The sequence below is a fragment of the Pseudoalteromonas sp. SG41-2 genome (assembly GCF_014164535.1).
GTDB classification, from domain to species: Bacteria; Pseudomonadota; Gammaproteobacteria; order Enterobacterales; family Alteromonadaceae; genus Pseudoalteromonas; species Pseudoalteromonas rhizosphaerae.
This window is the reverse complement of record NZ_JACJFK010000011.1, coordinates 1-57,671: the sequence shown is the minus strand read 5'-3', so window position 1 is coordinate 57,671 and position 57,671 is coordinate 1. Positions and strand designations below refer to the sequence as shown.

The 57,671-nt window shown below is 40.3% G+C and carries 53 protein-coding genes (1 of these 53 running past the window's edge); 25 read left to right on the top strand and 28 right to left on the bottom strand.

Going from position 1 to position 57,671, the window contains the following annotated elements; genetic code table 11:
- Positions 1–2,973: the 5' portion of an Ig-like domain-containing protein gene (locus H5186_RS10595; RefSeq protein ID WP_182794442.1), read on the bottom strand. The gene continues 702 nt to the left of window position 1, outside the view; the window shows 2,973 of its 3,675 coding nt (coding positions 1–2,973); it begins with the start codon at positions 2,971–2,973; the stop codon falls past the left edge of the window.
- 204 nt (positions 2,974–3,177) lie between these two features.
- Here H5186_RS10595 and H5186_RS10590 point away from each other — a divergent pair, with 204 nt between their 5' ends.
- Positions 3,178–4,509, top strand: a complete 1,332-nt coding sequence (locus H5186_RS10590; RefSeq protein ID WP_149981035.1) for a dicarboxylate/amino acid:cation symporter — start codon at positions 3,178–3,180, stop codon at positions 4,507–4,509.
- Between the two features lie 70 nt (positions 4,510–4,579).
- Here the strand turns inward: H5186_RS10590 and sohB are convergent, their stop codons facing one another.
- Entirely contained in the window at positions 4,580–5,596 is a 1,017-nt protein-coding gene (gene sohB / locus H5186_RS10585; RefSeq protein ID WP_145233753.1) for a protease SohB, read from the bottom strand.
- A 96-nt stretch (positions 5,597–5,692) separates the two neighbouring features.
- Entirely contained in the window at positions 5,693–8,164 is a 2,472-nt protein-coding gene (locus H5186_RS10580) for a VolA/Pla-1 family phospholipase (protein WP_182794441.1), read from the bottom strand.
- A gap of 250 nt (positions 8,165–8,414) precedes the next feature.
- Here H5186_RS10580 and H5186_RS10575 point away from each other — a divergent pair, with 250 nt between their 5' ends.
- Positions 8,415–9,161: a YciK family oxidoreductase gene (locus H5186_RS10575; RefSeq protein ID WP_182734863.1), complete on the top strand. Its 747-nt coding sequence runs from the start codon at positions 8,415–8,417 to the stop codon at positions 9,159–9,161.
- Between the two features lie 221 nt (positions 9,162–9,382).
- Here the strand turns inward: H5186_RS10575 and rluB are convergent, their stop codons facing one another.
- The 3 genes from rluB to H5186_RS10560 all read right to left on the bottom strand — a co-directional run bounded on the left by rluB (position 9,383) and on the right by H5186_RS10560 (position 11,440).
- Positions 9,383–10,252, bottom strand: coding sequence for a 23S rRNA pseudouridine(2605) synthase RluB (rluB, locus tag H5186_RS10570; protein WP_145233749.1), 870 nt, complete (start codon positions 10,250–10,252; stop codon positions 9,383–9,385).
- Positions 10,249–10,839 (bottom strand): SMC-Scp complex subunit ScpB, encoded by a 591-nt coding sequence (gene scpB / locus H5186_RS10565; RefSeq protein ID WP_149981032.1) that lies wholly within the window; start codon positions 10,837–10,839, stop codon positions 10,249–10,251. Before scpB ends, rluB begins: the two co-directional genes overlap by 4 nt.
- A 169-nt stretch (positions 10,840–11,008) precedes the next feature.
- Positions 11,009–11,440, bottom strand: coding sequence for an exonuclease III (locus H5186_RS10560; RefSeq protein ID WP_145233745.1), 432 nt, complete (start codon positions 11,438–11,440; stop codon positions 11,009–11,011).
- Positions 11,441–11,688: 248 nt separating this feature from the next.
- Here H5186_RS10560 and xthA point away from each other — a divergent pair, with 248 nt between their 5' ends.
- Genes xthA through rlmA form a run of 3 tightly spaced genes read left to right on the top strand, consistent with a single transcriptional unit; the run spans position 11,689 to position 13,981 of the window.
- Positions 11,689–12,495 carry an exodeoxyribonuclease III gene (xthA, locus tag H5186_RS10555; RefSeq protein WP_182734793.1) on the top strand — a complete coding sequence of 269 codons (807 nt, stop codon included), beginning with the start codon at positions 11,689–11,691 and terminating at the stop codon, positions 12,493–12,495.
- 29 nt (positions 12,496–12,524) lie between these two features.
- The gene (locus H5186_RS10550) at positions 12,525–13,172 is read left to right on the top strand and encodes an energy-coupling factor ABC transporter permease (RefSeq protein WP_182730992.1); all 648 of its coding nucleotides are present in this window, start codon (positions 12,525–12,527) and stop codon (positions 13,170–13,172) included.
- Positions 13,169–13,981 carry a 23S rRNA (guanine(745)-N(1))-methyltransferase gene (rlmA, locus tag H5186_RS10545; RefSeq protein ID WP_182794440.1) on the top strand — a complete coding sequence of 271 codons (813 nt, stop codon included), beginning with the start codon at positions 13,169–13,171 and terminating at the stop codon, positions 13,979–13,981. The genes H5186_RS10550 and rlmA overlap by 4 nt, the downstream gene beginning before the upstream one ends.
- On the opposite strand, the gene yfbV is transcribed toward rlmA, so the two are convergent.
- Positions 13,962–14,408: a terminus macrodomain insulation protein YfbV gene (yfbV, locus tag H5186_RS10540; RefSeq protein WP_145234096.1), complete on the bottom strand. Its 447-nt coding sequence runs from the start codon at positions 14,406–14,408 to the stop codon at positions 13,962–13,964. The two genes, rlmA and yfbV, sit on opposite strands and share 20 nt — an antisense overlap.
- Positions 14,409–14,726: 318 nt before the next feature.
- On the opposite strand from yfbV, the gene H5186_RS10535 reads away from it, so the two are divergent.
- The 7 genes from H5186_RS10535 to H5186_RS10505 all read left to right on the top strand — a co-directional run bounded on the left by H5186_RS10535 (position 14,727) and on the right by H5186_RS10505 (position 21,386).
- Complete coding sequence (locus tag H5186_RS10535) at positions 14,727–15,938, top strand: acetate kinase (RefSeq protein ID WP_182794439.1); 1,212 nt, start codon at positions 14,727–14,729, stop codon at positions 15,936–15,938.
- Between the two features lie 2 nt (positions 15,939–15,940).
- Positions 15,941–18,091, top strand: coding sequence for a phosphate acetyltransferase (gene pta / locus H5186_RS10530; protein ID WP_182759802.1), 2,151 nt, complete (start codon positions 15,941–15,943; stop codon positions 18,089–18,091).
- A 224-nt stretch (positions 18,092–18,315) separates the two neighbouring features.
- Positions 18,316–18,714 (top strand): ACT domain-containing protein, encoded by a 399-nt coding sequence (locus H5186_RS10525; protein WP_145233734.1) that lies wholly within the window; start codon positions 18,316–18,318, stop codon positions 18,712–18,714.
- Positions 18,714–19,208: a PTS glucose transporter subunit IIA gene (locus tag H5186_RS10520; protein WP_145233732.1), complete on the top strand. Its 495-nt coding sequence runs from the start codon at positions 18,714–18,716 to the stop codon at positions 19,206–19,208. The genes H5186_RS10525 and H5186_RS10520 overlap by 1 nt, the downstream gene beginning before the upstream one ends.
- A 5-nt stretch (positions 19,209–19,213) precedes the next feature.
- Positions 19,214–19,561 (top strand): ArsC family reductase, encoded by a 348-nt coding sequence (locus H5186_RS10515; protein WP_182717896.1) that lies wholly within the window; start codon positions 19,214–19,216, stop codon positions 19,559–19,561.
- On the top strand, positions 19,558–20,688 hold the full coding sequence (dapE, locus tag H5186_RS10510) for a succinyl-diaminopimelate desuccinylase (protein WP_182717897.1): 1,131 nt from the start codon (positions 19,558–19,560) through the stop codon (positions 20,686–20,688). Before H5186_RS10515 ends, dapE begins: the two co-directional genes overlap by 4 nt.
- Positions 20,685–21,386, top strand: a complete 702-nt coding sequence (locus H5186_RS10505; protein ID WP_182717898.1) for a M15 family metallopeptidase — start codon at positions 20,685–20,687, stop codon at positions 21,384–21,386. The genes dapE and H5186_RS10505 overlap by 4 nt, the downstream gene beginning before the upstream one ends.
- Here the strand turns inward: H5186_RS10505 and H5186_RS10500 are convergent.
- A complete protein-coding gene (locus H5186_RS10500) occupies positions 21,367–22,248 on the bottom strand; it encodes a DMT family transporter (protein ID WP_182739235.1) in 882 nt (293 codons plus the stop codon). The two genes, H5186_RS10505 and H5186_RS10500, sit on opposite strands and share 20 nt — an antisense overlap.
- A gap of 341 nt (positions 22,249–22,589) precedes the next feature.
- Between H5186_RS10500 and H5186_RS10495 the strand changes: the two genes are divergently transcribed.
- From H5186_RS10495 to H5186_RS10480, 4 genes are read left to right on the top strand one after another with little or no spacing between them, the layout of a single operon-like run.
- On the top strand, positions 22,590–23,954 hold the full coding sequence (locus H5186_RS10495; protein WP_182739234.1) for a tetratricopeptide repeat protein: 1,365 nt from the start codon (positions 22,590–22,592) through the stop codon (positions 23,952–23,954).
- An 8-nt stretch (positions 23,955–23,962) separates the two neighbouring features.
- A complete protein-coding gene (locus H5186_RS10490) occupies positions 23,963–24,388 on the top strand; it encodes a YcfL family protein (RefSeq protein ID WP_145233718.1) in 426 nt (141 codons plus the stop codon).
- Positions 24,389–24,399: 11 nt separating this feature from the next.
- Complete coding sequence (gene lpoB / locus H5186_RS10485; RefSeq protein ID WP_145233716.1) at positions 24,400–25,035, top strand: penicillin-binding protein activator LpoB; 636 nt, start codon at positions 24,400–24,402, stop codon at positions 25,033–25,035.
- 20 nt (positions 25,036–25,055) lie between these two features.
- Positions 25,056–25,523, top strand: a complete 468-nt coding sequence (locus H5186_RS10480; RefSeq protein ID WP_149981188.1) for a glycine zipper 2TM domain-containing protein — start codon at positions 25,056–25,058, stop codon at positions 25,521–25,523.
- A 71-nt stretch (positions 25,524–25,594) separates the two neighbouring features.
- On the opposite strand, the gene H5186_RS10475 is transcribed toward H5186_RS10480, so the two are convergent.
- Together H5186_RS10475 and H5186_RS10470 are read right to left on the bottom strand one after the other, a co-directional pair.
- Positions 25,595–26,812 carry a pyridoxal phosphate-dependent aminotransferase gene (locus tag H5186_RS10475; RefSeq protein WP_145233714.1) on the bottom strand — a complete coding sequence of 406 codons (1,218 nt, stop codon included), beginning with the start codon at positions 26,810–26,812 and terminating at the stop codon, positions 25,595–25,597.
- Positions 26,813–26,918: 106 nt separating this feature from the next.
- Positions 26,919–27,263, bottom strand: a complete 345-nt coding sequence (locus H5186_RS10470; protein ID WP_145233710.1) for an Hpt domain-containing protein — start codon at positions 27,261–27,263, stop codon at positions 26,919–26,921.
- 150 nt (positions 27,264–27,413) lie between these two features.
- Between H5186_RS10470 and H5186_RS10465 the strand changes: the two genes are divergently transcribed.
- Together H5186_RS10465 and H5186_RS10460 are read left to right on the top strand one after the other, a co-directional pair.
- On the top strand, positions 27,414–28,019 hold the full coding sequence (locus tag H5186_RS10465; RefSeq protein ID WP_182783626.1) for a tRNA-uridine aminocarboxypropyltransferase: 606 nt from the start codon (positions 27,414–27,416) through the stop codon (positions 28,017–28,019).
- On the top strand, positions 28,016–28,795 hold the full coding sequence (locus H5186_RS10460; protein WP_182717904.1) for a CLCA_X family protein: 780 nt from the start codon (positions 28,016–28,018) through the stop codon (positions 28,793–28,795). The genes H5186_RS10465 and H5186_RS10460 overlap by 4 nt, the downstream gene beginning before the upstream one ends.
- Here H5186_RS10460 and H5186_RS23315 read toward each other — a convergent pair.
- The 3 genes from H5186_RS23315 to apbC all read right to left on the bottom strand — a co-directional run bounded on the left by H5186_RS23315 (position 28,746) and on the right by apbC (position 33,153).
- Positions 28,746–31,265, bottom strand: coding sequence for a bifunctional diguanylate cyclase/phosphodiesterase (locus tag H5186_RS23315; protein WP_182794438.1), 2,520 nt, complete (start codon positions 31,263–31,265; stop codon positions 28,746–28,748). The two genes, H5186_RS10460 and H5186_RS23315, sit on opposite strands and share 50 nt — an antisense overlap.
- A gap of 217 nt (positions 31,266–31,482) precedes the next feature.
- Positions 31,483–32,070 (bottom strand): dCTP deaminase, encoded by a 588-nt coding sequence (gene dcd, locus H5186_RS10450; protein ID WP_145233702.1) that lies wholly within the window; start codon positions 32,068–32,070, stop codon positions 31,483–31,485.
- Positions 32,071–32,073: 3 nt separating this feature from the next.
- Positions 32,074–33,153, bottom strand: a complete 1,080-nt coding sequence (apbC, locus tag H5186_RS10445; protein WP_182717906.1) for an iron-sulfur cluster carrier protein ApbC — start codon at positions 33,151–33,153, stop codon at positions 32,074–32,076.
- A gap of 176 nt (positions 33,154–33,329) precedes the next feature.
- On the opposite strand from apbC, the gene metG reads away from it, so the two are divergent.
- On the top strand, positions 33,330–35,354 hold the full coding sequence (metG, locus tag H5186_RS10440) for a methionine--tRNA ligase (protein WP_149981018.1): 2,025 nt from the start codon (positions 33,330–33,332) through the stop codon (positions 35,352–35,354).
- 133 nt (positions 35,355–35,487) lie between these two features.
- Here metG and H5186_RS10435 read toward each other — a convergent pair whose 3' ends face one another.
- The 3 genes from H5186_RS10435 to lepB all read right to left on the bottom strand — a co-directional run bounded on the left by H5186_RS10435 (position 35,488) and on the right by lepB (position 37,419).
- The gene (locus tag H5186_RS10435; RefSeq protein ID WP_182739230.1) at positions 35,488–35,877 is read right to left on the bottom strand and encodes a hypothetical protein; all 390 of its coding nucleotides are present in this window, start codon (positions 35,875–35,877) and stop codon (positions 35,488–35,490) included.
- 115 nt (positions 35,878–35,992) lie between these two features.
- Positions 35,993–36,421, bottom strand: a complete 429-nt coding sequence (locus H5186_RS10430) for a hypothetical protein (protein WP_182717908.1) — start codon at positions 36,419–36,421, stop codon at positions 35,993–35,995.
- 347 nt (positions 36,422–36,768) lie between these two features.
- Positions 36,769–37,419 (bottom strand): signal peptidase I, encoded by a 651-nt coding sequence (lepB, locus tag H5186_RS10425; RefSeq protein WP_182717909.1) that lies wholly within the window; start codon positions 37,417–37,419, stop codon positions 36,769–36,771.
- Positions 37,420–37,582: 163 nt separating this feature from the next.
- Here lepB and H5186_RS10420 point away from each other — a divergent pair, with 163 nt between their 5' ends.
- The gene (locus H5186_RS10420) at positions 37,583–38,308 is read left to right on the top strand and encodes a flagellar brake protein (protein WP_257325865.1); all 726 of its coding nucleotides are present in this window, start codon (positions 37,583–37,585) and stop codon (positions 38,306–38,308) included.
- Between the two features lie 54 nt (positions 38,309–38,362).
- Here the strand turns inward: H5186_RS10420 and H5186_RS10415 are convergent, their stop codons facing one another.
- From H5186_RS10415 to aceK, 4 genes are all read right to left on the bottom strand, one after another.
- The gene (locus tag H5186_RS10415) at positions 38,363–38,617 is read right to left on the bottom strand and encodes a DUF2999 family protein (RefSeq protein ID WP_149981015.1); all 255 of its coding nucleotides are present in this window, start codon (positions 38,615–38,617) and stop codon (positions 38,363–38,365) included.
- Between the two features lie 62 nt (positions 38,618–38,679).
- Positions 38,680–39,642, bottom strand: a complete 963-nt coding sequence (locus H5186_RS10410; protein WP_182717911.1) for a zinc-binding dehydrogenase — start codon at positions 39,640–39,642, stop codon at positions 38,680–38,682.
- A gap of 21 nt (positions 39,643–39,663) precedes the next feature.
- Positions 39,664–40,056, bottom strand: a complete 393-nt coding sequence (locus tag H5186_RS10405; protein WP_179959156.1) for a hypothetical protein — start codon at positions 40,054–40,056, stop codon at positions 39,664–39,666.
- Positions 40,057–40,138: 82 nt separating this feature from the next.
- Complete coding sequence (gene aceK, locus H5186_RS10400) at positions 40,139–41,926, bottom strand: bifunctional isocitrate dehydrogenase kinase/phosphatase (protein WP_149981013.1); 1,788 nt, start codon at positions 41,924–41,926, stop codon at positions 40,139–40,141.
- Positions 41,927–42,030: 104 nt separating this feature from the next.
- Between aceK and H5186_RS10395 the strand changes: the two genes are divergently transcribed.
- Both H5186_RS10395 and H5186_RS10390 read left to right on the top strand, forming a co-directional pair.
- Entirely contained in the window at positions 42,031–42,978 is a 948-nt protein-coding gene (locus H5186_RS10395) for a LysR family transcriptional regulator (protein WP_145233680.1), read from the top strand.
- A 149-nt stretch (positions 42,979–43,127) separates the two neighbouring features.
- Positions 43,128–43,577: a hypothetical protein gene (locus tag H5186_RS10390; protein ID WP_149981184.1), complete on the top strand. Its 450-nt coding sequence runs from the start codon at positions 43,128–43,130 to the stop codon at positions 43,575–43,577.
- Position 43,578: 1 nt separating this feature from the next.
- On the opposite strand, the gene icd is transcribed toward H5186_RS10390, so the two are convergent.
- Positions 43,579–44,838, bottom strand: a complete 1,260-nt coding sequence (gene icd / locus H5186_RS10385) for an NADP-dependent isocitrate dehydrogenase (RefSeq protein WP_182739228.1) — start codon at positions 44,836–44,838, stop codon at positions 43,579–43,581.
- A 167-nt stretch (positions 44,839–45,005) separates the two neighbouring features.
- Between icd and H5186_RS10380 the strand changes: the two genes are divergently transcribed.
- On the top strand, positions 45,006–45,818 hold the full coding sequence (locus H5186_RS10380) for a hypothetical protein (protein WP_149981011.1): 813 nt from the start codon (positions 45,006–45,008) through the stop codon (positions 45,816–45,818).
- Here H5186_RS10380 and H5186_RS10375 read toward each other — a convergent pair.
- From H5186_RS10375 to H5186_RS10355, 5 genes are all read right to left on the bottom strand, one after another.
- On the bottom strand, positions 45,807–48,509 hold the full coding sequence (locus tag H5186_RS10375) for a 7TM diverse intracellular signaling domain-containing protein (protein ID WP_182739227.1): 2,703 nt from the start codon (positions 48,507–48,509) through the stop codon (positions 45,807–45,809). The genes H5186_RS10380 and H5186_RS10375 overlap by 12 nt on opposite strands.
- Positions 48,510–48,539: 30 nt before the next feature.
- Positions 48,540–50,810, bottom strand: a complete 2,271-nt coding sequence (locus tag H5186_RS10370; RefSeq protein WP_182794437.1) for a TonB-dependent receptor — start codon at positions 50,808–50,810, stop codon at positions 48,540–48,542.
- A gap of 106 nt (positions 50,811–50,916) precedes the next feature.
- On the bottom strand, positions 50,917–53,163 hold the full coding sequence (locus tag H5186_RS10365) for an NAD(P)-binding protein (RefSeq protein WP_182739226.1): 2,247 nt from the start codon (positions 53,161–53,163) through the stop codon (positions 50,917–50,919).
- A gap of 9 nt (positions 53,164–53,172) precedes the next feature.
- Positions 53,173–54,129 (bottom strand): acetoacetate decarboxylase family protein, encoded by a 957-nt coding sequence (locus H5186_RS10360; protein WP_182717918.1) that lies wholly within the window; start codon positions 54,127–54,129, stop codon positions 53,173–53,175.
- Between the two features lie 68 nt (positions 54,130–54,197).
- Positions 54,198–54,749 (bottom strand): dienelactone hydrolase family protein, encoded by a 552-nt coding sequence (locus H5186_RS10355; RefSeq protein WP_149981006.1) that lies wholly within the window; start codon positions 54,747–54,749, stop codon positions 54,198–54,200.
- Between the two features lie 449 nt (positions 54,750–55,198).
- Between H5186_RS10355 and H5186_RS10350 the strand changes: the two genes are divergently transcribed.
- Together H5186_RS10350 and H5186_RS10345 are read left to right on the top strand one after the other, a co-directional pair.
- On the top strand, positions 55,199–55,342 hold the full coding sequence (locus H5186_RS10350; RefSeq protein ID WP_182717921.1) for a hypothetical protein: 144 nt from the start codon (positions 55,199–55,201) through the stop codon (positions 55,340–55,342).
- 126 nt (positions 55,343–55,468) lie between these two features.
- Complete coding sequence (locus H5186_RS10345) at positions 55,469–56,356, top strand: TIGR02285 family protein (protein WP_182717919.1); 888 nt, start codon at positions 55,469–55,471, stop codon at positions 56,354–56,356.
- A 19-nt stretch (positions 56,357–56,375) separates the two neighbouring features.
- Here H5186_RS10345 and H5186_RS10340 read toward each other — a convergent pair whose 3' ends face one another.
- Positions 56,376–56,954, bottom strand: a complete 579-nt coding sequence (locus tag H5186_RS10340; protein WP_145233661.1) for a YceI family protein — start codon at positions 56,952–56,954, stop codon at positions 56,376–56,378.
- Positions 56,955–56,957: 3 nt separating this feature from the next.
- Positions 56,958–57,512, bottom strand: coding sequence for a cytochrome b (locus H5186_RS10335; RefSeq protein ID WP_149981004.1), 555 nt, complete (start codon positions 57,510–57,512; stop codon positions 56,958–56,960).
- Positions 57,513–57,671 lie beyond the last annotated feature (159 nt).

Sequence of the window (57,671 nt, the reverse complement as noted above, 5' to 3'; positions counted from 1 at the left end):
TGTTCCATCTTCATTATTATCAATAAAGGCTTCTGGCTTATCAAAAAGATCATCAAAGAAGTCTTCTTCATCAAAATAACCATTGCCATTTAAATCAGAAAATGTTTCTTCACCTATAGCATAAGCGAGTACCGTTGCTCTCCCGCCTAAAGGTAAGTCAAACGCTGTATTATCATTATTTTTAATACCAAGCGGACATGGTAGTCCACTATCGCATTTATCTGCGATAGTATTTCCGTAAAAGCTGCGAGTAATTCCGCCCTCAACTATAAACTCAGCAAACGGCCGTGGGTTGCTACTACGCCACTTAACTGAACATCCCCCGTTAGATGTAGTACAACTGGGCTCAATAACCCCACCTTCGGTAATAAAACTAACCGCAGTTCCATCGGGCACTGGATTGTTAAAATGGTCAGCTAAGCGAACATTAACATCGACTTCAGTGCCATCAACATTTAAACCATGCACATTAAATTGCGAACGAGATAGTGAAAAACTATTTTGGTCAGCAATACCAGTGCTGACCACCAAAACATCAGATGGTGCTGTTACAATTACATTCTCACCATCAACGTTTTGCTCACTGGAAGCTATCACTTTGACTGGCGTTGGCACTACTCCTGACTGCACAACAGTTTGTACTACACCATCAGCATCAGTGAAACCTGATAACTGACCTAACTTCAATCCACCGACTTCCGTTGCTAACTTAAAGTTTACAGTTCGAGCTGGGAGTACATTGCCATTTTCGTCAATTAACCTAAAGCGAACAACAGAGGTTTCTTTTCTGTTTGCGCCGCCGGTACCTTTAAGCGCAATAACTGGTTCAGATACATCTAAAAACTCTAAAGAGCCAACATTTGCAGCAGAGACGTTCACTACCGTAGAAGCAGAAACAGTATTACCACCAGTAATAACTGTTGCTGTTATTAAGTCAGCGCCAACACAACCTTGTGCTCTATATGTTGAACGCGCAACACCACCGATACTAGTCACACTGGCATCTATAACAGCTAGGCCTGCATCAACACAACCTGATGTAAACTCAACAGATAATGGAGAAACGAAGGTTTCTCCATTTTTGCTCAGGTTTACTGAGATTAAAGCGGTTGAACCTGCTGATAAAACTTCTGATTCTGCCAAAGAACTATTGATACTAACATCAACATCTACTGCTGATATTTGAAATGCTTTTTTTATAGAGCTTTGAAGAACAGTAACTGTTATCTCGCCTGCACCTACATCCCTTCCAGGCACAAGGTCCAATAGTGCGATACCATTCTCATTTGATATAGCAGTACCAGTGCTTGGTGAAATAGCGCCAATAGTCGTCGTTGCAGTTACAAGAGTTTGTGCTAATGGCGTTGTTGATCCTTGCTTTGTTAATTCAATAAACACGATTGCTGCATCTTCGCCCGATATGCTCGTTGTTTCCTCGCATAAGTTAGGGTCTCGCGTCGTTCTAAAATCAGATTGGCAATTAATCAAAATTTTAAAAGCGATATCAGCATTATTTTGATTTGGGTCTATCGCATCCCCCCGAGTATAAAAGCCAATGGAAGACTCTACAGCTTCATATTGGGCTGTTATAAGCCCCGCCCCTTCAATAGTTCCTGTCGTGATATTGAGCGTAGCGACACCATCTTGATTTGTAAGTGCAGTGCCCGAGCTTGGCAGTAAACTACCAAGCGTCGAGGTAAAACTCACCACTCTATTGACTACGGGGTCACCATTTGAGTCTGTAACTCTTGCTTTGATAATACCGCTCTGCTGTGCATTAATTTCATTCGTGTCAGATAAGTTTACAGATGAAGTAAGGCTTAAATTGACATTAAAGTCTTCTGACACGCCTTGAACTGGAGCATCACCCGCAGCAGTATAAGTATAAGCATTCGAATTAATAACTTGCTGCGACTCAGAAAGATAACTAGCAGAAATGTTACCTGCTCCCGCTTCAGAACCTGTAAGTAAATCAAGTTTAGCAATACCTTCGCTGTTGGTCATAGCGGTACCATTTGAAGGGTTTAGAATACCAAAACCTGACACATTAAACTGTATTAGCTTAAAGGCCGCCGGCTGTTGATTTAATAGCAATTTAGCTTGAGCTACTGATGGTTCTGAAAAAGTAACGTTTCGTGTTGCGGTGTTATCTGATGAAAGTAAAGTAACAACCAAATCTGCTGAGGCACTTGCGTCTATGAGGGTCTCAAAGCTAAATGGTTGTGAAGTTATTGTTTCCCCATTATGAGTATACGTTGCTGTTGCTTCTCCAGCTCCGATGACATCACCAGCGGATAATTCAACCGTTGCTATACCAAGGTTGTTAGTTAAAGCCGTTCCAGAAGAAGGCGTTATTTCACCTATATTGTCAGCTAGATTAAAAGTGATTCTAACATTCGATAAAGGCTCTCCTTGTTGCTTTAATGTTGCTTGTAAATCCAGACTATTCAAAGTAGTAACTGTATTAGTAGGCTCTGCAGTTAATTGAGATAGTCCTTTCAAACTAAGTGTAAATGCACCTTGGTTACTTTCTCCTTGCCCACCCGTAGATGTAAAAGCAAAACTGCTATTAACATTGATGTCATTGCCGGTGTAAGTCGCCGTTATCTCACCAGCGCCTGCTTGTAGTCCAGCTGAAAGCTCAACAGTGGCTATCCCTTCGCTATTGGTAAGTGCAGAATTTAAATTTACAGCACCTATATTATCAGCCAAGGTAAAAGTGATTCTTTGCCCACTTGCCGGCTCATTATTTTTTAATAGAGTTATCTTTATATCTATCGGATCAGCTTCGGTTACTGCATTAATAGTTTCATCGCTTGCTTTTACGTAACCCTGAACAGATAAGGTATAAATGGGATCAGCAGTAGTACCATCATCAATTGTTCCACCGTCCTTTTCAAGTGTTCCACCGCCACCACACGCGGTGATAAAAAAACTCAACAGTATGACACTGAGCCATCGCATTAAAGGCATTGCCCTCTCCCTAGCGTTTGTAATTAATTATTTAAATATAAAATTTACCCAATATTAACCTATATCAAGCTTTAAAATCACAACTTTTATTACTTTTTTATGGTTTTTTTCAACAATATTTTTTTTCATATTTAGCGATTTTTTCTGTATAAAAATCTGCATGCTGGTAGGCTATGGCAAATTTATAAAAAATAGATTGTTACTATGTCAAAAATCCGTTCAATGAGTTTAACCACCCGTATCATGATAGGTATGTTTCTGGGGGTTGCTGTAGGCTTCATATTCCAAGCTATATTAGCTGGCGAAGACGATTTTCTAATCCCACTTGGATTATTCTCTTTGCCAATTAAGGGCTTTTTTGTAGATGGTTTATTTCATATTGGTGGACAAATATTTATCGCCAGTTTGAAAATGTTAGTTGTACCACTGGTATTTGTATCACTTGTTTGTGGTACATGTAGCTTAAGTGATCCGAAAAAATTAGGCCGTTTAGGCGGTAAATCAATCGTTCTCTATCTTATTACTACCGCAATTGCAATTACGGTTGCGATTACCTTGGCATTATTAGTTAATCCAGGGGAAGGGATTAACTTACCTTCTGAAGCGACTTATAGCGCAAAAGAAGCACCAACTCTTGCACAAGTAATCATTGGCATGTTCCCAACCAATCCAATTGATGCCATGGCAAGCGGCAATATGTTACAAGTAATTGTATTCGCATTGCTATTTGGTATTGCAATGGCTCTTGGCGGCAGTGCTGGTAAACGAGTAGCGGTTGTTTTTGAAGATTTAAACACCGTGATCTTAAAGCTAGTTACCTTATTAATGAATGTGGCTCCTTATGGGGTGTTCTGCTTAATGGCGAAGCTATTCACTACTATCGAGTTGAACTTGATAGTCAGCTTAGCTAAATATTTTGGTGTTGTGGTGGCTGCGCTATTTTTCCATGCCTTCATTAATTACACCTTACTGTTAAAGTTTTTAACCGGATTAAACCCGATTATCTTTTTGAAAAAAATGAAACATGCCTGTTTATTCGCATTTAGCACTTCAAGCTCAAGTGCAACAATGCCTATTACACTTGAAACAGCCACTAAAAAATTAGGGGCAAAAAATTCAGTTGCGTCATTTACAATTCCACTCGGTGCCACTATTAACATGGACGGTACAGCAATCATGCAAGGTGTGGCTACGGTATTTATTGCACAAGTATTCAGTGTTGATTTAACGATTTCAGATTACTTAATGGTAATTTTAACCGCCACTTTAGCGTCTGTAGGCACCGCTGGTGTCCCTGGTGTAGGCTTGATCATGCTTGCCATGGTCCTGAATCAAGTTGGTTTACCTGTTGAGGGCATTGCCATCATTATTGGCGTTGATAGGTTACTTGATATGACTCGTACGGCGGTCAATGTCACAGGCGATTGTATGGTGACATGTGTGGTTGCTAAATCTGAAGGTGAACTAGATGAGGCAGTATTTAACGACCCAAATGCAGCCAAAGACTTAGAGGATTATCACAAATCAACTGACTAAAGTTGTCCGTGTATAAATGAAAAAAACCCGCAAATTTGCGGGTTTTTTTATCATTTAATAACGGAAACCTTTATGGGTTTAGCCCTTTTAAACGAGACAATAATGATATACCGGTTTTGTTAACAGTGTTACTCAACCCGATAGCAAGCTTGTCGCTTAAGCTCTTTTTAACTTTATATTTAATTTTATATATTTGTCGCTCATCTTGATACTTAAGTAATGTGTCATCACTAGTTTCTATAGTATCGACTAGACCTTTTTCAAGCGCTTGAGTCGCAAACCAGTGCTCACCTGTTGCCACTAAGTTAATATCTAAACTTGGCCGTTGACTGCTAACAAACTGTTTGAATAAGTCATGAGTTTGCTCTATTTCTTCTTTAAACTTCTCCCGTGCTTTATCTGTATTTTCACCAAATAAAGTTAAGGTACGTTTAAACTCACCCGCAGTGATTTGTTCAAAATCAACATCGTTTTTCTTCAGAATTTTATTAAAATTTGGAATTTGTGCTATCACACCAATAGAGCCAACGATAGCAAACGGTGCGGCAACAATTTCATCAGCGACACAGGCCATCATGTAACCACCACTGGCAGCAACTTTATCAATCGCAACCGTAAGGTGAATACCTCTATTTTTAATGCGTTGTAGCTGGGAAGCAGCAAGTCCATAGCCATGAACTACACCGCCACCACTTTCTAGCCTAACCAACACTTTGTCTTGCTTAGGATCGGCAATTGCAACAATTGCGGTAATTTCTTCACGTAAACTATCGACTTCATGGGCATCCATACTACCATTAAAATCAAGTACATATAATCGTGGTTTCGACTGTTCATCAGTGCTTTTTTTAGCATCATTCTTTTGGGCTTTATGGTGCGCTTTTAATGCTTTTTTAGATAAGGTGCTTGCAATAAAATCATTTTTCAAATCATCTAACTGCTCAGAAATATCATCAATCTCAATCTCACCTTTTTTACTTTTAGGCTTTATCGCTGCAGCGACACTAATTAATATTACTGCAGCGGCGGCAATCACAAACGTTGCCGTTTTAGCTAGAAACAGCCCGTACTCATATAGAAATTCCAATCGTATTCTCCAAACAAAAATTTCGTCTAATTTACCATTGAAACAAAAAAAAGCCACTTTTCAGTGGCTTTTCATTTATTTTAATACTCTAGAAAGTTAGTCAGTGACAATCTCAGTATTTTGAATAGATAACGCTCTCCCTCGGGTGACCAAATAAGTCGCAATCTGTAATTGCATTTCAGTTGTCGTGGCTGCGCTTTCTTCAGCCGTTGCACCTGCATCAGGATCTGGGCTAAGCACTGAGCTGTGATGCCCTTTGGTAAATTTAACTAAATAGCTCATACCATCCTCAGTAGGCGTTTGCGTCTGGGTTACTGTCGTTAAGCCCATTAAGTTAGCAAGAGGCAGTGAGCCTGCAATTGGGTTATTTGCAGTCATTGGTGGGATCACTTGATCTGGTTTATTGCCATTAGCTTCACCATCACCTACAACCACATTCATATAAACAGGTGTGCCAAGCGCTTTTATAGCTGATGCATAGTTTGTTGGATCGCCGCTATCAAGAGCCGTCTGTGCTGCAAATGAGAACTGACTCAAAATACCTTGAATCTTAGCAAGCTTAGTCATTTCACCAGCTGCATTTAACGAAGTGTAATATTCGCCATAACCACATGAAATACTCTCGTTCGTTGGCGCTGCTTCACCACAGTTTGATACAGCAGGACCCTCTCTATAAGTTTGAAACTCAGCTGATTCAGACGTCCCAGCTGATAGCAATACAGAGCCTTGCACAAATGGGCCAAAACTCGCCGATTCTAATAAAAAGCTAGCTATCCCACCACCACCGCTAGCGAGTGCGACACTATTGATTTTAAACAAGCCATCAACTTGGCTATCAAAAGGTGCATTTGCTTGAGCAACAAAAGCAGGAGCAACTACTGAGCCAAGTGAATGGCCGATAAACACTACGTCAGAGGTGTTGAGTGATGTATCATCAACAAAATTGAGGCCTAGACGCAATGCTAGTAAATCAGCCGCAGACTGCCTTAAATTGTCACGCGCAACGAGTAATGATTGCAAGTTCATGTACGCAAGTACAGATCCCTCCCCTTTAGTCGCATTAAAGTCGTCTTTACCATCGTCATCCACGTCAATGCCACGCTCACCATGCACAGGGTGATCTATGGCAACCGTTGCAAAACCTTGAATCGCTAAACTAGCCGTTAACGCCAGCATGTGCTCTTTTTTTGAAGTAATGCCATGTTGCATAATAACAACAGGCCAACCACCCGCTGGCATTTCAAGTGCCGGCATACCAGTTTGTGTCCTGATAGCGTTTATCACAGGCAGAATAGGTTTTGTTATCTGTACAGGCACTTCTTGCAGGCTTTGCATTTTAGGGAGCGGGTTATATTTCGTTAAGTGACGAGTAATGTCAATTTTTGGGTAATCGTGTAGCTTTCCTTCACTTAAACCTTGGCAGAGCTGCTCATATGGACCAATACCAAACATTGTTGGATCAATTTCATCTTCTTTTCCTGCGTCGCGCAGTGCTTGATCCGCTGCTTGCTGATTAAGTACGGCAACAGGGCTTGAACACATGCCTTGCCAGTATGTATCAGCCAACTTTGAAATTTCTTTCCCTTCTGGTTGAGATAAATACATAGCCAGTGTCACACTGCCTCTTTGGTACTGCACCCCATTAAATGCTGGTGACACATTAGTTATGTCAGGATCACTAAGAAGCACTTCAGCTACTGTCAGCATATCCTGCTCTGGTATTTGTACCTGTGGTTTTGGCAAAGCTGGATTTTGTAAGCTCGCTGCTAGCAATTTTTTAATAGTACCAAGCACTGGACCTACAGATTGAATGGTCATCGCTGCTGAATATATAATCTCATCTTTAGTGATCGTGCCGCCTGAAATAAGTACATTTTCATAGCTATTTACCACGCCCTGCAGCGCGAGTTGCGATTCAGTTACTAATGGGGCTTCCTGTTTTACTAATCCGTAGGTTGAAGATGGCTGGATTGAACGCCCTAATGAGTCTTTAAGCTCAGTCGTCAGCACATTAATATACGAGCTGCCAGCTTTAAACGGTTTTAATGGAATAATAGCAACCGCATTGCCACTTGCTTTAGTGATGAAATCAACGCCAAAGGTTAATTCACCTAATAATTTACATCCTGCTCCAGCGGGTACCGCTGCGCAATCTGCATCTGTTAAACTAGCGCCCATAACAACTTCAAAAATACGCACAGCTCCCGGCGCACCAGCCGAACTTTCATCAAGGCTCACATTCGCAGGAAAGGTAAGATCTACTTTATAGGGAACTTGGCTAGACCAGCCATCAAGTGCACCTAGTGCCAGTGACGGGTTAGCATAGGCGCTTCTTGGCACTGATGCACCATTAGCACTCAACTCACCGGGAATATTTATAGTGCCATCTTTTGTACCACTCATTAATAAATCATTTGGTACTGAAATAACCCCATTTGCGGGATCAAACTTCACTGTAGCTGATGGAATAACTGGTGGTGTATCATTTTTAACATCTTCTAACGTTTCACCGCCGCCGCAACCAGCTAGAGCAGCTGTAATTGCAAGTGAGAGTAGCATTTTTTTCATATTGTTTGCTCCGCACGTAATCTTTTTTTTATGTGTGTTGATAAATAAGTGTAGCTAATTTTGTTACTAATTCTTTTAAGTTTTCGCGTAATATTTAGTTAAAATAATGTAATTAGGTTATTAATAAGACATTAGACCAGTTAAAGTTAACGTAAAGTTTCAAATTTCGCCACCTTATTTTGCAATAAATTCGATAACTTGGTGTTTTGCTATGTTAAAATCAATCAAATTGATTTTTTGGACCTTTATTATGCAAACCTATAAAGCGGCTGATAATGCCCTACAAGACAAAGTGATCTTAGTAACTGGTGCAGGTGACGGCATTGGCCGAGTGGCTGCAATAACTTATGCCAAACATGGCGCAACGGTTATATTATTGGGTAAAACCACCAGCAAACTGGAAGCGGTATACGATGAAATCATTGCCGTTGGCGGGCCAAAACCTGCGATTGTACCGATGGATTTAAAAGGTGCAAGCAAACAAAACTTTCGTGATTTAGGCGCTACCATTGAACAGCAATTTGGTAAACTAGATGGCTTGCTCAATAATGCAGGAATAATTGGCTCACTGGGTCCACTTGAGCATTTTTGTTCATCAACGTTTGATAACATCATGAAAGTGAATGTTACCGCTCAAGCGATGATCACAAAATATATGTTTCCAGTTTTACGTAAATCTCCAAGTGCTTCAATTATTTTCACCTCTTCTGGGGTTGGTCGCCAAGGCCGTGAGTTTTGGGGCGCGTATGCCATTTCAAAATTTGCAGTTGAAGGAATGATGCAAACATGGGCATGTGAAGTAGGTAAAACGAATATCCGGATAAATTGTATTAATCCCGGCGCCACCCACACAGCTATGCGTGCCAGTGTCTATCCAGGCGAAGATCGCGATAAACTAGCCTGCCCTGAAGACTTAATGCCAACTTATTTATACTTAATGAGTGATGATTCAAAAGACGTCAATGGTCAATCATTAGACGCGCAAACAAAAAAATAATACCAGTCGTGTTAAGTTACTGACCATTTATAGCGACAGATAAATACAGTGATAACAAGGCAGGAATTTTGACATGTATTGCTCTACATAAAAAATCCCTAACGCAATTAGCACTTTATTTAGCCTGCTAGAATGGTTAAATATTTAAGTCGATTGGTATAAACCAAGTACTAAACATAAAAAAGCCGCTAATTAGCGGCTTTTTTAATGCAAGGCAGATATTAACGGCGTTTAGTTTGTTTAACGCGATTATTATGTTTTTTGACTGCTTTACGAATTTGATTAATTTTAGCGCGTTTATCTTTGCGTTTTTCAGGCATAACAGATAATTTTGTTTGCGTTTCACGGCCAAGCTTAACTGTTTTACGTAAGTAATTTACAGTCTCTAAATCTAGCTCAGCCCAACCACCTTGTGGTAGACGTTTATCGAGCTCTAACTTACCATAACGAATACGAATAAGACGAGAAACCTCAACGTCTTGAGACTGCCATAAACGACGAACTTCACGGTTACGCCCTTCTGTCAGCGTTACATTATACCAGCGGTTAATACCTTCGCCGCCCAGTGGTTTAATAGTAAGAAATTTTGCCATACCATCTTCAAGCTCAACCCCTTTGGTTAAATTTTTGATAGTTTCTGCTGTTACTTCACCAAATACACGTGCTGAATATTCACGCTCTACTTCGTAACTTGGGTGCATTAAGCGGTTAGCAAGCTCACCATCATTGGTGAACAACATTAAACCTGCGGTATTTATATCTAAACGACCAACAGCAATCCAACGTTCACCATCAACGCGCGGCAGGCGGTCAAATACTGTTCTACGTCCTTCAGGATCTTTACGTGTACATAACTCACCTTCAGGTTTGTTATACATAACAACGCGACAGATACGTTCAGCTTTTTCTTCAATTTTTACCGTATGGCCATCAACACGGATCTGGTCGGTTTCTTCAACACGATCACCCAGCTTTGCTACTTTACCATTAACACTGACACGATTTGCATCAATGTATTTTTCCATCTCACGTCGCGAACCTACGCCCGCTCTTGCTAAGACTTTTTGTAACTTTTCACCTTGTATACTCATTCGGATAGTTCTCTCACAGAAGGATCACTCAATAACTGGTCAATTTTACTTTGCTGCTGTTTTGGCAGTGGCGGTAAGTTATCTAAACCTGTTAACGAAAAATAATCTAAAAATTGTTTGGTTGTGGCATATAAAGCGGGCCTACCTGGCACCTCTTTATGACCAACAACATGTATCCACTCACGCTCGAGCAGACTTTTAATAATAGTTGAGCCTACGGTCACTCCACGTACTTGCTCTATCTCGCCCCGAGTTATCGGCTGACGATAAGCAATAAGCGAAAGAGTTTCTAATAGTGCACGGGAATATTTAGGCGCCCGTTCTTGCCAAAGATTATTTAACCAAGGGGCTAAGCTGGCACACGCCTGAAATCTAAATCCACTACCGACTTCAACTAAGCGAATACCACGGGTTTGATAATGAATTTGGATCTGTTCAATCGCGAGGTTAATACGTGTCATAGACACACTTAACTCAGTTAATACGGTGTCTTTTAAATGCCGTTTACTGACTGGTTTTCCCGCAACAAAAATCGCCGCTTCAATGATCTCAACAAGCTGCTCATCACTGATTCGTTTCGTAGCCATTTTCGTAGCAGATTTTGTCACCATAGGCACCAAGACGTTGCGGTATATTCAGCGCGCTATTATGCCAGATCAATGCAAAGGTTGGAAAAGTTATTCTATAAAAATGTAAAATAGCAGCGATTAAAGCGCTGCTATTTTAGATAAACGAGCTAGTGCGTTACATTTTTAATCAAATTGTCGCACCTTGATATCGTTTCACAAACTCAGTAACCACTTCACCATTACAGATCAATGAGTTTAAGTTTGCTATTTTTTCTTTCACTGGAGCCAAACCTTGCTTCAAGGCAGTAATACATAGCTGTGTTTCTGCCTGTGAGTTTTTAGCAAACACTTCAATTACTTTTTCTTGGCGAACTTTATCATCCACTTTTTTTGCAATATCACGAATATCATCACCATTACACAAAATACTTTTTGAATAACGTGATAAATACACCCCGTGCTGGGCTGCAACTTTGCGTGCTGCAGTAAATCCTTCGTTAGCACTAATTGAGCATAATTTAGATTCAATTTTATGATCAGCATTATAATAATGTGCTGCACTGGCAGTCTCAGAGAAAGCAGTCGCTGCGACGAATAATGCTAATAATTGTAGTTTCATGATTTACCTTTAAGTGGAGTTATATTGTGAGCAATTTTTGCGCATTATATAGACCGAAGTTTACAAATCAACCGAATTATCTATTTAATTTTTTATTTAAAAAAGCGTTAACAATGTTTAATCAAAATTCATACTTTGTTCAACAATTGAGCGGCTTATTATTATAAATAAGCGCATGTACCATACGCCAATTGATGGTAGAATTTGCCATAATCTGCAAAAAGATAACTCTAATTAAAGGTCAAGCCATGAAAGTAATTTCATTTAACATTAACGGGCTGAGAGCTCGTCTGCACCAATTACAAGCAATCATAGATAAACATCAGCCTGATATTATCGGCTTACAAGAAATAAAAGTACATGATGAAGCTTTCCCACTTGAAGATGTTCAAAATATGGGTTACCACGTTTATTTTCATGGTCAAAAAGCACATTATGGCGTAGCTATGTTATGCAAAACTGAACCTAAGTCTGTGGTTAAAGGATTCGCAACAGATACTGATGAATCACAAAAGCGCATGATCAGCGTCACTGTTAGCCAAGAAAATGGCCGTGATCTAACCGTAATGAATGGCTATTTTCCACAAGGCGATAACATTACTCATGAAACAAAATTTCCGTATAAGCGACAGTTCTACCGTGATCTAATGACTCACTTACAAAGCCACCACAGTAACGACGAGGATGTCATTGTCATGGGCGACATCAATATTTCTCCTACTGATCTTGATATTGGCATTGGTGAGGTTAATCGCAAGCGTTGGTTAAAAACTGGCAAATGTTCATTCCAGCCTGAAGAACGTCAATGGCTTGCAACCTTGCTAGATTGGGGCTTTACAGACACCTTCCGTGAACTTCACCCAGACACAAGCGAACAGTACTCTTGGTTTGATTATCGCTCTCGAGGCTTTGATGATAATCGTGGTCTACGCATTGACGTTATCCTAGCGACTCCAACTTTGGCTGCTCGTTGTATTGAAGCGGGAATTGACTATGAATTACGTGGTATTGAAAAGCCATCAGATCATGCGCCAATATGGTCAACCTTTAGTTAACGCTAATGGATAAGCTAACGACAATCCCGATAATAAGCATTGAACTTCAGGCAATTGCTTGGCTTGTTATCGGCTGTATTTTTTGGTCGAGTGTCAATAAGTCACACTACCAACATTTAATAACCACGCCAGCCCGTCAAACAGGCCTATTTGTCTGTGCGTTAGCATTTGCCTTATTGTGGCGAATTAAAGCCGGCATATTACCCGGTCTTGAACTGCATATTTTAGGTGTAACTGCCATAACGCTTATTTTAGGCTGGCGCTTTGCATTATTGAGCGCCACCCTAGCAAGTCTGCTATTAACGGCTTTCAATCAAATAAGCATTGCGCAATTACCTATCCACTTATTGTTAACCGCTTACTTACCCATTTTAGTCAGTTATGGGGTATTTATACTGTGTTATAACCTATTACCACGGCATTTTTTCATTTACATTTTTGTATGTACTTTTATTTGCGCCGCTTTCATCGCCTGCTTTAAGATTATCACCATTAGCTTATTTTATTATTTAACCGGCAATTACAATTGGTTTGAATTAAGTGAAAATTATCTCTATTTATGTGTCATTATTTGCTTTCCTGAAGCGATGTTAAACGGCATGGCCATTACCCTATTGATCACCTATCGCCCACATTGGGTAAAAACATTTTATGATAAGGATTACCTAGATCCATGAGTCTCGATTACCAATGCCCGCTCTGCCAACAATCGCTTGAGTTGCATACCAAAGTGCTAAAATGTATTAACAACCATAGCTTTGACACTGCAAAAGAAGGCTATGTGAATTTATTACCTGTGCAACAAAAGAACTCTAAGCAACCTGGCGATAATCTTGACATGGTACAAGCAAGGCGTGCTTTTTTAACCACTGGGCACTACCAGTTTTTACAACATGCCGTTGCACAGCGAGTTGCTCTGCAAGCACCACAACAGGTAATTGATTTAGGGTGCGGGGAAGGTTTTTATACTCATGCGATTGCCAATGCATGTACTGCACACGTTTATGGCGTCGATATATCAAAATCAGCAGTTAAATATGCTGCAAAGCGATACAGTAATTGTAATTTTAGCGTTGCATCAATCAGCCAAGCTCCATTTAATGATGGCTCAGCAGATGTATTAGTGAGTATTTTTGCCCCATTATTTGATGCTGAATTGGCTCGATTAGCAAAACCAGACGCTACATTGGTAGTTGCAAGCCCTGGCCCTTGGCATTTAAAAGAACTCAAGCACTATATTTACCGAGACGTCAATGCGCACACACCGATTGCTGCGCCTGTAGGGTTTGAGCTTATAGAGCAAGCATTATTAGAACAACAGATAAGCTTGCCATTTAAAGATGTGAAGAACTTGATCACTATGACTCCCTTTGCTTGGAAGTTTCGTCCTGAACATTGGCAACAACTAGAACAACAAGGTGAGCAAGTCGTCACCCTGTCATTTTATGTTAGTCAATTTAAACGTGTTACAGATTCTCTCGGGTAAACGCGCGGTCCATTTTATCAAACATATCATTGAGTAAATGGGCCAACTCTGCATAACGTGGTTTATCTTTAGGGACATGCCCTTGGTAGCCATTGGCTACCATTTTTGTATGAAGCTCTTTATACCAATGCTCCATCGCAGGCTCAAGTACAGTATCTGCACGCTTGCCTAACCACAGCAATCCCTGTAGCGGTAGAGATAAAAAAAACAACGCGATAGCGACTGCTTGAGGTAAAAAACTGCTGCCTAAATAATTAATTTGCATAAATAAAGTGAGCATTGCCAAAATCGGCATTACTGTAATTGCCAGCTCGGTGGCTTTGATCACTCTAAACTCCGTGAACAGAGGCGCTAATTCTTTACGCATAGGCCATTTTTTTGCATATTCACGACCAGTTTGGACTTGTGACATCACACTTTTTTGCATCATGACTCCTAGGTGTCGCTGGTATATTTATTAATGTTACCGCAATGAGTGTATCATATTCACGGTAACATTCCTGTGTAAAATCCCTTCCACCTTTTTCGTCCAAAACGTGTTTTTGATCATGGTTTAAACTTACCTTAAAACAATTAATGAGTTAAAATAAGCGCACGTTAAGTCAACTAGACTTTAGTATAGTCATTACAGATATCCATAGCAATTTATCGACCAATGACTCTTTTACTTTAATCACTATGCTCGAGTACTTGGTTATATAACAACTAAGCTTAATGCGCAATTGTCAAAAAATGGGATCCTGTTATGTCTTCGCAATCATCACCTCAACATGTTCTTGTACTGAACTGTGGAAGTTCGAGTTTAAAATTCGCTATTTTAGATGCCACCACATCTGAAGAAATCATTTCAGGTCTTGCTGAACGCCTAGGCTCATCGTCGCCATCTGTGAAATACAAGTACCTTGGCAAAAAACAACTGATTGAACTTGCGCCTAATCAAGCTCACAGTGCAGCAATCGATACCTTAGTTAGCCTTATCAACGAACACCATTTAGCTGAAAACCTTATTGCAGTAGGTCATCGCGTGGTTCACGGCGGCGAGCACTTTACTAAATCGGTACTGATTGACGACGATGTAATTAAAGGAATCACTCAAGCCGCTACGCTTGCGCCATTACATGGGCACGCTAATTTATTAGGCATTGCTGCTGCGCAAGCATCATTCAAGGGACTACCGCAAGTAGCAGTGTTTGATACCGCGTTTCATCAAACCATGGGCAATGTTGCCTATTTATATGCCCTCCCTTATAAACTTTATACTGATTATGGTGTTAGACGTTACGGCTTTCATGGTACCAGCCATTATTATGTTGCAGGTCAAACAGCAGTCCTTTTAAACCAGCCTATTGAGCAAAGTAATTTTATCAGCGCTCACTTAGGTAATGGCTGCTCTGTGTGTGCTATTAAAAATGGCAAAAGTGTTGATACCAGCATGGGCTTAACTCCACTAGAAGGCTTAATGATGGGCACCCGCAGCGGAGATATTGATCCTGGTTTATTTAACTTTTTAACCACCCAACTTAACTACGATGCACAACAAATTGATGACTTATTAAACCAACAAAGTGGCTTACTGGGTATCAGTGAACTTTCTAATGACTGTCGTACAATAGAAGAAGCTGCTGTTGCAGGAAATGAAAAAGCCATTTTAGCACTGGAGATGTTTTGTTATCGTTTAGCAAAACAAATAGCCGCATTTATGGTGCCATTGCAACGCCTTGATGCGTTAATTTTTACCGGTGGTATTGGTGAAAACTCCGATATTATTCGTGGCAAAGTAATAACACAACTGAGCTATCTTGGCCTTGATTGCGACAGTACAGCTAACCTTGCAGCCCGATTTGGCACACCAGGGGTTATCAGCAGTAATAATGCAAAAACAAAAGCAGTAGTAATGCCAACAAATGAAGAGTGGATCATTGCTCTTGATGCCGCCTCAATTGCACAGGAGTTATAATTATGGCACGTCGAATTATGCTAGTACCTATCTCTACTGGGGTTGGTTTAACATCGGTCTCAGTCGGGTTAGTGCGTGCATTAGAACAAAAAGCGGTCAAAGTTAATTTTTTCAAGCCCATAGCCCAGCCTCGCTCAGGTGAAACGGGCCCTGAAAAATCAACACAAATTGTCACCCAAGGTTCGCCTATTACACCACCTACTCCCTTTGCACTAAATTATGCAGAGCAAATGATCGGGGATGGTAAAGGTGATGATTTACTTGAAGAAATTGTTGAGCGCTTTGAAAATGCCATAGGCAACGATGTGGTCGCAATTATCGAAGGTATGGTCCCTACTCGCCGCCAACCTTATGCAGGTAGAGTAAACCGCGAAATAGCACAAACTCTCGGCGCTGACATTGTGTTTGTGCTCACTCCTGGTAATGACAGTAACGATCAAATTGAAGACCGCCTAGAAATTGCAGCCGGGTATTATGGCAGTGTTGACCATGCCCGCGTATTAGGCTGTATTTTTAATAAAGTAAATGCACCACTGGATGATGAAGGCAGAGCACGCGCCGATCTCGTGGAAGCACATAAACCCGACGAGCTTGACAATGAGCTCAATCGCTTAGCATCTTTACCTATTTTTAGAAAACATCCGTTTATGTTACTTGGCTCGATCCCATGGGATTTTGAGCTGGTTGCGCCGCGCGTTAAAGATTTATGTGCGTATTTAAAAGCTGACGTGATCAACGAAGGTGATATGGCTCATCGTCGTCTTCGCCGCGTAACATTTTGTGCCAGAACAGTGTCAAATATCTTAAATCATTTCACCCCAGGCGCACTGCTGGTGACCCCAGGCGATCGTTCAGATGTGTTAGTTGCGGCCTGTTTATCAGCCATGAATGGCACTAAATTAGGAGCTATCTTATTAACTGGTGGTTTTAAACCTGAGCCACGGATCATGACCTTGTGCGAACAAGCGATGGCCACCGGCCTGCCAATCCTCAGTACAGATGCTGACACCTGGCGTACTTCATTGCTACTGCATAACTTTAATATGGAAGTACCGTGCGATGACGTACAACGAATTGATAAAGTAAAGCATCATAATGCCAGCCATATTGATTCTGACTGGTTAGATACGCTTGCTAAAAGTGTCGGCAAAACTCGTAAAATGTCACCTCCAGCATTTCGTTATTTACTCACGGATAAAGCCCGCCAAGCGGCAAAAACTATAGTGTTACCTGAAGGCAATGAGCCTCGCACAATAAAAGCCGCCGCTATTTGCGGTCAACGTGGTATTGCGAAGACCATTCTATTGGGCGATCGAGAAGAAATTGAACGTATCGCTATACAACAAGGTGTTGAGCTAAACGAAAATGTAACCATTATCGAACCTCATGATGTGATCAACGACTATGTTGCGCCTATGGTTGAAATTCGTAAAAGCAAAGGCCTGACTGAAGTGGTTGCCCTTGAACAGCTCCAAGACAACGTTGTGCTTGGCACTATGATGTTAGAGCGTGGTCAAGTTGATGGTCTGGTTTCGGGTGCAGTAAATACAACTGCCAACACCATTCGTCCGCCGCTGCAATTAATAAAAACCGCACCAGGGTCATCATTAGTCTCGTCGGTGTTTTTTATGTTGCTGCCTGATCAAGTACTGGTATACGGAGATTGTGCTATTAATCCTGATCCAACCGCTGAGCAATTAGCCGATATTGCCATTCAATCCGCAGACTCAGCCGCCGCATTTGGTATTGAGCCACGAGTAGCGATGATAAGCTACAGCACCGGCACGTCAGGCACTGGGGCTGATGTAGAAAAAGTCCGTCTAGCAACAAAGTTAGCGCAACAAAAGCGCCCTGATCTGATCATCGATGGTCCATTACAATATGATGCAGCGATTATGGAAAATGTCGCACTTAAAAAAGCACCAAATAGTCCAGTGGCTGGTAAAGCGACGGTGTTTATATTTCCAGACTTAAATACCGGGAATACCACTTATAAAGCGGTGCAACGAAGTGCTGATTTGATAAGTATCGGCCCAATGTTGCAAGGTATGCGCAAACCCGTCAATGACTTAAGCCGCGGTGCTTTGGTTGATGATATTGTCTATACCATTGCGCTTACTGCCATTCAAGCGGCACAAGCCGAAAATATTTAATACCATGGGTAAAGTGATTGCGTGGTGATCACTTTACCCTGAGCATTTCTTTAGCTAATAATAATTATAAATAAAATAAATAACTTAGCGTTGTTATACCTCCCTATTCCCAACCTTATCCACAGAAATTGTGGACAACATTGCTCTTTTATTTAAGTAAGATAATCTATACTATTGATCAGTATACACAGATGGGAAGTCTCACAATTAAAAAAGGGGTAGCAATGTCTAAGCAAACGTTACAACTGCATAGTACGGCCTTTACCATTCATAGCCTTGATGTTGATAGCGAGATCCCCGCTGCTTTATTCAAACAATCAATGTTTATTATCGCCAAAACCAACGATGAGTTATCTATTGTTTGCCCTAGCCAGTTCGCCATTGAAAGCCTTGATGCTGAGCACGATTGGCGCGCGTTAGAAGTGATCGGTCCACTTGGTTTTTCATTAACCGGAATAATGGCAAATATTTCTGGAGTTTTAGCCAGAGCAAATATCTCTATTTTTGCTATTTCAACCTACGACACCGATTACGTTTTAGTAAAACAACAGCGTATTAAAGATGCCATCAGCGCGTTAAAAAAAGATGGCTATCAGTTTCTCAATGAGCCCAAATTAACATAATGAAATACACGGATATTAGTTATTTACCACAACGTCAGTTAGCGGCTAACAGTATTGCAATTTGTAGCCCTTTTAGTGGTAAAGTTGCCCCATTAAGTGAGCACCCAGAACCCTTCTTTAGCTACGGCACACTTGGCCCAGGGATTATGGTTGCCCTGAGCAATCATAAAATATTAGCGCCCTTTGATGGTACATTAATGCAAGTAAAAAATGCCGGTACTGAATTTATTTTACAAGCCAACAATGGCTTAAAAGTGCTTCTAAATTTATATTTAGACCAACAGCAACACATTAAACACACTCATATAGCCCAACTCAACGGCAGTAAAATAACCAAAGGGCAACGGCTCGCTTATTTTGATCTTAGAGATCTCAATAGCCCCTTACTTGCCAGCCTTATTTTACTTAACGGGCATCAACTTAAACCAATACATTATTCTTTATCTCAGGTTACAGCTGGGGTAGATACTCTTTTAACACTAACTAAGAAGTAATTAATATGACGACTCTTTACGGCATTAGTAACTGCGACACTATAAAAAAAGCCAAAAAATATTTAACCGATAACAACATTGACTTTAATTTTCATGATTACCGTAAAGACGGCATAAGCCTTGATATGATCACTGAGTTTGCAACGCACATCGACTGGCAAGATCTGGTCAATAAACGTGGCACAACCTATCGCCAATTATCAGATGAGCAAAAACAGAACCTTGATAAAGACACTGCCTTGGCAATTTTGGTAGCACAACCGGCAATGATCAAGCGCCCAGTGCTTATTCGCAACAACAGCTATCATTTAGGTTTTAAACCAGCGCAATACGATGAGATTTTTGCATCATGAATCATCCCGTCATCGAACTTGCGCAAGCCTTAATACAGCGTCGCTCAGTCACCCCTGAAGATGCAGATTGCCAAACTATAATGAATGAGCGATTGGCACAGCTTGGTTTTAATATTGAATCACTGTTTTTTACTGACACCCAAAATACATGGGCGCGAAAAGGCGACAGCTCACCGCACTTTTGCTTTGCAGGTCACACTGATGTAGTACCAACTGGACCAGAAAAGAACTGGCAGCACCCGCCTTTCTCTGGCTTTCTAGCCGATGGCATGTTGCATGGCCGTGGTGCGGCTGATATGAAAGGCTCTTTAGCTGCCATGGTGGTAGCAACCGAGCGATTTGTAACTAAACACCCCGATCATAAAGGCTCAATTTCTTTTTTAATTACCTCTGATGAAGAAGGCCCTTTTATCAACGGCACCACGCGAGTAATCGATACGCTGGAGGCCCGAGGTGAAAAAATAGATATGTGTTTGGTTGGCGAGCCTTCATCGCGTGATGTACTGGGTGATGTCGTTAAAAATGGCCGCCGAGGCTCACTGACTGGCTTTTTAAATGTTAAAGGCATACAAGGTCATGTGGCTTATCCGCAACTTGCTCTAAACCCGATTCATATTGCAGCGCCAATGCTTGCCCAGTTGAGTCAAACGGTATGGGACAACGGCAATGAATTTTTCCCTGCTACTAGTTTTCAGATTTCAAATATTAATGGCGGTACGGGAGCTGGCAATGTGATCCCAGGCGAGCTTGAAGTGCAATTTAATTTTCGCTTTAGTACCGAAGTAACTCATCAGCAACTCCAGCAACGAGTTAACGACATTCTGGCTGAATATGATTTTGCATACGAGCTGAGTTGGATTGTTAACGGTCAGCCATTTATCACCGAAGGCGGCCCGCTTATTGATGCGACGGTTGCAGCCATCAAATCAATAACTGGCTTAAATACCGCACTTGAAACCACTGGCGGTACTTCAGATGGACGTTTTATAGCACAAACCGGCGCTAAGGTTATTGAACTTGGACCACGTAACGACACCATTCATAAAGTGAATGAGTGCGTTAATTGTGATGATCTCATTGCACTTGCTGATATTTACGAGCAAATTCTAGAGCAACTTTTAACATGATCCCTGCTAAGCTCACATCGCAACAGTTGGCTGAGTGTGCCTGTGGTAAAGACGAGCTACTGCTTGTTGATTATCAAGCTCATAAACTGCATAAAGACATTATTGATGACTTTATGCAGTTGCAAAATGCAGCTCGCGATGCAGGCTTTGCACTGACTATTGCATCAAGCTTTCGTAACTTTGAACGTCAAGCATTGATTTGGAATGCTAAATTTAATGGTCATCGACCTGTGCTCAATAAGCAGCAACAGCCAGTTGATTTAGCCTCCATGACAGACATTGAAAAATGCCATGCCATTATGCTTTATTCAGCCCTACCGGGAAGCAGTCGCCATCACTTTGGTACTGATCTGGATATTTTTGACAAAGCCAGTGTTTCTGATGACTATCAGCTGCAGTTAGAGCCGCACGAATACCAAGACAATGGCCCTTTTGCAGCGCTGACCAAGTGGCTTGATAGTCATATAGAAAAGTATGGCTTTTATCGCCCTTATCAACATGATTTAGGCGGCGTTGCGCCTGAACCTTGGCATATTAGCCACATAGTGCAATCTGACATTTTACTACAACATCAGAGTTTAACCGTATTAGCTGATACTATAAATAACAGTCAGCTTGCCGGCAAAGCTGCTATTTTGGCGAATTTGCCGCAACTGTATCAGCGTTACGTGCTGAATGTCAGCCCTGCGGTTGTTTAGCCAGTAAAAAAACCAGCACAGCGCCAAGAATAACTGCGCTGGCAATAACAAACTGAATGCTTAGTTCTTCCGCTAAAAATAACATCCCTGCCAGTGCAGCTATCACTGGCACACAAAGCTGAACCACTGCGGCTTGACTGCTTTTTAATAAGGGTACGGCAACATACCAAACACTATAGCCAATACCCGACGCAAGAGCACCAGATGCACATGCAAGCACGATCCCCTGCCAACTGATCCCCGATAAATAACCAAAACCCACGATCAACAATATCGGTAATGCAAATAAACTACGCACAAAATTAAACGTTGTGGTTTTCAGTGGGGATAGGCACACTTTTCCGCGAATACTGTATATCCCCCACGCAATACCGCTAATAGTCATTAATAATGCAGGGCTCATTGACGGCATCGTTGCCGATGGCAGCATTAAATACACAAAACCAAGGACAGCGATAATAAATGCACACCACTGTACAGTTGTGAGTCGCTCCTTGTTGAAAATCCCCCAGCCAATCATAGTCAATTGAACAGCAGAAAATAAAATCAACGCGCCAGTTCCAGTGTCCAATTCTACATAGGCAATTGAAAAACATAACGCATAAACCAGTAAGCTAACACTGCTGCGCCAACTACCACGTTCATGCTCTGCATTATTAAGATTGTTATCTTCCCTAGCTAAAGACTCTGTTGGTACTGCTTGTATAAGGAAAATAAATCCTAAACACAATGCGCCACTGAATAGCCGCAAAGCTGTGAAATTCCATGGATCAATGTAATTTTGTGCTAATGCCATACGACATAAAAGAGAATTAGCTGCAAATGCCACTAGGGCGAGTACCGTAAACAATGTTGCTTTCAAAGTGATCCTTAGTTTTAATCTTGCTAAGCATTAAACCCTATGAGGTGAGTTATTCTATCGTTTAGTAGTCGGCAACCACTCGAGCCATTAATTTAATCAACATAATAAGAAAATCAGCTACCTGTTTGCCTGAAGTATCTATTTATACAGGATTGCCATAATAGCGCAAAGCTTACCTATTGTTTTGATCATTCGAATGTATCGTGCAACAACTCAGTGACCAATGATCGCGTAACTATTTCTTATAAACACGGTGATTACTACGCTTTTTTACATTGTTTAACATCTCCTCTGGATTAGATTATGCTAATCTGTATTAACGCTTATAAAAGGAGTGCCATGTGCAACGCAGTGTTATTTTTGGCTTTTGTGTCATGCTAAGTGGATGCAGCACCATTGGGTTTAGTGATCTGTTTTCAGATTACGCTACCCAAATGAAGCCTGTACGCCAAGCTATTAAGACCAACAATATCGACCAAGCCCAACAGCTTTTGCCGACTAATGGGCAGTCACATAGTAACTACTTGCTCAATCAATTAGAGCAGGCCCGTTTAAGCAATTTAAATAATCAAAATGAGGCTGCAAAACCACAGTACGAAGCGGTATATCAGCAAATGGAAATAAAACGCCAAGCAGCAAAAATACAAGTAAGCGCAGGGCTTGAACAAAGTAACGCCCTTTTAACCAATGATTCAGTCATTAGCTATACGCCAGCGGCTTATGAAATGAGTATGCTGCACAGTTACCAAGCACTTAATTATATATATCAACATAATATCGAAGGCGCATTAGTCGAAGTTCGCCGTGCAAATAAAGTACAAACAGATGCGTTAACGGCTAATCAAGACGACATAGATGCTAGCGTGAAAGCAGCACAAAAACATTACCCAAGTATGGATGAGGTGATCAAAAACGTAAAAAATGGCTATCAAAATGCGTTTACATTTTATCTGTCAGGTTTGCTCTATCAAAGTAATAAACAATACGATGATGCATATATAGATTATAAAAAGGCACTAGAGATCAACCCTGAAAACACCTATTTGCAGCAGGTTGTGCTGCAATTAGCAAAACAGCAAGGGTTTGATCAAGATTTTTCCGAGTATAAAAAACGCTTTGCTGAATTACCAAAACAAGTCGCCAACAGCGGTGACGTTGTGGTCTTGATCGAACAAGGTTTAGTGCCAGAAAAAGATGAATTTGTGTTGCGTCTGCCTATTTATACATCCGGTGGTGATGCCCGTTTTTATAGCTTAGCGATGCCCGTTTATAAAGATAGAGCTTATATACCAGCGGTTAGTGATATTAGTATCGGAACACAGATTTTACCTTTGAGTCCATTGGTAAGAATAGAAGCGTTAGCGGCTAAAACACTTGAAGAGCAAACACCTGCAAGAGTATCGAGGCAAATACTGCGGTTAGTCGCTAAAGAAAAAGTACGGGCAGAGCTGGCTAGAAGTGGCGGCGATGTGGGTAATATACTCGCTAATCTATACAACCTAGCCTCTGAGCAAGCAGATACCCGCAGTTGGTTAACTTTACCTAATCAAATAAGTGTTGCGCGCACCCAGTTAACAGCAGGAGACCATGTTTTAAAACTTGCCAATCAGAAAGACATAAACTTTACGGTTAGTAAGCAAGGGTTAACCTTGATTTATCTAACCTCTATTAACAACTATTTTAATTCCCATGTAGTGCAACTTTAGGAGCTATCATGAAATATTTAGTGCCATTATTAACGGTCTGTCTACTTGCTGCCTGTACCAGTAGACCGACTACATCAGGTATAAGTGTTGAACAAGCTTCAGCGCAATACCAACAACAGCTAAAAGTCGATAATCCTGCACTAGGTAAAAAGCTGGCCATTAGTGATGTAAAAACTCGCCAAACGAATCAATTAACTGATGTTGTTGTCACACTTTCGAGTCAGTATAAAAAATCACAATATTTACAGTATCAATTTACCTGGTATGACGGCGATGGTTTTGTGATCAAAGGCAATCATTCTCCTTGGCAATCATTGACTTTATTTGGTTTTGCTAACGTGCAACTGCCAGGCCTTGCACCTACATCTGATGCGGTTACATTTTCATTAGCGGTACGCGAAGTATCGACACAAGCACAAGAATTTAAAGATTAAAGGACACCATTATGAATACAGTAAACACAACTAAAAAACCAACGCTTAAAACACTCTCGGGTTTTGCGTTGTTAGGTTTGAGTGCGCTTGCCCTCAGTGGCTGTGCCAATAAAGCCGTAGTCAGCTACGGAGACGCACAAGCTGTAGAAACAACTGATATTAACTTCGGTTCAACTGACTTACAAAAAGTCGCCAGCCAAATGACGGATTCACTGCTGGCATCACCTGTGGTCGGCACATTAACAGCTAATACTCGACCAATCGTATTTGTTGAACGTATAAAAAACAAAACCAGTGAACACATTGATACTGAATCAATTACCGATTCAATTTCAACACAATTATTGCGCAGTGGTAAATTTCGTTTTGTTGATATGGGCCGCGTAGAAGCCGCTCGAGAACAATTGAACTTTCAAAATGATGATGCCCTAGTAGACCCAACTAAAGCGATTGCATTTGGCCAACAAGTTGGCGCGCAGTATATGCTCTATGGCAACCTGTCGAGCATCGTAAAATCGAATGCTGATAAAGCCGACGTATACTATAAATTCACAATGCGCTTAATGGATTTAAAAAGTGGCTTAGTAGAATGGGCGGACGAAACAGAAATTCGTAAAACCCGCGAAAAATCAACCTTTGGCTGGTAATTCAGCTGAGGAGGTAAATGATGAATAAACTCATACTTGGGCTGTGTACAGCCCTGCTCATCAGTAATCCAAGCTTTGCCGCATACGAACGCAATAAAGCCGTTCCTGTCCAGCAAGTACTATTTGGCAGTGTTCAATCTGTACGTAATATTACCGAGCAAGAACTTGTTCAAGACAAAAATAGTGGCTGGAAAACCTTTGGCGGTGCATTACTTGGTGGCGTTATTGGTAACCAATTTGGCGGCGGCAGTGGTCGCACCGCAGCGACTATTCTAGGCTCGGTCATCGGTGGCAGTGTGGCGAACAACAGGCAACAAAGCAGCCATTATAATCAATACCACTTAGTCGAGTTAATGATCAAAGTTGAAAACGGTGAACAATTTATGGTGGTACAAGACAAAGACAATCAAATGATATTTAGAACTGGCGACAGCGTGCGCTTAGTATATTTATCAGATAATACAGTCCGCGTTGATAAAGCCTATTAAGCTATTACATTAAACTAAAAAGCGAGCAGTATTAATGCTCGCTTTTTAGTATTTATAACTTTATTACTACGTTAGCTTTGTCTGTAATCGCTGAAAAAGCGTTGCATCTTACTCATAGCAGTCGTTAAATCATCTTTGTTAGGTAAAAATACCAATCTGAAATGATCTGGATTTGGCCAGTTAAATGCTCTTCCGTGAACCAGTAAGATCTTTTCTGCTTTGAGTAAATCTAAAATCATTTTTTCATCATTTTTGATATTAAAACGCTCAGTATCTACTTTGGCAAATGCGTACAATGCTCCTTTTGGTTTTGCACACGAAATACCTTCTATCGCATTTAAACCACGCCATGCAATATCACGTTGTTCGTATAAACGCCCACCGGGATTTATTAAATCATCAATCGACTGTACGCCACCTAATGCTTGCTGGATCGCATATTGTGCCGGCACATTGGCACATAAACGCATAGAGGCTAAAATATCTAAACCTTTACGTAAATCATCCATCAATGCAGTACGGCCACTTAATACCATCCAGCCCATACGCAAACCCGCTGCGCGATAGGTTTTTGCTAAGCCATTAAAAGTAATTATCGGCACATCATCACACAGTGCACCAATGGAGCTGTGCGTGATCCCATCGTATAAAATCTTCTCATAGATTTCATCACTCAATAACAATAATTTATGTTCACGTGCAATATCAATTAACTGCTGTAAAAGTGCGTCGTCGTATACTGCACCCGTCGGATTATTAGGGTTGATCAGCACTAATGCTTTAGTTTTTGACGTGATTTTACTGCGAATATCAGCAATATCAGGGAACCAATCTTGCTCTTCATCACATAGGTAATGGACTGGATTACCACCCGCAAGTTTGACTGAAGCGGTCCACAATGGATAATCAGGTGCTGGGATCAACACCTCATCATCATTATTCAGCAAAGCTTGGGTCGTCATTTGAATTAATTCACTGACCCCATTACCAATATAAATATTATCGACGTCTAGGTTATATAAACCACGTTGTTGGTAGTGCTGATAAATAGCCACACGGGCTGAGTAGAGGCCTTTGGAGTCACAATAACCTTGGGCTGAATACAAGTTACGAATAATATCGCGGTGCATATCTTCAGGCATATCAAACCCAAATGCCGCAGGATTACCAATATTCAATTTTAAAACTTTTTGGCCTTCATCTTCCATTTTGCGAGCCTGAACTAACACCGGCCCACGAATGTCATAACAAACGCCTTGTAATTTATGACTCTTTTTAATTTCTGACATTTTTACCTCTACTAGTGGAACAGCTAGATTAACCTAGTAGAGGGGCTAAATACCAGTGGATTTAATACCTCAAAACTGAAATAAATTCACGTCTGGGTATAGCTAACTAACGGCTTTGTAACCAATCAGTTAACTTAGCGGCTGATCCGGCAACTTGGTTGTCAAGCTGCTGAGCTGCCGCAAGCGCCTGAGAAACATCATTATTATTTAAGCTTTGTTCAATTTCTCTGGCCACCTGAGATAGACTGCTGGCACCAAACTGCGCGGCATTTGATTTTAAACTATGAGCATGGCGACTTGCGACTTGGATATCACTATGTATTGTAGCCAATACTTCAGAGCCTAATCGTTCAAATTCAGCACAACAAAAAGTCAGCGTATCGCTAAATTGCTCGCCTAATAACGATTCCATACTTTCCAATGCGCTTTCATCAATGACTATTGTATTCATTATTCATCCTTTTGTATTTAGCAACACTAAACCAGTAACTTATACTATTTTTATACTTTATCGTTCTATAGAAAAAAAACCAACTAATTGTCTCATTAAGCGTATAATTAGCGGGTTTTTCAACTTATTGCTACTAAACAAGATTCTTTTATGTCCCGTTCTTTGTGTGTTAATTGTAAATTTAGTCTACAAACGTGTCTTTGTGAAGATTTGTCGGTACTGGAAAATAAACTCAAAGTTATAATTTTGCAGCATCCTAGCGAAGTAAAGATCACTAAAAACACCGCCCGTTTACTCACATTGTGCCTAACGCAATACGACATCATGGTAGGAGAAACGCAGGCTGATTTTGCACAACTAAACACACTACCCGTTGCCACAACTGCATTACTCTACCCTGATGATAATGCCATCTTACTGGATGATGAAAGTACCGCAGCACCACAATTTAAAAGCCGGTTAAGTCATCTAATTGTAATCGATGGCACCTGGAAAAAAGCATTTAAGATCATGCAACTTACCCCAGCCCTTGCGGCTTTTAAAAAGGTCAGCTTTACGACGATCCCACAAAACCGATATCGTATTCGCAAAGCTCCCCGTGCAGATAGCCTCTCCACATTAGAAGCGGTTGCACATAGTTTAGCCTTGATTGAACATATTAACCCTGAGCCTTTATATCAGGCACTGGAAGCGCTCAACAGCAAACAAACCCAGTTTATGCCTGAGCATATTAAAGCGCGTTATCAAGCCAAATGAGTGCCAGCAATCGCTTAAAGCGCGGGTTTTACCGCCAAGGACCGGATTACCGATTTGATGACCAAGTTGACTTTAGTGATATCCGCGATACATTTGGTTTTCGTACTATGGTGGTGGGTAAATGGGTCACCAAAGAAGAACGCTTTATTAGTGCTAATTTAATTTACGACGCACTAGCCGATTTAGCGCAAATACTGCAAGTGCCGCCAAAGACCATTGGTCTGAGGGGGAAACTCAATTTTGCTTTTGGCCATGGCGGGCAACAACACGTCCAAGCACATTATAATAGCCGTACTCGTACCCTTGCGCTGGCAAAAAATGCAGGCGGTGGCGCGCTGGCGCATGAATGGTTTCATGCGTTTGATCATCACATAACTAAACACATATTTCCCCAGCATTCGCCACAGCATTTTGCCTCTAAACTTTGGCTGGAGCACACGATTGGGCAAAGTCACCCACTAAACTTAGCATTAAATAAGTTTTACCAAGGGGTATTTCTAGAACCAACCGGTCAACACGCTAATCAGTATGTATTAGATTGTATAGAATTTGATAAACGCCATCAGCAGTTTTATATGAGTATGCCTGAAGAGTTAGCTGCACGTAGTTTTGAAGCTTGTATTGCTTGTAATGAGCAGATCGTTAATCACTTTTTAGTCTCTGGGCTCAATAACTCAGCGCTAATTTACCCTAAGCGCGATAGCTTAAAAATTTGTAATAACGCGCTCAATGATTATTTTTCCCAATTAGGTCAACTACTTTTTCAAGATCATTGACAAATACGGTGGTGGTTTCAAGATTTTCTTCAAGCCACTGCATGTAATCGTCAAACGGTAATGGCCGTGAAAAAAAGTATCCCTGACCAACTTCACAGCCATAGCTTTGTAATTTAGCCATACTTTGGCTATCTTCTATCCCTTCAGCCACTACGTATGAACCCAGTGATTTGGCAATATCACAGGTAGCACGACAAATTGTTTGATCATTTTTAGAGTATTCAATATTCATTACAAATTGCTTATCTATTTTTATTTCATCAAAGCCCATTTTGCTCAAATACGCGAGTGACGAATACCCCGTGCCAAAGTCATCAATTGCTATTTTAACGCCAATTAAACGGTAATCATTCAGGGCATTTTTTATATCAACCCCCTCAAAGAGTGTTGCCGATTCCGTTAGTTCTAACATTACATTAGCCGGGTTGAGTTGATGCTCATTCAACAACGTTATAAATAACACGGGTAAATCTTTACGCAGCAAATCTTTAGCCGAAATATTGATAGATACAATATGCTCAGGCAATAATACAATCATTTTCTTTTGATATTGCAGTGCTTGCGTAATAACCCATTCGGTTAAATCTGAAATTATCCCTGATGATTCAGCAATAGGGATAAATAAATCAGGGGGAACATTACCCAATTGTGGATGCTCCCAACGTAATAAAGCTTCCGCGCCGTACACTTTACCGGTGTTTAGATATATCTGTGGTTGAAAAAATAAACTAAGCTGATCGCATTCAATGGCTTCTTTTAGAGCTGATGCAATCGCAATGCGCCGTTGCGATAACGTCACATTCTCTATATTAAACATATGCCAGCGTTCACCATGAAGGGGTTTAACCGCCAGTGCTTGCAGCCCTCGCTGGACTAGTTGTAATGAGGTACTGGCATGTAAGGGATAATTTGCTACACCGATTTCAACTTTATCAATTAAGTGAATGCGTTGATGAGTGAGACCCTCAGCAAAAACGCTATTGATCACACATACAAACTGCTCTACTTGGCTTAATTCTAACTTGCCGACTATTACAACCCCATAGGTGCTGTCATCTAACCTGGCAATACAACGGCTATGCTGATGGTTAGCTTCAACACACAGTACATTCATTGAGGCTAATTGCTGGGCTAATTTGCCCATGGTTAATTTTATCTGCTCATTTACATGTTCATAGCCAAAATTTGCTCGAGCATTAATCAGTACAGCAGGCCTAAATAACAGTAAAGAATGCTCTGTTGATAATTTCACCTGACTATCAAGACGCTCTATTAGTAACTGTTTATTAGGTAGTTTTGTATCATCGTCGTGAGTGAGGCTGTAGCTATATTGCATAACACACTTACGCTCGTGAATGAGTAACACCATCACAAAAGTAATTACATTTAGCACCAGTAACATATCATTAAGTTGCTGTATCTGTGCACCAGCCACCAGCGTTGCTTGCCAACATAAAGTTTGTAAAGCCACTGCAAACCAAACCAGTACAAACTTAAATTGCATCGCTTTTTTGGTATTACTAAGCCAATAAAAAAATAAATAACTCATCACCACCAACATAGAACCCAAACACACGGTCACTACAGCAAACTGCACTGATTGCTTCATAAAACAGCTAAATAGTGCTGCAACACAAAATAAGCTTATATAAACTGTTAACTTATCTTGTCGAGCGTTTAAATGATTTTGCGACTGTAAATAATGAATAAAGTAAAAGTTGACCACCCCTAAGGCTATAACTTGAAATGAAAACTGTAACTTTGTGTACCATAAAGACGCAAATTCAATATTAAAGTAATTCAACACCCCTTTTGCTATTAAAAACTCACTTAATACACACACTAGGTAAGCAAGTAAATAAAGCGATTTTGCTTGATGAGATAAACCGTATACAGTGCCAACAACGGCAAGACACAGCAGTAATAGCCCGGTAATTAAAAAGAAATTTCGCAGTTTCTTGTTTATCAAATTGGCAAATTCATTACCAGTTGCAAGGCCAATGCTCAGCCTGTCATCTTCACTATGGCGAGCGTAAATTACAGCCCAACGAGCCTCATCTTTAGGTAACAGTGCGTGTGGCAGTACTTTATCAACATAACGGTATGCATCATTTTTTACTTCAACTAACGGGTTGAAACTCTCATCAAGAATATAAAAATTAAGCTGCGCTAAATGGGAATTGTCTGCATAAATCACCTCAACTTTTGATTGCGACCGTTTATTTAAATCAACAATAAACCAATAACCTTGCTCTGCCTTGATACGAACATGTGATAAATCTGTTTTTGAATCGGTAGTGACAACTTGTTCTAGTAAGGGTTTGGTAGTTTGAAAGGGCGTATTTGCTGGCACTAACCAGCCACTGGCAGACACTTCATCAGCCATCACAGACGCTGTAGCAGTAATGCTTAACAGTATTAAAAAAATCTTTATACAATATGCTCGCGCTAATATGCTTGCCTGATCCACTGTCACTCCATGTGCATTGAATAAATAGTAAATTATAAAAAGATAATTAAAGTATGGAGGTATTAAATGAAATAGCCAGTAAATAACCTGAACCGTGGATAATATATCAATAAAATGCTTAAGCAGTTTTTATGGTAGTAAAATCGAGTGAGTGTATTTCCAAGCAATAAAAAAGGCCTATCAAGTGATAAGCCTTTATTTTAAAAATATATTTTAATTAGTTACTATCATCACTAATACGACTTGCAACTGCGCTGGTTTGATCTTTATATTTGGCATCTTTGCGTGTATTGTACGGATTTTCAGCAGGACCTGACATGGTCTCAAAGCTCATAGCGCCGATTTTCATCATTGGTCGTAATGCCAACGGCAATTTACCGGAGTTATAAAACTCTAACACGATATTACCAGACCAACCGGGATCAATCCGATGGGCCGTCACATGCACCATTAAACCTAGACGTGCCAAAGATGAACGGCCGTCAAGCCAGCCAACGATATCTGCCGGCAACGTGACTTTTTCATAGGTCATCGCAAGGGCTAATTCACCTGGGTGTAAAAAGAATGCATCGCCCTCTTTTAACACTATTTCATCGCTCATTATTGATTCCATTGCTTTATTAAGCTGATCTTTTGGACCACTTAAATCAACATAAGCTGCTGTATGATCTTGAAATACACGAAACTTATTACCTAAACGTAAATCTGCCGTTACCCCAGAAATCATTTCATCGGTCGGACTTGGCTCAATAATAATACGCTGTTGGGCAATATATTCTTTAATATGGGTATCTGATAATCTCATTAGTTAATCATCCGTAATCACAATTTCGACTGAATTATGATGGGGTTGTTGATAGTAAAGCATACTGGCAATCAGCCGCGCAGCGTCAGCATAAGTTTCACTCACCGCAGCCTGATTATCCATGGCGATTAATTTGCCTTGCTCTGAGTATTCGCGAATATCAATCGCCAAAGGAATTTGCGACAACACTGGCACACCATGACGCTGAGCTAATTTTATTGCGCCATCCTTTCCAAATACATGGTTTGGTTCGCCGCAGTGTGAGCACAAAAAATGACTCATATTTTCAATCAAGCCCAATACTGGCACATTCACTTTATTAAACATGGCAATGCCTTTTTGCGCATCAGCAAGTGCTAAATCTTGCGGAGTCGTCACAATCACCGTGCCACTGGCAGGTACTTTCTGACTCATAGTAAGTTGAATATCCCCAGTTCCTGGTGGCATATCTACAATCAGGTAATCAAGCTCACCCCATGCAGTTTCATTTAACAGTTGCGTTAATGCGCCCGACGCCATCGGTCCGCGCCAAACTGTGGCATCATCACTAGGCACTAAAAAGCCAATTGATTGTGCTTTGATGCCATTAGCGTCAAATGGTAGCAATTGCTTGTCATTTTTAGCCGTGGGTGTTGCTCCTTCAAGGCCTAGCAACATTGGAATAGACGGGCCATAAATATCCGCATCTAAAATCCCCACTTTCGCGCCTTCAGCTTTGAGTGCGCCCGCTAAATTTACCGCTGTGGTTGATTTACCCACACCACCTTTGCCTGATGCAATCAACACAATATGTTTTATCGCTTTGAACTTACATGCTTCAGTCAGCTCAATGCTTGCGTTAATTGTCACTGCTTGATTAAGTTGTTGGCTTACAAACGCTGCTACCTTTGGCATTTCAGATAACGCAGCAAATGGCAGCGTTAAATGAAGCAATATTGATTTATCATTTTTTGATTCAATGCTTTTAATGAATTTTTCATCAATGCCGACAGCAAAAGCGGCACTGCGATACCCTGCTAAGGCAGTAAGAATCGGTTGTTTTTGCACCGATTTAGAGGAGAATAGTTTCGACAATCCAAACATAACAATAAAATAGTGTTTCTTTGATGAAAATTGCCTCGGAATTATGTAACATTCAGGGCATTAACACCAGTCAATTAATGAAAATCGGCCAACCACGAAGGTGTTTCCTTTAGGTTTGCTGATAATATTATGATTTTCATCCGTTCCTTAACAGGAACCGTCAATTCGGAATGATTATGGCACAGCGAAAGATCCTCATTACCAGTGCATTACCTTATGCCAACGGCCCAACACATTTAGGCCATTTATTGGAATATATTCAGACTGATATCTGGTCACGTTTTCAAAAACTACAAGGCCACGAAGCTTATTATGTTTGCGCCGACGATGCCCATGGCACGCCAATTATGCTCAATGCACAAAAGCAAGGGATCACGCCGGAAGAAATGGTAAAAAATGTCAGCATTGAACGTCAACGTGACTTTGCAGACTTCAATATTAAATTTGATAACTACCACAGCACCCACAGCCAAGAAAACAAAGAATTCAGCGAGCTTATTTATAATCGCTTAAACGATGCCGGTCATATCAAAAAGCATACTATTTCACAGTTATTTGACCCTGAAAAAGGCATTTTCTTACCCGATCGCTTTGTAACTGGTACGTGCCCAACTTGTAAGTCTGAAGACCAAAATGGCGACAGCTGTGACGCATGTGGCGCAACATATAGCCCAACAGAGCTTATCAACCCGCGCTCTGTGATGTCAGGTGCTGAGCCAGTACTTAAAGACTCTGAGCATTACTTTTTTGACCTGCCAGCATTTGAAGGCATGTTAAAAGAGTGGCTTCACTCCGGCACTATTCAGCAAGAAATGGCTAACAAACTAGACGAATGGTTTGCCGATGGCCTGCAACAGTGGGATATCAGCCGCGATGCGCCCTACTTTGGCTTTGAAATCCCTGGTGCGCCTGGTAAATATTTTTATGTCTGGCTTGATGCGCCAATTGGTTACATGGCCAGCTTTAAAAACTTATGCGACAAACAAGGCATCGACTTTGATGCATTTTGGCAAGAAGGCTCTGACGCTGAGCTTTACCACTTTATCGGTAAAGATATTATCTACTTTCACAGCTTATTTTGGCCAGCAATGCTTGAAGGCGCAAAATTCAGAAAGCCAACCAATGTATTCGCGCATGGTTTTGTAACGGTTAATGGCGCTAAAATGTCTAAATCGAAAGGCACGTTTATTAAAGCGCGTACATATTTAGACAACCTCGACCCTGAGTTTTTACGTTATTACTACGCTGCTAAACTTAACAGCGGCATCACCGATCTTGACTTAAACTTAGAAGACTTTGCACTACGTGTAAATTCAGACTTAGTTGGTAAAGTGGTTAACATTGCCAGCCGTTGCGCCGGTTTTATTACTAAAAAGTTTGACGGTAAATTAAGTGACACTGTCATGGAGCCGCAATTATTAGCTGAATTCCAAGCAGCTACCGATACCGTTGCTCAGCACTATGAAAACCGTGATTATAGCCGTGCTATTCGTGAAATAATGGCGCTTGCTGATAAAGCAAACCAATTTATTGATACCTCAGCACCATGGGTATTAATCAAAGACGAAACGAAACAAGAACAAGCTCACCAAGTGTGTTCGCTTGGGCTTAACTTATTCCGCGTGCTAATGACTTACTTAAAACCAGTATTACCGGGTATGGCGGCAAACGTAGAAGACTTCTTAAATGATGATCTATCTTGGCAAGGCGCGCAAACTGCGCTTGTTAGCCACCCGATCAATAAATTTAAACCGTTAATGCAACGTGTAGAAATGGATAAAGTAAATAAAATGGTCGAAGAATCAAAAGAAAGCTTACTCGCTGCAAAAGACAAAATCGATCCAAACAGCCCTTTGGCAAAAGAGCCTATTGCAGCTGAAATCGAATTTGACGATTTTGCCAAAGTAGATTTACGTGTAGCTAAAATAGCCAAAGCAGAGCACGTTGAAGGCGCTGATAAGCTACTTAAACTAACGCTCGACTTAGGCGGCGAAACACGCCAAGTATTTGCTGGTATTAAATCAGCTTATGCGCCAGAAGATATTGAAGGCAAACTAACGGTTATGGTTGCCAACCTGAAGCCACGTAAGATGCGCTTTGGCATGTCAGAAGGCATGGTACTAGCAGCAGGCCCTGGCGGTAAAGAAATCTATATTTTAAACCCAGACGACGGCTCAGAGCCAGGTATGCGTGTAATGTAATTCGACTTTAACTAGTTAACACTAAAAAGCCGTTGTTTTAAACAACGGCTTTTTTAATTGCCACAACAAATTGTTTTTCCAGCACATAAAATTGTAGGTGCTGAAGTTAGCGACCTGCGGCTACCCGGTTAACTTAAAGTTTGGATGACCATAGCCAAATCATATAATTGGTAAAAGAAAAAATTATAAGTGGCATACCGAAAAACATTAGACCAAAATAAGGCCCTGTTAGTGCTGATATTAAGTAGTAACCTACACCTTTAAAAGGCTCACCTGAAATTAACTCAAATATACTTCTTAAAAAGCTCGATAAATACAGAGCTAGAAAGCCCATGCCCAAACCTAAAAGCTGTACTTGGTACTTTTTGGTTTGTCTGTGAGTTATTGGAGCAAAGTAATAGCCAACTATAAACCCTGAAAGTGCGCAAAAGCTACCGACGAGATCTGTGCCCAGCCAAATGAATAGTGGCCAACTGGCGAAAGATAAGATGACTGCATATTTCAGCCTTTCAGAAACTCTCAATATGGGCACCATGTTTAGTTAAGTTAACACGCGCATAAATTGCGGAAAATGCTTGGCTATAATTAGCGAAGAATGAGCGCCAGCCAAGCGTTTGAAGTCATTTCTGATGCGTTTATTATACCTTCTTTATCGGTAATTCACTTATTTTATAGACTCGAAAAGGTCCCATACAAAAAGTGATTAAGCCATCATTTTTCTTCGGAGCTCGGTAATTCACAGTAATATAAGCCTCATTTATCGTATCAGTCTTAATTGTAAAGGTTGATACTTTATAATCAGCTAGCTCATGATTGCTTTCAAAAGCATGTGGTTCAGAAATAATTGTAGGAACATACAAGGTTACCCTATCAATTTCACCTAGAGAGATTACAGCTCTTACAGCCTCAGCAACACCATAATTAACAGGGTAATAAACCGTTATTTCTGATAAATCAGCGAAATTATCTTGAGTTATAAACGCCGCTACTTTCTTTATTTCGCTTTTTTTATCACAAGAAAAAGTTGATATTGAAGTAAATAAAAATAACAAAACTAAAAGTTTCACTGAGCTTCCTTGAAGGTATAACAATTTTATCTACGACATTTATCTTTTTACAAACAGAAAAATATCCATATATTATAATGCATTTATCTTAGCTATCAAACAGATACCTGTAAACAACTAGTTAACTTCACCTCATTTTTTACAAATGCAGCAATATACAAAAATGCTAGAGATCAGTAATATCTGACAAAATCATAAACACTATTTTTATATACAGTTTATTGTTAGGTGAGAGTCAACAACGCTAAATTTAATCGCTAAGCTATTTTAAGTTTTAGCGCTGTTATTTTTTGCACTACTATCTTTTATCAGTGCTATCCTTTACCAGACTATAACAGCGCTTACTATTACTGTAATTCTTTTAGAAGCCTGTTTTTACGTGGTAAATAATAGTCATCGTAATCCAGTGAAACTATCACCCGCTTTGCCCTTCCGAGCAATTCAGCTCTTGGTACTAAGCCTATTACTCGTGAATCAGCACTGTTATCACGGTTATCCCCCATTGCTAAATACATATCTGTAGGGATGATAAGTGGATCAAAATTTTGCATATAAGAGCGCTGCTTAGCGAGTTTTACGGTATGTTTTATGCCATGCAAATTCTCTATTTCCACTCGGTTTATGGCGGTTTCAGCTACAGTTTCGTAATTAAGCTTTTCACCATTAATAACAAGTTGATTATTAACTAAAGCAACAGTGTCGCCCGGTACACCTATTACTCTTTTTATTAGGCGATTTTGTGCAGCAACAGAATCAAATACAATAATATCACCGGCCTGTGGCTCGGCTAGTTTAACCAGCGAAATTTTAGTAAAAGGCACTCGTAGGTCATACGCCATTTTATCTGTCAATATACGGTCGCCCTCAACAATGGTTGGCTGCATTGAACCTGTGGGTACTTCGTACCAGTCAGCCACTGCACTTCTAAAAACACACATCAGCGAGATAAATACGATTAACGAGCGGTTATTTTTCCATATTTTATAAAGGTATTTCACAGTTTTGTTCCATAAGTTAGTATGTTATTTAATAGACAAAGCAGATATTTATCAGTTCAATCAACTTTGTAACAAGGCGTGTATTACTTTTATTAATTAAGGCTTATAAACTAATACCAGTCGTTTTTCGTAGTGATTTTTTAGTTCTTTTGATGGATACTATTTGGAAACAAATAATAATAACTACGTATATATGGAAATTACACAAGACAGACCAGCGCAAGCTAGCAAAGCTAAGTTTTGCTTAGACTTACTGCCAGGTAAATTAATCGACATTCAGTTCACCAACCCATTAAGTGTCAGATTTAAACTCTCTTTAGTTGGCTATGAAGCTGGTAAGTATTTAATTTTAAAGTACCCTGTCCAAGCAAAAAAAAGCCAATATGCTGATGTGTTAAAAGAAGGCAATGGCGCAATTGTACGCTATATAGTCGAAGGTGAACGTGGGGAGTGCGTCGCTTTTTCGACCACTATATTAGCTATTTCTTTTCGACCAGAAAAATTACTTTACCTTGCTTACCCTAAGAATATTGAGAGTAGGCAACTGCGTGAAGTCAGCCGTTTACAAACCCATATACCAGCAAAGATTAGCATTAATAAATCGCATACTTATGACAGTGAAAATCTATTGCAAGGTTTGATCATCGATATTTCACCGACTGGTTGTCGCTTTACTGTGCATGTTAATTCAGGGTTTTTAGCGCTTAAAAAACGCCCCGTGTTTGTGCATGTTCTATCGCCTATCGACAACAGTGCCGTGGTGATCAGTGCGCATGTGCGCAACAATCAAATGCAGGGAGATCGTTTAAGTGTGGGCATCGAGTTTGCCGCACATGAACAACAAAAAATGCAAAACTTATTGGCCGCTTACACGATAGACATTGCTTAATAATTGCATGCTTAACAAATGAGAGTAACTAAATGTACTCTCATTGATAGCTCGTTATTGGTTTTTCAACTGCTGCTTAGCTTTTTCAAGCTCACCTTCACCAATACCAAGTGAATCAGCGGCTTCTTTGATTAAATGAGGCTGAGTCATTACCAAGCCCATTAGTGCTTGTAACTTCTCTGGTGGAATACCGAGTTGCTGCACAAGTGCCATTGCCATCATTGGGTTTTGAGTAAATGCTTGAAAAAGTTCGTGTACTTTTTCATCGCTAACATTGTGCTCTTTTAATGTTGCTATAATTGGGTTCATGTTTTTGCCTTAAATCGCTTTATAGTTGCCCATAGTTATATGGGCAAATATTGGTTTTTAAACTACTGAACTAATAATACAACTTTTCCGGCATTTTCGTTTCGTTCAAGAATCGCGTGTGCCTCACCAGCGTCTTGCCAAGGCAACGTTTTATAAATATTAAAATCAAACTGTTGATTTGCTATATCGTCATAAAATTTTGCTACAAACTCATCGCGTAGTTGGCGTTTAAACGCTTGACTGCGATTGCGCAGTGTTGAGCCATGAAACGAAATACGCTTTTGTAACAAGAGTGCAAAATCTACTTCTGCGAAGCGACCATCTAAAAATGCCAGCATAATTATTTGGCAATCCATTGCAGCGATTGCTGCATTTTTACTTAAATAGCGCCCAGATACCGGATCAACAATCACGTTCGCCGTTAAACCATGGTTTTGCATGTAAGCAACAAAATCGTCGGTTTTGTAGTTGATTACATGATCGGCACCAAGCGCTTTGGCATGTTCGCACTTTTCATCGCTACCTGCGGTAATAACAACCGTTGCCCCAATACGTTTAGCCATTTGTATAGCTGCCCCACCCACGCCACTTGCGCCTGCATGGATCAGTGCTGTTTGCCCTGCTTGTAACTTACCAAGTTGAAATAACGCACCAAACGCGGTTAAATATACTTCGCTGATCGCTGCACCTTGCGCCATAGTTAAATCACTTGGTAAAGCCATTAATTGTGCGGCATCGACCGCCACATATTCGCTATATGCACCGCCTGCACACAAAGTAAATACCGCTTTATTAAGCCAGCTTTGATCAACCTCGGTGCCAAGCTCAATCACAGTGCCTGCGCATTCAAGCCCTAGAATGGGGCTGTCGCCCTGTGGCGCTGGATACTTACCTTGACGTTGCATACAATCAGCGCGGTTCACGCCGATAGCAGCAACTTTAATTAACACTTCATTAGTTTTTAATTGCGGTTTAGCGGTGTCGCTTAATGTTAAATGCTGATCTTGATGAGAAATAAATTGCATTGCAGCTCCTGAATTGATGAGTTAATCGATTTTACGCCACACTTCGGCTTCAACTAACTTACCATTTTCTGTTAAAGAATGATGCCACAAATCTCCTTCAATTTTGTAATCAAAAGCCATGGTTTTGCCAAGCAACGATTCAATGTTACCGTAAACAAAAGTCTCTACAAATTGTTGGTTTTTTAAGGTGTACTGCCCGCCACCTGCATAATGAAACTGGCCATTTTTTTGGGTGATGTAATTAAAATGAGTGGCGGTTATTAGTTTAACTGAGGTCAACTCTGGCGCTTTGGCAGTCACAAACCCTTGTTCAACTGCATATTTCCCTTCCACAAACTCCCAACTACCTAATAGCGGGTTAGCTAAAACCAGCGGTGAGGTGATGAGTAAACTTGCTAATAATAGAGATTTCATGATTTTCCTTGGTTTTTGTTTTATGAAACTTTACCTTTTTACACGCCCAAAATTAATCAGACTTATGGGTAATAACCCCCGGCTAAAATCGCCAACTTTGTTTGTATGGATACACATCAGCCAATTGCCCAGCATTGATATCAGCTTGGCACTGCAGCCAAAAATCAGGACTAAATAAGTCTTGATGTTGCTGGCAAAAATGACTAAATGCTTGCTGATCAGCACTAAAAAACACTTTAAACTGACTCGGGAATACATCATTTTCGGCAACATCAAAGTAGCTTTCGCTGCTTAGTTCATCAAAACTATTTTCACTGCTCGGTAAGTCTCTAAAGTTACAATCCGTTAATGGGCAAATTTCATCATAATCATAAAATACCACGCGCCCCCAACGGGTCACACCAAAGTTTTTCATCAACATATCACCGGGGAAAATATTAGCCCCGGCTAACTCTTTAATCGCCTTGCCGTAATCAAGCATTACATTATTCAGTTGTTTATCGTCACATTGATTGATGTATAAATTAAGTGGTGTCATTTTGCGCTCAACGTATACATGCTTAAGCACTAAGGCTTTATTTGCAATAGCCATACTTGAGCCGATACTCGCTCGCATATGGGTAAGCAATTCATCGCTAAAACGATTTAAATCAAATGCTAAATAGCGAAATTCATGAGTGTCGACTAAACGGCCGACTCTATCCGCTTGTTTTACAAAGTCGTATTTTGCCATCACCTGTGCTTTGGTTGATGTTTTAGGCGCGCTAAATTTATCTTTTATTACCTTATAAACATAATCTGAGCCAGCAGTGGTAAATACTAGCATTACCATGCCTGGCGTGCCGGGGGCAATAATGTACTTATCATCTATTGGACTATTGTTGGTGGTGTCGACCTTATAGCGATAAAACTCTGTTTTGGCATGTTTAATAAAGCCAATGGCATTGAATAATTCAAATCGTTGCTTATGTGGCATTAGCACTGATAAGTAATCTACGTAGCGCGCGGGTTGGTCGGTATCAACCATAAAGTAGGTGCGAGCAAAGCCGAATAATAAACTCAGTTGATCTGCACCCATCATCACCGCATCAAGCTTTAAACCGCTTTGGGTATGTAAAATAGCGACAGCAAAGGGCATGTTATCGCCATTTTTAGCGATACAACGACCTATTAAGTAGCAGGCTTTATTTCTAAAAAACAGTGAATTAGCGTATTCAATATAGCCATCGTTTAAATTCATCAGCTCATACACTTGACGACATTGCTGCTGCGCACCTAACGCCAAAGTACGCTGCAAAATATCAACATCATGAGCTAAATCTGTAAATCCAACCCGAAAAGCTTGTCGATAAATAAGTTGCTCCACCGCCTGGCTAAAGCCATTTTGCAATGAAATACGACTTACTAAATTATCAAATGGCCGAGATTTAGCGCGGTATTTGGCTTTTAAAACAAATAAGTGCACGGTGCGAATTTTTTTATCATCCCAAATCGAGCCAAAAGTTGAATTAAAAAATGTATGCGCAATCGGTTGGTTTTCATGATCTTGCACCATTTGGCCATAAATATGCTTTGCCTGCTGCCACAGTCGCGGATCGTTGAGCTCTTTAAATGCAATGACTCGCACCGCTTCACTAACATTTTTAACTTGCCTTTCATATACTTGTAAACGCTCACGCATTGCCGATTGTACATTTTGCCATTGCCGTTGCTCAAAACGACTTTGTGCACCTAAGGTAATATTTAAAAACTCAGCAAACATCGCTTCAAAGCCTGCGAATACGGCACGCGCTAATTTGGTCGCAATGACTTGCTCAATTGCGTTGCTAGTTTGAGTCGATAACGTATTTGCTGTTTTTAGCTCTAGCATATTTCTATCACTTATGATGACTATGTCTATTTAGTGGTTTACACACCTTAGCAAGCACGCTTTAATTTAGATAATTAATACAGCGAATGAATAAGATTGATCAAATGAATATAAGAAATGTCGATCTCAACTTGCTTGTGTACTTAAATGTACTGATAGATGAGCGAAATGTCTCGAAAGCGGCAAATAAATTAGCATTAACCCAACCTGCAATGAGTAATGCACTAAAACGTTTACGTGATTTATTTGACGATCCGCTCCTAGTTCGTGCCGCAGGCTCTATGACTCCTACTGCAAAAGCGCTGAGTTTAAAACCTGAAATAGAAGCGCTGTTAAAAATGGCTGAGGCAATAACCCAACCCAGTGATATGTTTGATCCAACCACTGGCGAACTCACCTTTAGAATTATGGCGAATGATTATTTAGAATCAACGCTAGTCGCGCCTTTTATTACCCAGCAACTCAATAAACATCCAGGACTTAATTTTGATGTGCTTAGCCCCAGCGATGTTAGCCTGCAAGATATGGAAAAGGGCAGCATTGACTTAGCCATCAATCGCTTCAACGGCCTACCACGGTCTTTTCATCAGGCCAGTGTCTGGCGAGATAACTATTGCTGTTTAATGCATCCAGCTAACCCATACTTAAAACAGCCTGATCTAGAGCAATACTTAGCGTCAGAGCATATTTGGGTAAATCGTGCAGGCTGGGGGGCTGAAGCTGCCGTCACGAATAAATCAGGTAGCCAAAAGCTGGGATGGGTAGACGAAGCTCTTTGGCAGCTTGAACAAACCCGTCATATTCGGGTGTTTACTCGTCATTACATGGTGGCAAGTTTACTATGCCAATCGCCACAACTGATCGCCACACTACCAAGACGACAAGCAATGCTGCTAACTAAACATACCGAGTTAGTGATTAGTCCTGTGCCGTTTCAAATTGTCCCAATTGAAGTAAAAATGCTGTGGAGCCCATTACTGCATCATGCCAGCCCACACCAATGGTTACGCCGCGAACTGCAAGCGTTCGCTAATACGATTGCTGATCGCTAGAAAGCTCTAATTAAAATGGAGCTCTCTCGTTATTATTGATTAAATCAATATCAGTTATTGAAAACAACAATTTCATAAATAGTGTGCTTAGGGCTACAGTGAAGTCATACCAAATGAGTTAACCACTAACACTGAGAGACAACATTATGATGCAAACTACAGCAAGCTTCACCCAACAAGACGGATTATTTATCGACGGCCATTTACATGCGTTCATCGAACAACAACTTTGTAAGCAAACCACCCTTGAGTGTAATGATGTTTACCAAGCATTGGCGACTCTGGTTGATGAATTTGGCTGTCAATGTCGTAAAAACAAACATTTTGACAATGACAGTTTAGATGTACAAACGTTATTGCATGCGTATCAAGTTGAGCATAATCACCCGCATTGTCATGTTGATGCACAAACAACAACTGCGGTATTAGATGAATATTGCTGTCAGGTGCCAGCTATTATTGTTGTTGCTTTAATGGATACATTAAGCGGTACACCAAGCGATGAACACAATGCAAAAGCAATTTATCAACGTGCTGCAACACTGACTAATCGCCCTTGCATGTATCGTGCAAAGCTCTACAACGCCAATGCAGCGTAGTTCATGAAACTTTTAAACGCTCGATTATCCTTTGTGTAAAATCACTGCAACTGAGGATGGTCGAGTTTTGCTGCTCTGCCTGTAAATCAAAGGTCACTTCACCGGCTATAAATGTCTGTTGCAAAGCCAGCTCTATACTGTTGGCCGCTTCGTGCCAATTCATAAACTGTAGCATCATCACCGCACTTAAAATACTACTGGTAGGATTTGCACTATTTTGTCCAGCAATACGCTCAAACGTACCATGAGTTGGTTCAAAAAAAGCCACTTCATTATTTAAATTTGCTGCGGGCATAATACCAATACCACCCACTTGTGCAGTCAACATATCTGCTAGATAATCGCCATTTTGGTTGGTTGTTACCACTACATCAAATTGCTCAGGATTCATTAACGCTTGCTGGAGCATGTTATCTGCAATCACTTCTTTAATAACTAACGGTGCCAAGCCCTCACGCGGTATTTCTAGCCAACGGCCATTACTGTGTGGTATTGCTGAGAACTCAGTTTGCGCTACGGCAAACCCCCAACGCTTAAACGCACCATCAGTAAATTTAAGTACATTGCCTTTATGCACAACCGTTACCGAGTCACTATTTTGTTCAAGCGCATACGCTATTGCATAGCGCACTAGCCGCTCTGACCCTTCTTTAGAAATATTTTTAATGCCAATACCACATTGTTGATCAAAGCGCAGACGGGTTACGCCCATTTCTTGGCATAAAAAATCCAGCATTTTTTCGGCTTCGACACTGCCAGCTTGCCATTCAATTCCAGAGTACACATCTTCAGAGCTATCGCGGATCACAACAATATTGGTATTTTCAGGTTTTTTTAACGGTGACGGTAATGCGCAATAGCCTTTAATCGGCCGCATATTTACAAATAAATCCATTTCATGACGAAGAGCAACATTGAGTGAACGAAAACCTCCGCCAATCGGCGTGGTTAAAGGCCCTTTAATCGCTATTTTAAATTGCCGAACCGCATGAATCGTCTCTTGCGGAAACCAATCCCCATCATATAGCTGCGCAGCTTTTTCACCGTTAAAGACTTCCATCCAGTGAATTTTTCGCACTCCTTGATAACATAACTGCACAGCATGGTTCACAATGTCACGCATACAAGGGGAGATATCCTGCCCTACTCCATCACCATCAATATAAGCAATGATCGGCTGCGACGGAATATGCCACACGCCTTTATTATCAATGCTAATTTGTTCACCCTGAGGTGGGATTTCAATGTGTTGATAACCCATAACCTGCCATATTTTTATTATAAAATATCATATAAACATTAAACCATGGTTGGCAGTGAGTGTCGTGGTTTTAGCATCTATACTTATCATTCAACAATAAAATAGTGAACGGATTTTATCCTTTACTCGGTCTTTTGTGAGCAATTAAAAACCATTAAGTACCAGATATGAAACTGTTTAATCGAATTTTATTCGTTACTTGTTTAGCGAGTACATCTGTTTTCGCAGCCCAGCTTGATCCTCAAGGATTAACCGAGCTGTCAAAAAGCAAGCAGCAGATAATACTGCAATGGCTGAATTTTAGTCTTGAGCAAACTCAGGCAACTTTAGGCCCACTGCCATACTCTAATTTACCCATTTATTTACACCCTCGGTATATTGCATTTGAACCCGTGCCTTGGGGAAGTGTGCGCCGTGGTGATCCAGATGGCATAGAGTTACATTTTGATCGCTTTGCCAGTTTTACACAATTACGCGATGACTGGACCCTCTACCATGAAATGGCACACCTTTACTTACCGTTACTACCCTATTCGGGCTTCTGGTTAAGTGAAGGATTTGCAACCTATATGCAAAATATAATAATGCGTGATAGTAAAGTGATCACTAGGAAGCAATTTATACAACGACTATCTGCAGGGCTTGAACGCGGACGTCAGCAAACTCGAACAAAGCAACAGCCATTAAGTGAACTTGCCGACGATATGTGGCAACAAGGTGCACAACAAAGAGTTTATTGGAGTGGTAGCGCATTTTTTATTGAAGCAGAGCTGGCTTTACAGCAACAAGGACAAAGCTTGACACAATTAATAAAACGCTATCGCGAGTGTTGTTATAGCTCAAAAACAACAGCAAAAAAACTGATCACAACATTTGATCAGCTTTCACGCAGCGCCATTTTTTCAACCTTATATGCCCGTTATACACAGCGTACTGATTTTCCGGACATTACCCGTGAGCAGCTTATTTTACTGAGGTGAGTGACATAAAATATCATCAATTTCATCAAACACTTGATAAACTAAATGGCTATCTAACATCACGCTATCGGCTTTAAGGGCTTTGTCTAACTTGATTGCATGTTGGTACAATGTTTCGCACTCAAACATTCCAGCAGTTCCTTTTAGCATATGAACACTTTGTGCAAACCCTGTCATATCGCCATCTGTATATTGCTTGGTTATTGTTTCTCGCTGCTTTTTAAGCCCTTCTATGTACACCTGTTTAAGCACCTCAAATTCATGCTCTGGCAATTTTACATCTTCAAGCATTTCGATATCTAAATAACTAGCAATTTTATGACTAAATTCACTGCGGTCAATTGGTTTGCCTATATGATCAATAAACCCTTGTTTTAGATAGCGATCAACTTCATGCTTCATAGTATTTGCTGTAAGGGCAACAATGGGTGTCGTTAATCCTGTTGCCTGCATAATATGAATCGCTTGTTCACCATCCATTACTGGCATTTGAATATCTAATAAAATCAAATCAAATTGATGATCTAGCGTAGCTTGCACTGCATCTTTGCCATTTTCTACCGCAGTAACCGTTAACCCCATTCGCTCTAAAATACGTTTGATCAGTTCACGGTTTTCAGGATGATCTTCCGCTACCAGCACTTCACCCACGAGATTTCGCTGATCTTGACTTGGCAGCTCTTTTTCTTTGCTTATAGAGATCTCATCAAAACTATTGATCCAACGCACTCGTTCAGGCATATATAGCGCGATATTGAGGCTAAACTCACTGCCACTGCCAACATGGGAATGAGCGGTGATATTACCATCTAACTTTTCGGCTAAACTTTTTGAAATATTTAAACCGAGTCCTGTACCGCCATATTTACGTGAGATCGATGAGTCAGCCTGATAAAACGGCGTGAACAAGTCTTGTTGCTCAGCCTCTGTCATCCCAATGCCGGTGTCTTTAACTTTAATGATAAGCTGCTCTTTAGTGCAACTCACCACTAATTGAATATGCCCTACCGTGGTAAATTTTAATGCATTAGCTGTTAAGTTTAACAATATTTGTCGTAATCGGGTTGGATCAGAAATAATCCAATCAGGCAGTGGGAATTGGTAATCAACTTTAAATTTAAGACCTTTATCACGAATTTGTTTGCCTAATAGCGATTCTATATGCGCAATGGTTGCAAATAAGTCAGTCTCGACTAAATCAATTTCAAGGCGATTGGCCTCTATTTTTGACATATCAAGTATGTCGTTTATGAGTCCTAAAACATGGCGGCTGTTTTGTAAAATAACCCGAATACCATGATTTCGTTCGTGAGGCTTAATATCGCCTAAAATAATACCATCTGCGTAGCCTATAATAGAGGTCATTGGCGTACGTATTTCATGACTCATATTTGCTAAAAAACGGCTCTTAGCTTCACTGGCATCAGTGAGTTCTGACGCCAATTGTTGTAACTCCTGCGTACGCAATTGCACTTTTTGCTCGAGGTTTTTAGTAAGCTCAACATTCTCATCATGTAAAATACTAAATTTATTTGCCACTGCAAACGCGAGTAACATCGCATCTAAGGCGGTGCCAATCAAACCTAATAGGTACAAATCGATTGCAATCGGCGTCAGTACACCTAAATTAGTTAAATTTCCCACCATATTAGGAATTGCCATCGCTAGGTAAGCAAAGACAAAGTATCGCGCGGGTTTAAAACCACTCATCCAACTGCGAACCCCTATGTACATGCCTAAGCATAAGGTGCACCCCGTTACTATTGTTGCCCAAATAAACCCAAAACCTGGCCACATAGCAGCGAAAGGCAAACCTGCGGTTGCCACCACAGCTAATATAATTGATGCTTTGGCTAATTGTGGAAAACTGTCTTTTAGCTTAAGCAAATTATTGAAAAATAATATGTTAGTTAATGGTATTAAAACAAACCCTAGCCAATGAAAATGGGCATTATAAAAACCAAATAGTTGATCTGGAATATGGAAAAACTGGCTCCAGGCAAATACCCAGCATGCTGTAAATAAGGCGTAATAAAGGTGGGTTACATCCCGTGCGCCAAAATATATTAATAAGTTATACAAACCCAGCGCAATGCCTACTCCAAAGCACAACATCATCACCATATTTTCGATGGTGACCTGGGTAAAGAAGTCTGCATAGGGTTTTAATACCAGTTTAGGAGGAGTGTAAAAGTAGTCACTTTCATACTTGGTGATCAAAAAGTAACGCTTGCCTGGTGTAAGGGCTATTTTATTGCCGTAATGAAAAGCAAATTCGTTTTTTTCAATCCCCCCTGTTACGTAACGCGCGGCCTCAGATGTGGGATCGGCCATATCATATACACGTGTTTCAATACGCGATACTAAGGTGTTGTAAGGGAACAACACTAATTCAGCTAGCTGAGTCTGATTTTCAAGTTCGACAACTAACCAATAACTTCCGCCATAATATGTGGTACTTGTTTGTGGTTTTTTATTGTCAAGCCACGTCGCAACCTGAGTGCTGTTATCAGGAAACCCTTCATAACTTGCCGCTAATAAGGTACCAACTTGAAACAAATTTATATCTTGTTGTTGCTCTGTATAAACAAACACATCCGCTGACTGTGTTGCTCGCACTTCGCAGACATATATTGTTAGCAAGCCTAAAAAGACTACATAGCAAAAACCTTGTATTGCTTTTAACAGCATACAATACGCCTCAGTTTAATGACAAAAAGATTAGAACTGATAACTGATATCCAAACCATAGCGGCGACCTTCCCCTTTAAAATCTTCCAACATGCCAAGGAAAGAGCTCAAATCAAACTTCAAATTACTGTACTCACTGGCAAATAAATTTTTCCCCCACAGTACAAAACCTAGGTTATCTAATTGATAACGAATATTACCATTGACTAAACTGTAACCATCTTGCATAGCATACGGATTTTGGTTTTGATCAAAATAATAGTCTGATTGATAATCCACTAGTAATTGTGTTGTTAAGGGATTACCAGCAAGCTCTAAACGATATTCTACGCCTGCACTCACATTCCACTTTGATGTAAATGGCAGCCGATTATGAGTCAAACTGTTACCCAAAGGATCAACAAATTCTTCAAATTCCGCATGGGGAATGTAACCCATCGCAAAACGCATTGAAAGTGCTTTAGTCGCTTGATAATCGAGTTCAGCTTCAAGGCCATAGAACACTGAATCACCAACGTTTTCTAATAATTGCACGGGTGGCTTTTGTGGTGAGTCTGATGGTTGGTTCATAAACACTTGCTGATCATTGTAATCATAATAAAAAGCAGCCCAATTAAACCGCACACCTTGCTCAGGCCACCATGATTTAGTACCAATTTCATGCGCATTGAGACGCTCTTTGCCATAGTCAGCTAATTCGGCTTGCTCTGGGGAAGATAAAAACCCGCCATTATAACCCCCACTTTTAATCCCATTTGCAAAACGGTAATAGCCATGGGTTGTATCGTTAATAAGGTAGTTCACAGCAAACTGGCCAGAAAAACCATTATCGGATTGCTCGCCTTGCACATGATAAAATGGCACTAAAACCCCTGCTAAATCACTCGGATCAACTACCATATTTAATTGTGCCACTGAGTCATAATCAAGTGACTCATAGGAATAACGTAGTCCAACACTTAGCAACCAATCTGAATTAAGTTGATAGTCTAACTGGCTGAAAGCGGCAATATTTTGCGTGTCAATTTGGTTATCATAGAAGAAGGTTGCGGTTAAGTCGGTGGCTAATATACCGCGATAATCTCTTAAAATATCGTTAATATTATCTTGTTTGATTGATTCATCTGCGTAATATAAACCACTGGTTAAAGTATGTTTGTTCCATTGCGTTTGCAAGCGTAACTCTTGGCTAAATAAGTGAGTATCTAAACCTAGATTTCCTTCGCATAATCGCGCTGGTGAGCCATCACAATTAAATGCATGATCGCGCTCTAATTGGTTATAACTACTAATCGAAATAATTTCGTTAAACTCATTTAATTGCCAATTAATATGTGCACTAAACCCTTTACCATCCGTTTTATGCGGAGAATCGTTATTAACTTTAACCGTGTAAAAGTCATCACTGGCATCATTGAAGCCAAAGTTATCATAGCAATTTGTCGAACCAGCTTCGCTAGGACTACATAACTGACCTGTTAATGGATCCGCCACTACACCGATATTACCGACAGGCTGCACAATACCCTGCCAATCTTCGAGGTGCGCTTGTAACAATACCTGTACAGTATCAAACTCACTTAATAGTGATAGCCGTGCATTGGTTTGTTGCATTCCAGCGGTAGGTGATTGTGCAAAAGTATTGCTGGTTAAATAGTCATAGTCTTGATGATTTAAAGCAACACGAAACGCGCTGTTATCACTTAATTGATTGTTATACATAGCATCAATACTAAACGCGTTATTATTTGCTATACCCGCTGTTAAATACCCCGACTCGTTAAATTCAGGGCGTTTAGTGCGAATTAAAATTGCTCCGCCAGTTGAATTGCGGCCAAATAAAGTCCCCTGCGGACCACGCAAAATATCCACTTGCTCAATATCAAAGAAGTTAACGATCTGATTACTTGCAGATCCTACGGCAATGTCGTCTACATAAATAGCCACAGGCGAGGTGTTCGCCGTATTGTAGTCAACTAAACCAACCCCCCGGATATTTACCGCCGGTGGCGTACCTTCAGCCGCATTTTGGCTGATTTTTAAATTAGGCGCGAATACCGATAACTCTGTTGAATCTTTATAATGTTGATTTTTAAGGCTATCACCTTTGACCTGACTAATGGCAATACTAACATCTTCAATTGCCTGCGCGCGTTTTTGGGCGAACACCTCAATGACTTCGAGGCTTTGGCTAGAGCCACTCGAATCGTCATTTTTTGCCTGTGCAGCCACAGCAAAAACGAGGCTCGACGAGCACAGCAGCAATATATGATTTGAAAAAGGATAACGTTGGCTTTTCATTAGATGGTGAACCTTAATACCGACAATGTAAAGATATTGTAATTATTTACGATTATAGACTAATTTATTGATTAAAGTCGCCAAGTTATCCATTAATTAGCTAGTTTTACTGCGCTTCAAAGGCATTTTCACCACTGATCTGCTGCGGATACCCACACAGTGCTCGTGCTGTTTGCATTCCAGCCATAACCGCAGCTTCAACACAACCTGCATTAACACCTGTTTTGATCCAATCGCCGGTAATAAATAAATTACTAAATTGCGTGCCATCAGTTGCTAAACGATATTGACTGGAACCTGAAACCGACAGCACATAACGCTCACTTGGATCAACATTCACTCGCCAGTACTGTTGATCTAAGCGCGCTGATTCTGGCACGTCATGCTGTGTATATAAAATGGACCAATCAAAGTCATTATCGTTATAAGCTAACGGCCATAATGGCTGCATATTAGTTGTTAATAGTTGTGTTAAGTTAGTTTTTACTTGTGCTTTTGCCCGTGCAGGGAAACCATGATCACTCTGTGGTGGATACTCTTGACAAGGAAATGCACTACAAAAATAGGCAATATTCTGCGGACTATTGCTTGCAGGCCACTGCTCTTTATCAATTAAGTTTTGCATTGCAGCCCAAGTATCAAACGGTTCGCTAAAACCACTCAAAATAGGCCCTTCTTCACTTGGCGGCATATACTGCCAACCTAACTGTTGATCTGTTTTATTTAACCAAATCTGACTGGCTTGTGTAGCTACCGAAAGAACATTTTTAGCCTGAGCAGCAAAGTTGTCGTCTATTGCTAATAATTGTGGGCAAACATGCTCTAATGAAGCAACTGAGACCCCAAGGATCAGCCGGTCAAAATCATCTTTAAACTGCAGTGTTTTAGTTGGTAGTTGTGCGCCAAAATGTGCTTGGTAACAGCTGGGCCAATCACTCCAAAATGATTCTAAATTAATATTATTCTGCTTTAGTAACAGGGCCTGCTCGTGGTTTATCTGCTGATAAAGAGGCTCACTTGGCCAGCAAGCTAAGTTTTTCACATCAATTAATGGCTGATACTCTGATGAGTTATTTAAACTCACTTGCTGTTGTAATAACACAGAAGCAACACAGTTTTGGCCACTTTCATCAATCCCAGGTGTAAGTTGCTGTAGTTGATGGAAGAATTCAAAGTTAACGCCTCTTTGTTTTAATAGTTCATACAATGGCGCAAAAATAACATCGCCCATTCCCGCCTGCATTTTCCACATTACCCCACCGCGATAACACAATGCGATTCTAAGCATGGCAAGTGCAGCAACTCCAGCTTCTACATTTGGTTTTTTAAAATCACCTTGTGGGTAGGCAAACACTAAATCATAAAAACCACGCACGGGCGCAGAATCGACACTGTATTGTTTATTCGCACCATTTTTTAATAACCATTGACGAAAATCATACTTGTTAATGACCCCAAAACCATCGCGATAAACTTTATCTTTAATCAATCCAACCAGCATCGCTATCGCTAAATCGGCACAAATATAAATACGCCTCAACTCTGCATTGTCATCCAGTAACTCGGTTAACTCTTGGTTAATCCAGCGTTTTAGTTTTCTGACAATATACCAAATCACTAAACTATCTTTCTTCTCAGAAATTTGTGGCTGCAGTGTGTTGTTACTTTGCACAAAGCTATTTAATTTATCAACAAGTAAGCTAGGTGTTGAAGTGATTTCTTGATTGAGATTTTGTATATCGTTGGTAAAGGTTTGCCATGCATCACTGCCATCAGAAACCAAGGTCTGAATTTGTTGATGAAAATGGCGTAGTAGGTATCTATCTCGTGGTTTTTTTGTCGTTAATTGTGTGCTCTTAGCTTGGACTCTGGCGGCCAGTTCAAATTGTGGTATCCATTTTTTTAGCCATGCAAGGGTCATTTTTACAAAGTCCCACACGGTAATATCTAAACTCCCATTCGCTGGATTGCCAGGTAAAACAGGAAACTCTATAGGCCACGTTTGCCACTGTTCATCAATGTGCTCCTCAAGGGCAATAAAACTATGCGGTTTAAGTGCTTGTTGCCAGGTACTCAGTGCACTCGTTGGCGGACGCTGTAGCTTGTCGTATACAGTTTCAATGGTTTTAAAACTATTAACATAGGCACCAAACCAGACATGTAAACCATGCTCTTCTATGCGCTGCCCCATAACAGCATTACGGCCACTGGCTCCTTTTCCTCCTAAACGCCAACCTTGTTGGTACACTGTAATATGTCTTTTTTGCTGCCAATTAGGTTGTTCAGTCAGGTATAAAGCAGCCGTCATTGCGGCAACACCACCCCCTATAATAACTATTTTTTCTTGCTCCATAATGGATCCTTACTTAGGGAGTATTTGTGTAGCTTGAAGTTGGTCAAAATCCATCTTGATATAAAACGGCAAATACACAGCTTGCGCTCCTAGCTGTAAACCAAACATTTGCGCTAAAGGAAAACTATCTAGTTGCTGTAAATGTAGCTGATAAGCACCACTGAGTAGCTTAAATTGATGGATTTTCTTTATTTCTGAAGGAGAGTGCATAACCGCTTGAAAAACAGCCTTATCGCCTTGCCCGTCAGGTAATTGCTTAAATAGTATTTGATCCATCTGTGGATTCACAAAACCCTGTAACAGCTGCTTTAATAGCGAAAAATCAATACCAATATGATCCCCATCAAACAAATTGGCGACATGCTCGCCAAAGTCCTCTAATACAGATAATAAGCCATCGCTTTGCGTCTTGACGTTTTTGGTGACTGAAAATAAATGCTGTGATTGTAATTTTGACGTTGGCGAAAAATGCTTAAAACAATCCAATGAAACTGAAAAGTCCGTTATATCACTTACCGAACTGGGCATCTGGTAATCACATAAATATTTATTGTAACCCCATGTTTCTCTGCCGTTTATTAATGCATAAACATTATTTACGCAAATAAACGCCGGATACCAATAAAGATGAGTAATATCTTCATCATTGCCTTGCTTTTCTACCTTTGCAACTGGTAACCAAATAATAATATCAGTCTCTTGCATCCAACCGTGCTCACTAAAAGGCGGCGTTAATGAGGCAATTTTTTCTATGTCGGTAAAAGTTAATAATGCATATTCGCCTATGCCTTTAAAATATAACTCATCCGTTGCAACAATATTAAGCGTTGTATCGATATACTGTTGAACTTTATCCTGATCTATTTTTGCAAAAAAACCATACATATTTGCATTAGTCATTCGACATGGTGGCTTTGCAACAGGGTTTGATAAAAAGTGACTATAAGGAGGTAGTTGTACGGTCATGATTTATAATTATTTTATTGGATAAAAAATAAGTATAGCCAAGATTTTTTACAAGGTAGTAATTTCAGTTAATTATTTTCAGTGAGCAAGTATTGGCTATATTGTTGATAACCAAAGCTATCGAAGCCTTTTGACAAGGGATTCATAAACCCATGACCGTAGTCTGCACGCTGGCATTGCACTTTGATTTGCTGCTCTAAACAAGCGAGCACAGGATGAATATCAAAGTGCACTTCTTGCTTCGCAAAAATAAACTCGCAGGCCACGCTGGCAGACAAATCTAAATAATGACGAACTTGATTTGGATAAAATGCCACTAATCTTTTTATCTGTGAATTTTTCACAGTTGCTTGGCTTCGCCACGCAGCGGCTCCACCAGCACTAAAACCGATTACCGTAGTTGGTTTAGTTACTCTACTAAGAATGGTATTAAGCTTGTTGAAATAGTTATCGTGACCACACTCAGTGATAAATAAATCATACTGTAATTGCTCATCAATCACTGGCTGCAATTGCCCATCGTACGGATCGACAATTATGCTTTTAGCGTTAAATTGCCGTGCAAAGTGACTCAAATGAGCGGTTTTACCAAAAATATCACTAACGATAATGTATTCCATAGCCAAATCTTATTATTTACAGTTAAATTACCGCACAACAGTTAAAATACCGCTAAACGCCTTTTTCAGATTAGCTAATTAAAATACAGCAGTTAAAATACAATGGCTAGAATAAAGTTAAAATAATGCTTGCGTAAATAAAATTACTGGGGTAAATTGTCCTATTGGTCCTAAAAAAGCCTCGCGGTTAACCTCTTTACCCTGATCCAGTAATCCCCGCAAAACGTATATTATAGAGCTAAGTTATTGTACGGCGAGAACCCCAATTCAGACTACGGCATATTTTTAAATAGTCGCATAAATGTCATAAAGATCGTCAACACTGTAATGAAGCTAAACACAACACGGTCTATCTAATTGTGCTTTGAAAGCTAATAAAGAAATTAGCGCACATTAAAGATAACAAGAAAAAAGTGAGTTTTATTATGTCTTATAGTTACAACGGATCTATGATCCAAATCGCACATCCAGTGCAATCAATTTCAGTAAATAAACAACGTGTTATTTTTTCTGATACACAAGGTTTAAAAAATACCTTATTTACAAAAGCAAGTGACGCACGTCAATTTGTTAAATGGTTAAAAGCCAATTAATCGATACTGATTTGCTTCCTCGCAATTTAAATGACGCCAGCTAATGCTGGCGTTTTGCTTTTTTTAAGCTAACTATTTAACAGCTGCTACACTTAGTATATTAATAATTTATCTGTGGTTGAATTAATGCATTATGCCTTTCGTTATGCTTTTTTATCATTGTTAATTAGCACTCCTTTGCATGCTAAAACAATTGATTGGATAGTCACTGACTTTGCCCCTTATTATATTTTTAACGATCAATACGCAGGAACAGGCCGCGATGAAGGTGTTATCGCCTTATTAGAACAACAGCTTCCTAGCTATACATTCAACCGTACTATTTTTCCATCAAGTCGCACAATACAGGAGCTGTCTAACCCAAATCATACTTACTGCATGCTCTCGCTATACCAAAGCCCGCACCGCAAACAACACATCAGCTTTAGTGAACAGACTTCGACGGTTGGCTTATCGCCTTCTATTGCTATTCACCAAGAGCTTGTGCAACATCTCAAGCTTGAAACAAGTACACCTGCATCATTGAAAACCCTACTCAATCAATACCAACTTGCACTGGGGATTTCTATGAGCCGATCATACGGTAATGCTATTGATGCAGTAATTAATAATAGTGCCGACGCATCGATAATTATTCGACCTGGTCGCGATACCCTTGCCAGTTTGACTTACATGTTAAAGAAAAAGCGCATTGATATTTTATTGGGCTACCCAAGCGAGCATTACTATTTAGCAAAATCGATGGGGTTTGAAGATCAGTTAATGCAATTGCCTCTGACTGAAGCTCCCGATCTGAGTTATGGCTATATTGGCTGTACTAATACCGAGCAAGGTATCGCGCAAGTTGAAGTGCTTAATGCAGCACTGAAAGAAATAAAACAACAACCAGCCTACCACGAAGTGTTATTACGTTGGTTACCAGATAATTTAAAACCGTTACTAGAGCAACGTTACAAGCAAACAAAAACGCCCCAACTGAGTGAGGCGTTTATCAATATTAGCATATTTATTTAACCTGAATTCAGGTTAGGTTTTACTTACGCACACCTTCAATATACAAACCAATATCAACATGTGTAGATGCAGGACCTAGGTTGTAATCAATACCAAAATCAGCAAGCTTTAAACTGGTTTCACCTTCAAAGCCAACTCGGTAACCACCCCATGGATCTTTACCTTCACCAATTTTATCGATTTCAAAGGTAATCGTTTTTGTTACACCATGAAGGGTAAACTCACCTGTTACATCAGCTTCATCACCCTCTTCATCAAACTTAATTGACGTACTTTTGAAGGTCGCTGTTGGAAACTTATCAACATTTAAAAACTCTTTACCACGTAAATGCTTATCACGTTCAGCATGGTTCGAATCGATACTTTTAGTATCAATATTAACCATGATCTGTGATGCGTCTGGGTTAGCTGCATCGTAGCTAAAGCCGCCGTCAAAAGTATTAAAACGACCGTGTAACCAGCTATAACCTAAATGCTTAATTTTAAAGTTTACAAATGCATGGGCACCTTGAGTGTCAATAACATAATCTGCAGCGTGTGCAGTATTAGCACCAAACAATGTTGCTGCTACTGCAGCTGAAAGTAATATTTTTTTCATTTATTAATCATCCTTTTGTGGTTTTATCATTCTAACTAAGGTTTTATCTTTATCGATAAAGTGATGTTTTAACGCCCCAAGAGCATGTAAAACCACTAATCCTATGAGGCTACACGCCACATAGTAGTGAACTTTACCTGCAATATCTGCTTGATTAGCTACTGAAAAATCAATTGCGGGAATACTAAATAAGGTAAACACCTCAATTGCACGACCATCCGCAGTAGAAATCAAATACCCTGAAATCACAATGACGCTAAGCAATAGATATAAAAATATATGTACTGTATGCGCTACATTATTTAACGCTTTACTGCTGCCCGCTACTGGCTCAGGCTGCGTGCCCAATGCACGCCAAGCAAATCTAAAAATTAATAAAGCAACTAAGGTGATCCCTACGCTTTTATGTAAATCCAAAGAACCTTTATACCAACTATCGTAATAAGTAAGTTCAACCATGTACAAGCCAAGGCCAAATAAGCCAATCACCATTACCGCCATTAACCAATGTAATAAAATGGCAACCACACCGTACGAAGATTTTGTATTTTTAAGCATGTGTTATTAATTCCATTATCGAATGACATCAGAATAGCGCGTACCTAGATAGAAGAAAATAGCTAATAACAAACAAGTTATGTGCGTATATGCACAAGTAAGATTAAATTTAGCAAGTTAGCAAGTTAGCAAGTTAGCAAGTTAGCAAGTTAGCAAGTT

Bases quoted from the DNA above. Each gene is read 5' to 3' on its own strand.
- H5186_RS10590 (WP_149981035.1), top strand. From the start codon at position 3,178: ATGTCAAAAATCCGTTCAATGAGTTTAACCACCCGTATCATGATAGGT.
- H5186_RS10580 (WP_182794441.1), bottom strand. From the start codon at position 8,164: ATGAAAAAAATGCTACTCTCACTTGCAATTACAGCTGCTCTAGCTGGT.
- H5186_RS10575 (WP_182734863.1), top strand. From the start codon at position 8,415: ATGCAAACCTATAAAGCGGCTGATAATGCCCTACAAGACAAAGTGATC.
- rluB (WP_145233749.1), bottom strand. From the start codon at position 10,252: ATGAGTATACAAGGTGAAAAGTTACAAAAAGTCTTAGCAAGAGCGGGC.
- scpB (WP_149981032.1), bottom strand. From the start codon at position 10,839: ATGGCTACGAAACGAATCAGTGATGAGCAGCTTGTTGAGATCATTGAA.
- H5186_RS10560 (WP_145233745.1), bottom strand. From the start codon at position 11,440: ATGAAACTACAATTATTAGCATTATTCGTCGCAGCGACTGCTTTCTCT.
- xthA (WP_182734793.1), top strand. From the start codon at position 11,689: ATGAAAGTAATTTCATTTAACATTAACGGGCTGAGAGCTCGTCTGCAC.
- rlmA (WP_182794440.1), top strand. From the start codon at position 13,169: ATGAGTCTCGATTACCAATGCCCGCTCTGCCAACAATCGCTTGAGTTG.
- yfbV (WP_145234096.1), bottom strand. From the start codon at position 14,408: ATGCAAAAAAGTGTGATGTCACAAGTCCAAACTGGTCGTGAATATGCA.
- H5186_RS10535 (WP_182794439.1), top strand. From the start codon at position 14,727: ATGTCTTCGCAATCATCACCTCAACATGTTCTTGTACTGAACTGTGGA.
- pta (WP_182759802.1), top strand. From the start codon at position 15,941: ATGGCACGTCGAATTATGCTAGTACCTATCTCTACTGGGGTTGGTTTA.
- H5186_RS10525 (WP_145233734.1), top strand. From the start codon at position 18,316: ATGTCTAAGCAAACGTTACAACTGCATAGTACGGCCTTTACCATTCAT.
- H5186_RS10520 (WP_145233732.1), top strand. From the start codon at position 18,714: ATGAAATACACGGATATTAGTTATTTACCACAACGTCAGTTAGCGGCT.
- H5186_RS10515 (WP_182717896.1), top strand. From the start codon at position 19,214: ATGACGACTCTTTACGGCATTAGTAACTGCGACACTATAAAAAAAGCC.
- dapE (WP_182717897.1), top strand. From the start codon at position 19,558: ATGAATCATCCCGTCATCGAACTTGCGCAAGCCTTAATACAGCGTCGC.
- H5186_RS10505 (WP_182717898.1), top strand. From the start codon at position 20,685: ATGATCCCTGCTAAGCTCACATCGCAACAGTTGGCTGAGTGTGCCTGT.
- H5186_RS10490 (WP_145233718.1), top strand. From the start codon at position 23,963: ATGAAATATTTAGTGCCATTATTAACGGTCTGTCTACTTGCTGCCTGT.
- lpoB (WP_145233716.1), top strand. From the start codon at position 24,400: ATGAATACAGTAAACACAACTAAAAAACCAACGCTTAAAACACTCTCG.
- H5186_RS10480 (WP_149981188.1), top strand. From the start codon at position 25,056: ATGAATAAACTCATACTTGGGCTGTGTACAGCCCTGCTCATCAGTAAT.
- H5186_RS10475 (WP_145233714.1), bottom strand. From the start codon at position 26,812: ATGTCAGAAATTAAAAAGAGTCATAAATTACAAGGCGTTTGTTATGAC.
- H5186_RS10470 (WP_145233710.1), bottom strand. From the start codon at position 27,263: ATGAATACAATAGTCATTGATGAAAGCGCATTGGAAAGTATGGAATCG.
- H5186_RS10465 (WP_182783626.1), top strand. From the start codon at position 27,414: ATGTCCCGTTCTTTGTGTGTTAATTGTAAATTTAGTCTACAAACGTGT.
- H5186_RS10460 (WP_182717904.1), top strand. From the start codon at position 28,016: ATGAGTGCCAGCAATCGCTTAAAGCGCGGGTTTTACCGCCAAGGACCG.
- dcd (WP_145233702.1), bottom strand. From the start codon at position 32,070: ATGAGATTATCAGATACCCATATTAAAGAATATATTGCCCAACAGCGT.
- apbC (WP_182717906.1), bottom strand. From the start codon at position 33,153: ATGTTTGGATTGTCGAAACTATTCTCCTCTAAATCGGTGCAAAAACAA.
- metG (WP_149981018.1), top strand. From the start codon at position 33,330: ATGGCACAGCGAAAGATCCTCATTACCAGTGCATTACCTTATGCCAAC.
- H5186_RS10415 (WP_149981015.1), bottom strand. From the start codon at position 38,617: ATGAACCCAATTATAGCAACATTAAAAGAGCACAATGTTAGCGATGAA.
- H5186_RS10410 (WP_182717911.1), bottom strand. From the start codon at position 39,642: ATGCAATTTATTTCTCATCAAGATCAGCATTTAACATTAAGCGACACC.
- H5186_RS10405 (WP_179959156.1), bottom strand. From the start codon at position 40,056: ATGAAATCTCTATTATTAGCAAGTTTACTCATCACCTCACCGCTGGTT.
- aceK (WP_149981013.1), bottom strand. From the start codon at position 41,926: ATGCTAGAGCTAAAAACAGCAAATACGTTATCGACTCAAACTAGCAAC.
- H5186_RS10395 (WP_145233680.1), top strand. From the start codon at position 42,031: ATGAATATAAGAAATGTCGATCTCAACTTGCTTGTGTACTTAAATGTA.
- H5186_RS10390 (WP_149981184.1), top strand. From the start codon at position 43,128: ATGCAAACTACAGCAAGCTTCACCCAACAAGACGGATTATTTATCGAC.
- icd (WP_182739228.1), bottom strand. From the start codon at position 44,838: ATGGGTTATCAACACATTGAAATCCCACCTCAGGGTGAACAAATTAGC.
- H5186_RS10380 (WP_149981011.1), top strand. From the start codon at position 45,006: ATGAAACTGTTTAATCGAATTTTATTCGTTACTTGTTTAGCGAGTACA.
- H5186_RS10375 (WP_182739227.1), bottom strand. From the start codon at position 48,509: ATGCTGTTAAAAGCAATACAAGGTTTTTGCTATGTAGTCTTTTTAGGC.
- H5186_RS10370 (WP_182794437.1), bottom strand. From the start codon at position 50,810: ATGAAAAGCCAACGTTATCCTTTTTCAAATCATATATTGCTGCTGTGC.
- H5186_RS10365 (WP_182739226.1), bottom strand. From the start codon at position 53,163: ATGGAGCAAGAAAAAATAGTTATTATAGGGGGTGGTGTTGCCGCAATG.
- H5186_RS10360 (WP_182717918.1), bottom strand. From the start codon at position 54,129: ATGACCGTACAACTACCTCCTTATAGTCACTTTTTATCAAACCCTGTT.
- H5186_RS10355 (WP_149981006.1), bottom strand. From the start codon at position 54,749: ATGGAATACATTATCGTTAGTGATATTTTTGGTAAAACCGCTCATTTG.
- H5186_RS10350 (WP_182717921.1), top strand. From the start codon at position 55,199: ATGATCCAAATCGCACATCCAGTGCAATCAATTTCAGTAAATAAACAA.
- H5186_RS10345 (WP_182717919.1), top strand. From the start codon at position 55,469: ATGCATTATGCCTTTCGTTATGCTTTTTTATCATTGTTAATTAGCACT.
- H5186_RS10340 (WP_145233661.1), bottom strand. From the start codon at position 56,954: ATGAAAAAAATATTACTTTCAGCTGCAGTAGCAGCAACATTGTTTGGT.
- H5186_RS10335 (WP_149981004.1), bottom strand. From the start codon at position 57,512: ATGCTTAAAAATACAAAATCTTCGTACGGTGTGGTTGCCATTTTATTA.